The organism is Vibrio palustris (assembly GCF_024346995.1).
Taxonomy (GTDB): Bacteria; Pseudomonadota; Gammaproteobacteria; order Enterobacterales; family Vibrionaceae; genus Vibrio; species Vibrio palustris.
In genome coordinates, this window is sequence record NZ_AP024888.1 from 576,714 (window position 1) to 634,384 (window position 57,671).

50 protein-coding genes (2 of these 50 cut by a window edge) are annotated in these 57,671 nt (G+C 44.4%); 18 read left to right on the forward strand and 32 right to left on the reverse strand.

Annotation, left to right across the window (positions count from 1 at the left end; genetic code table 11):
• The 4 genes from OCU30_RS14965 to OCU30_RS14980 all read right to left on the reverse strand — a co-directional run.
• Window positions 1-932: the 5' portion of an amidase family protein gene (locus tag OCU30_RS14965; protein WP_077314262.1), read on the reverse strand. The gene continues 304 nt to the left of window position 1, outside the view; the window shows 932 of its 1,236 coding nt (coding positions 1-932); it begins with the start codon at window positions 930-932; its stop codon lies off the left edge, out of view.
• 53 nt (window positions 933-985) lie between these two features.
• Window positions 986-1,990 carry a bile acid:sodium symporter family protein gene (locus tag OCU30_RS14970; RefSeq protein WP_077314261.1) on the reverse strand — a complete coding sequence of 335 codons (1,005 nt, stop codon included), beginning with the start codon at window positions 1,988-1,990 and terminating at the stop codon, window positions 986-988.
• Window positions 1,991-2,029: 39 nt separating this feature from the next.
• Window positions 2,030-2,848, reverse strand: a complete 819-nt coding sequence (locus OCU30_RS14975) for a MurR/RpiR family transcriptional regulator (protein WP_077314260.1) — start codon at window positions 2,846-2,848, stop codon at window positions 2,030-2,032.
• A gap of 358 nt (window positions 2,849-3,206) precedes the next feature.
• On the reverse strand, window positions 3,207-4,649 hold the full coding sequence (locus OCU30_RS14980; protein ID WP_077314259.1) for an NCS1 family nucleobase:cation symporter-1: 1,443 nt from the start codon (window positions 4,647-4,649) through the stop codon (window positions 3,207-3,209).
• A 299-nt stretch (window positions 4,650-4,948) separates the two neighbouring features.
• Between OCU30_RS14980 and OCU30_RS14985 the strand changes: the two genes are divergently transcribed.
• From OCU30_RS14985 to puuE, 3 genes are all read left to right on the forward strand, one after another.
• Window positions 4,949-5,635, forward strand: coding sequence for a GntR family transcriptional regulator (locus tag OCU30_RS14985; protein ID WP_077314258.1), 687 nt, complete (start codon window positions 4,949-4,951; stop codon window positions 5,633-5,635).
• A 69-nt stretch (window positions 5,636-5,704) separates the two neighbouring features.
• Window positions 5,705-6,436, forward strand: a complete 732-nt coding sequence (locus OCU30_RS14990; RefSeq protein WP_077314257.1) for an aspartate/glutamate racemase family protein — start codon at window positions 5,705-5,707, stop codon at window positions 6,434-6,436.
• 107 nt (window positions 6,437-6,543) lie between these two features.
• Window positions 6,544-7,488, forward strand: coding sequence for an allantoinase PuuE (gene puuE, locus OCU30_RS14995; protein WP_077314256.1), 945 nt, complete (start codon window positions 6,544-6,546; stop codon window positions 7,486-7,488).
• A 95-nt stretch (window positions 7,489-7,583) separates the two neighbouring features.
• On the opposite strand, the gene cobK is transcribed toward puuE, so the two are convergent.
• Window positions 7,584-8,375: a precorrin-6A reductase gene (cobK, locus tag OCU30_RS15000; RefSeq protein WP_159439123.1), complete on the reverse strand. Its 792-nt coding sequence runs from the start codon at window positions 8,373-8,375 to the stop codon at window positions 7,584-7,586.
• A 316-nt stretch (window positions 8,376-8,691) separates the two neighbouring features.
• On the opposite strand from cobK, the gene OCU30_RS15005 reads away from it, so the two are divergent.
• The 8 genes from OCU30_RS15005 (at window position 8,692) to OCU30_RS15035 (ending at window position 16,405) form a co-directional block, all read left to right on the forward strand.
• On the forward strand, window positions 8,692-9,570 hold the full coding sequence (locus OCU30_RS15005; RefSeq protein WP_077314254.1) for a GHMP family kinase ATP-binding protein: 879 nt from the start codon (window positions 8,692-8,694) through the stop codon (window positions 9,568-9,570).
• Window positions 9,571-9,643: 73 nt separating this feature from the next.
• Window positions 9,644-9,817 carry a DUF3237 family protein gene (locus tag OCU30_RS17375; protein WP_077314253.1) on the forward strand — a complete coding sequence of 58 codons (174 nt, stop codon included), beginning with the start codon at window positions 9,644-9,646 and terminating at the stop codon, window positions 9,815-9,817.
• Window positions 9,818-9,877: 60 nt separating this feature from the next.
• The gene (locus tag OCU30_RS15010; RefSeq protein ID WP_077314252.1) at window positions 9,878-10,444 is read left to right on the forward strand and encodes an alpha/beta hydrolase; all 567 of its coding nucleotides are present in this window, start codon (window positions 9,878-9,880) and stop codon (window positions 10,442-10,444) included.
• A 305-nt stretch (window positions 10,445-10,749) separates the two neighbouring features.
• Window positions 10,750-12,504 (forward strand): ABC transporter substrate-binding protein, encoded by a 1,755-nt coding sequence (locus OCU30_RS15015; RefSeq protein ID WP_077314251.1) that lies wholly within the window; start codon window positions 10,750-10,752, stop codon window positions 12,502-12,504.
• Window positions 12,505-12,521: 17 nt separating this feature from the next.
• Window positions 12,522-13,475: an ABC transporter permease gene (locus tag OCU30_RS15020; RefSeq protein WP_077314250.1), complete on the forward strand. Its 954-nt coding sequence runs from the start codon at window positions 12,522-12,524 to the stop codon at window positions 13,473-13,475.
• Window positions 13,476-13,485: 10 nt separating this feature from the next.
• On the forward strand, window positions 13,486-14,376 hold the full coding sequence (locus tag OCU30_RS15025; RefSeq protein ID WP_077314249.1) for an ABC transporter permease: 891 nt from the start codon (window positions 13,486-13,488) through the stop codon (window positions 14,374-14,376).
• Entirely contained in the window at window positions 14,376-15,407 is a 1,032-nt protein-coding gene (locus OCU30_RS15030) for an ABC transporter ATP-binding protein (RefSeq protein WP_162841030.1), read from the forward strand. Before OCU30_RS15025 ends, OCU30_RS15030 begins: the two co-directional genes overlap by 1 nt.
• Window positions 15,404-16,405, forward strand: a complete 1,002-nt coding sequence (locus tag OCU30_RS15035; protein ID WP_077314248.1) for an ABC transporter ATP-binding protein — start codon at window positions 15,404-15,406, stop codon at window positions 16,403-16,405. Before OCU30_RS15030 ends, OCU30_RS15035 begins: the two co-directional genes overlap by 4 nt.
• A gap of 107 nt (window positions 16,406-16,512) precedes the next feature.
• On the opposite strand, the gene OCU30_RS15040 is transcribed toward OCU30_RS15035, so the two are convergent.
• The 3 genes from OCU30_RS15040 to OCU30_RS15050 form a co-directional block, all read right to left on the reverse strand.
• Window positions 16,513-16,920, reverse strand: a complete 408-nt coding sequence (locus OCU30_RS15040; RefSeq protein WP_159439122.1) for an OsmC family protein — start codon at window positions 16,918-16,920, stop codon at window positions 16,513-16,515.
• Between the two features lie 408 nt (window positions 16,921-17,328).
• Window positions 17,329-19,188, reverse strand: coding sequence for a sensor domain-containing diguanylate cyclase (locus tag OCU30_RS15045; RefSeq protein ID WP_077314246.1), 1,860 nt, complete (start codon window positions 19,186-19,188; stop codon window positions 17,329-17,331).
• 133 nt (window positions 19,189-19,321) lie between these two features.
• Window positions 19,322-19,717, reverse strand: coding sequence for a phosphate-starvation-inducible protein PsiE (locus OCU30_RS15050; RefSeq protein WP_077314245.1), 396 nt, complete (start codon window positions 19,715-19,717; stop codon window positions 19,322-19,324).
• Window positions 19,718-20,063: 346 nt separating this feature from the next.
• On the opposite strand from OCU30_RS15050, the gene OCU30_RS15055 reads away from it, so the two are divergent.
• Window positions 20,064-20,246: a hypothetical protein gene (locus OCU30_RS15055; RefSeq protein WP_077314244.1), complete on the forward strand. Its 183-nt coding sequence runs from the start codon at window positions 20,064-20,066 to the stop codon at window positions 20,244-20,246.
• Window positions 20,247-20,539: 293 nt separating this feature from the next.
• Window positions 20,540-20,980 (forward strand): DUF3069 domain-containing protein, encoded by a 441-nt coding sequence (locus OCU30_RS15060; protein WP_077314243.1) that lies wholly within the window; start codon window positions 20,540-20,542, stop codon window positions 20,978-20,980.
• 169 nt (window positions 20,981-21,149) lie between these two features.
• Here the strand turns inward: OCU30_RS15060 and OCU30_RS15065 are convergent, their stop codons facing one another.
• The 3 genes from OCU30_RS15065 to OCU30_RS15075 all read right to left on the reverse strand — a co-directional run bounded on the left by OCU30_RS15065 (window position 21,150) and on the right by OCU30_RS15075 (window position 26,039).
• A complete protein-coding gene (locus tag OCU30_RS15065; protein WP_077314242.1) occupies window positions 21,150-21,767 on the reverse strand; it encodes an NUDIX hydrolase in 618 nt (205 codons plus the stop codon).
• A gap of 126 nt (window positions 21,768-21,893) precedes the next feature.
• Window positions 21,894-22,505 (reverse strand): GNAT family N-acetyltransferase, encoded by a 612-nt coding sequence (locus OCU30_RS15070; protein WP_235861850.1) that lies wholly within the window; start codon window positions 22,503-22,505, stop codon window positions 21,894-21,896.
• 120 nt (window positions 22,506-22,625) lie between these two features.
• Entirely contained in the window at window positions 22,626-26,039 is a 3,414-nt protein-coding gene (locus tag OCU30_RS15075; protein WP_077314240.1) for an EAL domain-containing protein, read from the reverse strand.
• 310 nt (window positions 26,040-26,349) lie between these two features.
• Here OCU30_RS15075 and msrP point away from each other — a divergent pair, with 310 nt between their 5' ends.
• The 3 genes from msrP (at window position 26,350) to OCU30_RS15090 (ending at window position 29,109) form a co-directional block, all read left to right on the forward strand.
• Window positions 26,350-27,354: a protein-methionine-sulfoxide reductase catalytic subunit MsrP gene (msrP, locus tag OCU30_RS15080; RefSeq protein WP_077314239.1), complete on the forward strand. Its 1,005-nt coding sequence runs from the start codon at window positions 26,350-26,352 to the stop codon at window positions 27,352-27,354.
• A 1-nt stretch (window position 27,355) separates the two neighbouring features.
• Window positions 27,356-27,979, forward strand: coding sequence for a protein-methionine-sulfoxide reductase heme-binding subunit MsrQ (locus tag OCU30_RS15085; RefSeq protein ID WP_077314238.1), 624 nt, complete (start codon window positions 27,356-27,358; stop codon window positions 27,977-27,979).
• A gap of 173 nt (window positions 27,980-28,152) precedes the next feature.
• Entirely contained in the window at window positions 28,153-29,109 is a 957-nt protein-coding gene (locus OCU30_RS15090) for a 2-hydroxyacid dehydrogenase (protein ID WP_077314237.1), read from the forward strand.
• Between the two features lie 133 nt (window positions 29,110-29,242).
• Here OCU30_RS15090 and OCU30_RS15095 read toward each other — a convergent pair whose 3' ends face one another.
• On the reverse strand, window positions 29,243-30,370 hold the full coding sequence (locus OCU30_RS15095; protein ID WP_077314236.1) for an FAD-binding oxidoreductase: 1,128 nt from the start codon (window positions 30,368-30,370) through the stop codon (window positions 29,243-29,245).
• 309 nt (window positions 30,371-30,679) lie between these two features.
• On the opposite strand from OCU30_RS15095, the gene OCU30_RS15100 reads away from it, so the two are divergent.
• Window positions 30,680-31,939 (forward strand): aromatic ring-hydroxylating oxygenase subunit alpha, encoded by a 1,260-nt coding sequence (locus OCU30_RS15100; RefSeq protein ID WP_077314235.1) that lies wholly within the window; start codon window positions 30,680-30,682, stop codon window positions 31,937-31,939.
• Window positions 31,940-32,223: 284 nt separating this feature from the next.
• Here OCU30_RS15100 and OCU30_RS15105 read toward each other — a convergent pair whose 3' ends face one another.
• From OCU30_RS15105 to OCU30_RS15185, 17 genes are all read right to left on the reverse strand, one after another.
• Window positions 32,224-32,481, reverse strand: a complete 258-nt coding sequence (locus OCU30_RS15105) for a hypothetical protein (RefSeq protein ID WP_077314234.1) — start codon at window positions 32,479-32,481, stop codon at window positions 32,224-32,226.
• Between the two features lie 75 nt (window positions 32,482-32,556).
• Complete coding sequence (locus OCU30_RS15110) at window positions 32,557-34,167, reverse strand: BCCT family transporter (RefSeq protein WP_077314233.1); 1,611 nt, start codon at window positions 34,165-34,167, stop codon at window positions 32,557-32,559.
• Window positions 34,168-34,241: 74 nt separating this feature from the next.
• The gene (etfB, locus tag OCU30_RS15115) at window positions 34,242-35,042 is read right to left on the reverse strand and encodes an electron transfer flavoprotein subunit beta (RefSeq protein ID WP_077314232.1); all 801 of its coding nucleotides are present in this window, start codon (window positions 35,040-35,042) and stop codon (window positions 34,242-34,244) included.
• Window positions 35,032-36,264: an electron transfer flavoprotein subunit alpha gene (etfA, locus tag OCU30_RS15120; protein WP_077314231.1), complete on the reverse strand. Its 1,233-nt coding sequence runs from the start codon at window positions 36,262-36,264 to the stop codon at window positions 35,032-35,034. The genes etfB and etfA overlap by 11 nt, the downstream gene beginning before the upstream one ends.
• A 9-nt stretch (window positions 36,265-36,273) precedes the next feature.
• A complete protein-coding gene (locus tag OCU30_RS15125; RefSeq protein WP_077314230.1) occupies window positions 36,274-38,232 on the reverse strand; it encodes a (Fe-S)-binding protein in 1,959 nt (652 codons plus the stop codon).
• 9 nt (window positions 38,233-38,241) lie between these two features.
• Window positions 38,242-40,305 carry an NADH:flavin oxidoreductase gene (locus tag OCU30_RS15130; protein ID WP_077314229.1) on the reverse strand — a complete coding sequence of 688 codons (2,064 nt, stop codon included), beginning with the start codon at window positions 40,303-40,305 and terminating at the stop codon, window positions 38,242-38,244.
• Window positions 40,306-40,410: 105 nt separating this feature from the next.
• Window positions 40,411-40,944, reverse strand: a complete 534-nt coding sequence (locus tag OCU30_RS15135) for a DUF5943 domain-containing protein (protein WP_077314228.1) — start codon at window positions 40,942-40,944, stop codon at window positions 40,411-40,413.
• Between the two features lie 54 nt (window positions 40,945-40,998).
• Entirely contained in the window at window positions 40,999-41,976 is a 978-nt protein-coding gene (locus OCU30_RS15140; protein ID WP_077314227.1) for a dipeptidase, read from the reverse strand.
• 170 nt (window positions 41,977-42,146) lie between these two features.
• Complete coding sequence (gene gbdR / locus OCU30_RS15145) at window positions 42,147-43,283, reverse strand: choline metabolism transcriptional regulator GbdR (protein WP_077314226.1); 1,137 nt, start codon at window positions 43,281-43,283, stop codon at window positions 42,147-42,149.
• Window positions 43,284-43,629: 346 nt separating this feature from the next.
• Entirely contained in the window at window positions 43,630-45,009 is a 1,380-nt protein-coding gene (locus OCU30_RS15150) for an L-serine ammonia-lyase (protein WP_077314225.1), read from the reverse strand.
• Between the two features lie 186 nt (window positions 45,010-45,195).
• A complete protein-coding gene (gene purU, locus OCU30_RS15155; protein WP_077314224.1) occupies window positions 45,196-46,065 on the reverse strand; it encodes a formyltetrahydrofolate deformylase in 870 nt (289 codons plus the stop codon).
• A 49-nt stretch (window positions 46,066-46,114) separates the two neighbouring features.
• Complete coding sequence (locus OCU30_RS15160) at window positions 46,115-46,783, reverse strand: sarcosine oxidase subunit gamma (RefSeq protein ID WP_077314223.1); 669 nt, start codon at window positions 46,781-46,783, stop codon at window positions 46,115-46,117.
• Window positions 46,776-49,793 (reverse strand): sarcosine oxidase subunit alpha, encoded by a 3,018-nt coding sequence (locus tag OCU30_RS15165; RefSeq protein ID WP_077314222.1) that lies wholly within the window; start codon window positions 49,791-49,793, stop codon window positions 46,776-46,778. Before OCU30_RS15165 ends, OCU30_RS15160 begins: the two co-directional genes overlap by 8 nt.
• Entirely contained in the window at window positions 49,790-50,095 is a 306-nt protein-coding gene (locus OCU30_RS15170; protein WP_077314221.1) for a sarcosine oxidase subunit delta, read from the reverse strand. Before OCU30_RS15170 ends, OCU30_RS15165 begins: the two co-directional genes overlap by 4 nt.
• A 15-nt stretch (window positions 50,096-50,110) precedes the next feature.
• A complete protein-coding gene (locus tag OCU30_RS15175) occupies window positions 50,111-51,364 on the reverse strand; it encodes a sarcosine oxidase subunit beta family protein (RefSeq protein WP_077314220.1) in 1,254 nt (417 codons plus the stop codon).
• A 30-nt stretch (window positions 51,365-51,394) separates the two neighbouring features.
• On the reverse strand, window positions 51,395-52,660 hold the full coding sequence (glyA, locus tag OCU30_RS15180; protein WP_077314219.1) for a serine hydroxymethyltransferase: 1,266 nt from the start codon (window positions 52,658-52,660) through the stop codon (window positions 51,395-51,397).
• Window positions 52,661-52,857: 197 nt separating this feature from the next.
• Window positions 52,858-53,598 (reverse strand): copper homeostasis protein CutC, encoded by a 741-nt coding sequence (locus OCU30_RS15185; RefSeq protein WP_077314218.1) that lies wholly within the window; start codon window positions 53,596-53,598, stop codon window positions 52,858-52,860.
• Window positions 53,599-54,006: 408 nt separating this feature from the next.
• On the opposite strand from OCU30_RS15185, the gene OCU30_RS15190 reads away from it, so the two are divergent.
• The gene (locus OCU30_RS15190; RefSeq protein ID WP_077314217.1) at window positions 54,007-54,171 is read left to right on the forward strand and encodes a DUF2256 domain-containing protein; all 165 of its coding nucleotides are present in this window, start codon (window positions 54,007-54,009) and stop codon (window positions 54,169-54,171) included.
• Between the two features lie 17 nt (window positions 54,172-54,188).
• On the opposite strand, the gene OCU30_RS15195 is transcribed toward OCU30_RS15190, so the two are convergent.
• The 3 genes from OCU30_RS15195 to OCU30_RS15205 all read right to left on the reverse strand — a co-directional run.
• Window positions 54,189-54,911 (reverse strand): metal-dependent hydrolase, encoded by a 723-nt coding sequence (locus OCU30_RS15195; protein WP_077314216.1) that lies wholly within the window; start codon window positions 54,909-54,911, stop codon window positions 54,189-54,191.
• A 472-nt stretch (window positions 54,912-55,383) separates the two neighbouring features.
• Entirely contained in the window at window positions 55,384-57,255 is a 1,872-nt protein-coding gene (locus OCU30_RS15200; protein WP_077314215.1) for an L-tyrosine/L-tryptophan isonitrile synthase family protein, read from the reverse strand.
• A gap of 52 nt (window positions 57,256-57,307) precedes the next feature.
• Window positions 57,308-57,671, reverse strand: partial view of an FAD-binding protein gene (locus OCU30_RS15205; protein WP_077314214.1) — the 3' portion only. 1,082 nt of this gene lie beyond the right edge of the window; 364 of the gene's 1,446 nt are visible here — the last part of the coding sequence; its start codon lies beyond the right edge, outside the window; the stop codon is at window positions 57,308-57,310.

Here is a 57,671-nt window from a genome sequence, read left to right on the forward strand (position 1 = left end):
TGTGTCTGACAAATTTCCCTATGAAGCCATTGGCTAAACGTTGTACGTTGCTCTAGCGCAATACCATAATCCTTCTCGCTGATCTGCCTAGCCCACTGCACCCGTGTTGCGATAGCAGGATCTAAACTGTGGCCATGGTGAGATAACCACTCTCCGTGATTTTGAATAATGTCATAGCCTTGAATAGTACGGAATATTTCACTGAGTATGCTTGGAGTCCATTCACTGTGTTGGCAAATAGCGCCCCTTTTAAGGGGAATCTTTGACGCTTGGCACCACTTTTCTAAACGCTCTAACCGTTCAATACCTAGCAAGGTTAAAAACGCATCATCTAGATATAAACTATCGATCTGGTTTACTGGTTCATCGCTTGGATATAACGCGTCAAATACACTGTGGAGCACATTAAGCCGTTTGGCCAACAAACCCGCTGTATCGAAACGCCCCGCTAACTCAAATGCGGCGTTTAAACTCAAGACACCGTGTGTAGGACGTAATCCATAAATATTGGTGTAACTTGCCGGAACCCTGACTGAGCCGCCCGTATCGGTCCCTATCGCAAAATCTGCTAGATCACTTGCCACAGAAACAGCAGAGCCACTTGATGAGCCCCCAGGAATACACTCTAGCGCGGCAGGGTTGATAGGTGTGCCATAATGGATATTTTGTCCATTGAGGCTATAAGCTAGCTCGTCAGTTTGCACACGACCAACACATTCTGCGCCGCATGCAAGCAAAGAAGTAATCAGTGGTGAGGTTTCATTCGCCGGTTCATGCGTGGCAAGCCACTGGGGATTACCAGCCCCCGTCACGTAGCCCGCCACATCAAAAAGATCTTTAAACACAAACCGATAACCAGAAAGGCAACCAGTTTGAGTCGGGGCCAAGTGCATTGGCCCTTGCTGACAAAAGATTCGAGTATCCATACTCATACTACATCCTTGTTTATCACATCGCGTATCTGCGATAACGTCTTGCGTTATTATTAAGAGGCTGTCGCGACTTTATCTGTGTCCGTGGCTTTCGCTGCATAGCGATTAGCAATAATTGCGCAGTAAAAGATCTGCAGCGGGTGGTATAGCATGATAGGCAGCAAAATCATGCCTAAATTCGGGTCACTGGCAAAAATCACTTTGGCCATCGGAATTCCAGCCGCCAATGTTTTCTTTGAACCACAAAAAATGGCCGTCACTTCATCAGGCATACTAAAACCACACAAGCGGGCGCCCCATTGAATACCATGGACCATAACGATAAGTACCACGACACACACCACTATCGATAACACTAATAAACTCGGCGAAAATTGCGTCCAAATTTGGTTAATCATCGAATCACAAAACGCGTTATACACAATTAGAATAATGACGTATTTATCAAGTTTACCGACAATGGCTTTATGACGAGTCATCCAAGCCACCAGATAAGGGCGTAATAATTGACCGGCGATCATAGGAATCAGTAATAACTTACCGATATCCAGCACCGCCTCCCAAAAATTCATGTCTGCTCCTTGCAATCCCATGAAGGCTTCAACTAACGCAGGTGTAATAAACACACCAATAATGGATGATAATGATGCGTTAAAAATCGCTCCTGGAACATTGCCTTTGCCGACACTGGTCATGGTGACAGATGAGGATACGGTACTTGGCAAGGAAAAGAGGTAACAGAAGCCGAATGCGAGCGGTGCTGGCATAAAGGCTAAAAATTGGTTGCCAAAAATAACCCACAACAACGGGTAGGCTGCAAACGTCGCCAGTTGTACATAGATGTGCAACTTCCAATTTGATAAGCCTGCTTTAATCGCTTGCGGCGACAAACCTAAACCGTGTAAAAAAAAGACCAAGGCTATACCAACACTGGTCACAACATCCAAATGCAAAATACCATCTGTTTTGCCAAGATTAGGTGTAAACACCGCCAACGCTATGGCAGCCATCATTCCTAAAATAAACCATTCTTTTTTAATCTTTGCTAATATTTTCATTAAGTTAATTCTATTTTGCGTTAAATATAAATATTGGCGCTATTCTACTTCATGTAACTGAGAATAACTCTGACTGATTTGACGACTTTTAGTGACCGCGTCACTTCCTAATTGGAGATAGACCTGATTGACCAAAAAAGACACTAAACTCATCGGTACCGCATAACTGTCCAAAGGCGCATGATTGTCCATATGACACACCAGCATATGCTGGCATTGCTGGCTATAACGTTGACCTGATTGGTCAGTGATCAACAACACATCCATATGGCTGACATACTCCATTAATTTAGAAAAATGGGCGATACGCCGGCGTATACCTATGACAATAATAAAGTCACCGTCGTTCAGTTGACTGAGATCTTCACCAACGGTTTGCCCAGGCAATGGAAGTAATAGCACGTTGTCACGGCATTGCATCAACTGCTGGCGTAAATGTAACGCAACTGGATAACTATTACGATAGCCAATCACCACTACTCGCCGTGCATTCGCTATTGGCTGTATCAAGCGGGTCATATCCATATTGGCAAGTTGCGACCATAACTGTTCAAGCGCGCTCACTTCATGTCGAATACTCGGATCTGCAATCTCAGATGTCAGTACAGGTACACCTTGCTCACGCTGCGCGATAACTTCTTCACGCAATGCTAAATGATCTTTATATCCGAGTTGGCGTATAAACCGACTCACTGTCGTTTTCGACACATCGCAGGCAATGGCAATCTGCGCAGTGGACTGCATCACAATCTTATCCGGATGTCCCTGTAGATAATCAGCAATCCGCCGCCCACTGTGGCTCAATTGTTCATAGTGATGAGCAATACGTTCACTCAGTGAATCCACTCGGTTAGTCATATTTGATTTTCCTGCATTCATATTAACAACAAACAATGAAACAATGAAACAATTGAACCATTTTTATTAAATAAAGCAACGATTGTGCCATAGACAAAATTAAAAATTTATCCTGTTATTTCAGACGTTTAATATTAAATCTCGGTTCAATAAGGCATGTTTTTTAACATTAAATGGTTATTTTGGTGCATAAATGAGTAATTCTGGTGCAAGTGTTTCCAAAATATAACTCATGTTAGTAGTGTGTATTGCTCTCTAATCGATGTATAAGACAAAAGAGAAAAACAGACAAAAAAATGCCCCAGCTAGATCATTGCCTAGCTAGGGCCATCTTTCACTCTTTCATATACAACTTGGCTTATTTAACAGGTGTGGCTGGGTTATAAACCGTCTGCGTCGCAATCTGTGTTTGCATAAGGTAACGATAAAATACTGCGGCAGAGCCTCCGCCAATAAATAAGGCGTAGTTGGCCAACCCTGGTATCATGAAAGTCGCAACAATCGCAATCAATCCGGAAGCAACCAACGCATAGATGCTCTTCATATTGATACCATTCTTATACCAGTACAACCCTTGCTTAGATTCGGTATATAGCGACGGAATATCCATTTGGCGGCGTTTGATTATGTAATAATCGACAATGATAATGCCATACAAGGGCCCAATCATGGCGCCTAATACATCAACGGTATAGTGAATCACTTGAGGGTTATTAAATAAATTCCAAGGTGTGAGCACAACTGAACCAATAGCCGCGATGAAACCACCCAGTTTAAAGTTGATTTTTTGAGGGGACACGTTTGAGAAATCGAACGCTGGCGCAACAAAGTTCGCGACAATATTAATACCCACAGTGGCAAAGATAAATGTCAAAGCCCCTAGTACCGTGATCAAACCACTATCGAGACGACGGACAGTCTCTACAGGATCCGTAATCATCTCACCAAAAACGGGCATAGAAGCAGAGACAATAATGACACTAAAAGCCGAAAACACGATAAAATTGAGTGGTAGACCTAACCAGTTACCGAGTTTCAATTTTTTATAGCTACCACAATAGCGAGAGAAATCGCTAAAGTTTAAAGTGGGACCGGCGAAATATCCGGCGACTAACGCAGATGCAATGACCATCTGTAAAATAGCATCACTGCCGCTAAGTTCTTTATCGCCGAGACTGAACTGAATATTGTCCCAACCCGCTTGGTTGATCATGTAACAACATAAAGCAAACATAGCAATATAAATGGCTGGCCCTGACCAATCAATCACTTTACGAATCATATCCATACCGAACATAAAGACAACAGCTTGCAATACCCACATGGACATAAAGCCAATCCAACCGAGATAAGACAAACCAATAAAACTTGTCTCTCTTAAAGACGCTAGGCTTGGGAAAAAGTACAACAGTAGAATGATAAACGAGCTAGAAGCTAAAAAGGTTTGAATACCATACCAAACTACCGCAATGAGACCACGAATGACCGCAGGAACATTAGCGCCAAACACTCCAAACGCCATCCTTGCGACAACAGGAAACGGGGCCCCAGACTGCTGACCAGGACGACCCATTAAATTGGCAAATACCATCACTATCATGATGCCCACTAACAAACTAATGAACACTTGAATGCCATTGAGACCAAGCGCAAACAAACTGGCGGCAAACACATAACCACCTACGCTATGAATGTCTGACATCCAAAAAGCGAAGATACTATACCAGCCCCACTTTTGTTCTTTATCTGGTGCAAGATCCACATTACTTAATCGCGGGCTTACTGGAAAATCCTTATCCATAATCACTATCCTTTGCTTGATTGTATACAACCAATAATACAAATAGCATGCCATAGTCGTGGATCCCCGCCCCAGCTAGGCTAGCAATGATTCGATAGGCATTGGCGTTTATAACGCGCACCAATAAGCATCAACTCGTGCTTACTTTTAGGGCAATATCCACTTAAATCCTCACCACTTATGACGATAAACCATTCAATAGGTCGAGTTTCCTAGAGATAAAACATGACACATAGTCGGTATACAATTTGCATATACCTAGTTATTGATATTGTATACAAAATAACAAAGGGAATGTTATGCCAACGGATGAACACATTTACCAACAGATGCGTAATGCGATTGTCGAACATCAATTGATTCCGGGCACTCGCCTGCCAGAAGACAAACTATCAGACGCGTTTGGTGTGAGCCGTACGGTGACACGTAAGGTTTTACAACGGTTAGCATTAGAACGTTTTGTAACATTACAAGCGAACAAAGGAGCGTTCGTAACCCAGCCGACCGAAAAAGAGTCGTTAGATGTGCTCAATACGCGCATAATGTTGGAGCCCTTGCTAATCCCCGCGATTGTCGCGAATTGGTCCGATGCCCACTCGCATCGTTTTCGTGCGATGATCAAGCAAGAAAATCAAGCAAATGCTAATCACCAACATGAGCAAGCCATTCAGTTAACAGCTCGCTTCCACTTTGAACTCGCTTACTTGGCGGATAATGCCATTATGGCCAACTATATTGAACAACTTTGCTACCGCTCTTCATTGATCATTGCCGCTTATGGCTCTCACAGTAGCGTGAGCTGTGATTGTGACGATCATGCTCAGCTGATTAGCTTGTTTGAACAACAAGACACCGTGGCCGCCCAGGATTGGATGGTACGCCACCTAGACAATATAAAAGCCTCAATTCAATTTGAAAAAGACGCCTCCGTCGATGTCGACTTCCAAGCGCTCTTTGCGCACTCAACGCCCTATGCTATCCAATAGCGTTTAATCAATAGAGTCACAAATTACGTCGGACCACGCAGTATACCGCGTCATGAAAAAGGAATTCTCATGAAAATACAGTTAATCAATCCCAACACCAGTCAACCAATGACACAAAAAATGGCGCAGGCAGCACAAGCGATCGCTCTTCCCGGAACCCAAATTATCGCCACTCAGCCACAACATGGACCCAAAAGTATCGAATCTGCATTCGACGATGTGATTGCGGCGGCGGCATTAATGGATGAGATCGCCGATGGATATCACGCGAACGTTGACGCACATATTATTGCTTGTTTTGGTGATCCTGGGTTAGATGCTGCCCGTGAAATCGCGACAGCCCCCGTTATTGGTATTGCCGAAGCGGCTTTTCATGCCGCCAGCTTGGTATGTCGTCGTTTTAGCGTCGTGACCACATTAAGCAGCACCGTCCCTACTGCTCATCATTTGTTAGAACACTATGGTTTTGCCCATTTATGTGCCCAAGTTCGTGCCACAGACATTCCAGTGTTAGACCTTGAAAAGCATTCAGAGGCAGTCTACCAACAACTTGTTAATGAATGCTGGCAAGCCATTCATCAAGATAATGCCCAAGCGATTGTACTGGGTTGTGCGGGAATGGCGGATATCGTTGCGCGGTTACGTGAAGCGCTACCGGTTCCGATTATTGACGGTGTCACAGCCGCTGTAACATTCGCTGAAAGCTTAGTGCGGTTAGGGTTGACCACCAGCAAACACGGACATTATGCCGTGCCGAAAACCAAACCATTTATTGGCCGCTATCAACATTGGAACCGCTAAACACGAGCAACACAAATAGATGTTGTAAAACACAAATAATATCACTCTGACAAACCGCACTGATAACTTATAGTGCGGCGAATGACATACATTTCTAAGGACAGATTATGACGTATCAACCTCCTCGCGATTACACAGGCTATGGACGCCAAATTCCTCATGCACAATGGCCAAATCAAGCCCGAGTCGCGGTTCAGTTTGTATTAAATTATGAAGAAGGTGGTGAAAACTGTCTACTGCATGGCGATAAGCAATCGGAAACGTTTTTATCTGAAATGGCCAATGTCGACGCGTACGCCGATCGCCACATGAGTATGGAATCTCTTTACGATTATGGATCTCGAGCCGGCGTATGGCGCATTTTAAATGAATTTGAAAAACGGGATCTGCCTTTAACGGTCTTCGCTATTGCCACTGCGTTACAGCGTAACCCAGAAGTTGTTCAAGCACTACGCGATGGTGATTATGATGTTGTATGCCATGGGTTAAAATGGATTCACTACCAACATATGCCCATTGAACAAGAACGCGAACATATGCAACAAGCTCTCGATATAATCGAATCGTTATTGGGTAAACGCCCTATCGGGTGGTATACCGGGCGTGACTCACCGCGTACTCGTCAACTGGTTGCCGAACAAACAGGCATGCTCTATGACTCTGACTACTATGGCGATGATCTTCCTTTCTGGACCCACGTACCAGATGGAGCGACACCAGGCGCAACTAAACCGCATCTTGTTGTCCCTTATACGTTAGATACCAACGACATGCGCTTTGCCTCTCCTTATGGTTTTAGTCATGGCGACGAATTTTTCCAATACCTCAAAGATCATTTCGATTGCTTATATGAAGAAGGCGCAGAGCGCCCGAAAATGATGTCGATTGGCATGCACTGTCGAATGCTAGGCAAACCGAGTCGTTTTATGGCACTGAAACGTTTTCTCGATTACGTACAATCACACGATAAAGTCTGGATTACCTCACGTGATAGCATCGCGCGTCACTGGCTTGAATACCATCCGGCGCATCTATATTTAAACAACGCATAAAACGGGATGCATAAACGGTATCTAAAAACCGGACCTATCGGTCTGGTTTTTTATGTCGATTACATCGCAGTTATTCAATAACACCCTATGTATGATTATTTCTCAGCCGCACTCATCCACTGGGCAAATAACGCATCCGCATCTTCTAAGCTGGTTAATATCTGCTGGTAATCTGTCTCTGAGGTTATTTTTGGCTTTTCAATGACAATGCAGGGAATCCCCATCTCAATACAGGGCTTAACCGTATCCAGGAACGATCCTGCTTCTGCGCATTGTTTGGTTATCACCACATCAGGTTCGATCCGTTCATACATGGCTTGATTAAACGCTTCACTAAACGGACCAAGCATGGCCACCAAATTATTAATACCCAAACCAAGTGATTCACAATACGTCAACACTTCAGCTGTGGGTAACACGCGTGCCACCAAAGATTTGTTCGCTAAAGCCTCACAAAATACGTTGAGCTCTTTACTGCCCGTCGTTAATAGTACCGTTTTCATAGACGCGGCCACATGCTGACAAGCTTCACTTACCGAACGTACATTCACCACTAAAGGATCGGCAACCATTTCTGTCGGCCGTTCAAATCGAATGACCGGTATTCCGAGCTCTTGCGCCGCACTCAGGATGTTTTGATGCAGTATTTCCGAGTGAGGGTGTGAACAATCAATGATCATATTAATGTAATGGTCACGTAAATAATGAATGATTTCATTGGTATCCATTCGCCCGCAAATCACCTCACCGCGGAGATTTTTCGACATTTGTGAGCCCGCTTCCGAGGCGACAGACAGAACATATGAATGATTATATTTATCCAATGCTTCACATAAAGTTACGGAATCATTAGTTCCGCCGAAGACTAATAATTGTTTATCACTCAAAATGAATTCCTCCTGAGATAATACTTTAGAGACAAACACTTATCTTATTTATTGCTGTTATAGTGACCATTTCTAAACGCACTAATCATCCAAAGTTTTATCATAAAAACTATATGACCAAAATGACGAGGTGGATGATGTATCTCAACACTTAAAGATGGTTGCACCTAAATGGAGATCGGCAATGCCTTTTTCAAGTGATTGTGGCGGAATAATTTACACAACTTTTTATAATAGGTTATTGATATTGGACAAAGTGCGGTAAGTCGCAGTATGGTTAAGTCATAGGCAACATTTTCATCCCAAGGAGAACACGATGGCAAAAGCACGTTGTCCAGGCGCATGCGGTGAGCTGATTCAAGGGTGGCTATATGATTCAGAAAAATTGATTTCGTGCCCGATTGATTGGTATTCCACGGTTGAAGTCGGTAGTAAACGTGACCTCTCACATAACGCAGGGAAAATGGCCAATCACGCGTTTCTCAATACTCTACAATTTTTACAACAACCGACTGAGTTGGCTGATGAGCTTGCCGTGCATGTCGACTCCACCATACCCCAAGCGCGCGGAATGGCCAGCAGTACGGCAGATGTCGCTGCTACGATTATGGCGACGGCGCACCACTTTCATTATGAGCTATCTACCGCTGAATTAGCGTCGATTTGTACACAGATAGAACCCACTGACAGCACCATTTTTAATCAGGTGAGTCTATTTGATCATCATAAAGGAACACTCATAGAATCTTATGGACAAATTCAACGCCCGATTCCTATTTTGGTGTTGCAAAGCTCTATGCATTTACATACCGCCGATTATCATCATATGCAACGCTTCGAGCAACTAAAAGCATCCGCCACTCAGCTCGAGAAAGCACGTAAGTTATTACAAAGTGCCATGCGAGAAAACGATCCAGCCCTTTTAGGCGAAGCATCAACGCTCAGTGCGATTGAAAGCCAACGAATTTTACCCAAACCTTTGTTTGCTTCTTTGTTAGACATTGTCGAGCGCCAAGGCTTACTCGGCATCAATGTGTCTCATAGTGGTAGCGCAGTAGGCATTCTGTATGATGATAATCGTCATGACATTCAAAAGGTGGTACGTAGTATTGAGCAAATAGACCGATTAAACTTTTATCAAACCAAACACTATCAGTCTATTATCCCCGGTGGCGTTAGTCATATATTCACATAACATCAATGAATTATTTAAACTAGTAATATGGCCAGTCAGGGTTACTAGACCTAACTATGGCCCCACAGCTTAAATGCAGCTTTTATATTTTCTTGCAAGTCCCCCCAACGACGATATTTATTTTCACACAACCCCGACATTAGAGATCGACAGTGGTAGACTACGCTGGCTTAAGGAACCTCTCTTTGTTTGTAGTGCTAGCCGCACCCAAACAGGCGTCTTTATTGATGTGTATCTTGTGAAATAGCCACGAGATTACGATTTACTGTTATGTTTTTTCTTCATTTTAGATATAAAGGTCACTCCAATGACAACCGCTGTTTTTCTTCACGGCCTCGGGGCTAATGGTCGTACTTTTCATCCTATTATCAATATGCTGGATCTTGATACTAATATTCATGTTGCTTGCCCAGATGCCCCCTACCCACATGAGGGCTCAGAGTTTGGTAAACAGTGGTACTCATCCGAGGGTAATGATGAACAGAAAAAAGCGCGCCTCGATAAAAGCATCGAGCGTTTAGTCCAAGCCCTGCAACAGATTGGCAACCTTGAAGACATGGTGTTAATTGGATTTTCACAAGGGGCAATCATCGCTCTGCATGCCGTCGCTAAAGGATTGCCCGTCAAGGGGGTCGTGTCTATCGCTGGTAAATTATATGCTCCAGTCAAACCACGTGACTCATGGCCGAGTATGGTACTACTGCATGACAATCAAGATCCGGTCATTCCTGTTACACAAGCACAACAAACCTACCAATGGCTCAAAGACGCGGGCGCCGAACCTGAAGCATTCTTGTCTAACGATGTCGGTCATTCAATCAGTGCCCAAATGTTACCCATTATTCGCCAAGCGATTATGAGCCATCACCAATAAAGTTCAGTATTACTCTACAAATTGGGCTATTGAGTAGATGAATGCGCTACCAACCAGATGGTTTTTAGTATGTTTATTAACAAATGAACAACAAAACCAGTAAAAAATTAATTTGCATCATCACTTTGCAATTTTTTTGTGAACTGTAAGACTTTTATCGTCGAAGAGAATGCAATAGTATGATTGGTTGGATGATATGGATATAACCGCAGGAAGCGCCTCTCATTCGATGATATAAGCAAAGAATATCAGTAACCTGCCTTAGCGCTTCCTCCCCTCAAACATTGAATGCAAAAGGAGTTTGTATGAAAGTCTCAACCTTGTTGCCTTTGGCCGCGATTATCGCTGCCTCGTGCGCACATGCTGGTGAAACGAAAGTCTTTAAATTTTCAGATAATGGGGCCCCTAATACATTCGACCCCGTCCAATCAGGAACAACTTATAGCAATGAAATTGTCACGGCGGTCTACGATACCCTGTATGAATACAAATATTTAAAGCGCCCTTATGAGCTTGAACCCAACCTCGCTGATGGTATGCCAACCGTCTCTAATCATGGTCTGACCTACACCATTAAAATCAAACAAGGCGTTCATTTTATTGACGATGATGCCTTTAAAAATGGTAAAGGCCGTGAAGTGACGGCGCAAGATTTCGTGTATTCAATCAAACGTCATTACGATCCTAAAAATCGCTCGCAAGGGGCATGGGTATGGGCCGGTAAAATAGCTGGGATGAGTGACTGGAAAAAAGCCGGTTCAGATTACTCTCAACCCGTCAAAGGCCTGAAAGCGTTAGATGACCACACGATTCAAATCACGTTAACCGAACCTTTTCCGCAACTGATGTATACATTAGCAATGGGATACTCAGCCGTGGTGCCACACGAGGCAGTAGCAAAATACGGACGCGAATTTGGCCTACATCCTGTCGGTAGCGGACCATTTGAGCTTACATCAACCAACAGCACCAAAACTGTATTGGTACGCAATCCACACTATCGCCAAGATGTGTTTCATGCCAAAGCCGAAGGGTACGATCCTAATATTCATGGTGACACAGGGATTGCTTCGCTCGATGGAAAAACTATGCCGTTTGTTGACCGCATTGAAGCCAACTGGGTCAAACAACCGTCGGCGCGCTGGAACTCATTTAGTAAAGGGAATGAAATACAAAATACCAAGCTACAAAATGAACAGATTGATCGAGTATTAAAATCCAAAGATCCGGTAACATTACGCCTTGAGTACGCCAAGAAATATCATTACCGGGTGGCAACCGAAGCGGGCATGGTTTACAACCTATTTAACTTTGATGACGACTATTTTGGTTACAGTAAAAACCCAAAAACGAACAAAGAAAACAAAGCACTGCGTTGTGCGATAGTAAAATCATTTAACTGGCCACAACGTATTGAGCGTTTTTATCTTGGGCTAGGTCAGGCCTACCCTGGTTTCATTGTACCCGGTACCGATGGTTACGATCCTAATATGGATAACTCGGCCATAGAGCAAAATCTTGCCAAAGCGAAACAACTACTCAAAGACAACGGTTGGAATAAGAAAAACTTACCCGTGCTCCACTATCCGTCAGTCTCTTCAGTGCGCAGTAAACAGTTCTTTGAGCAGTTCCGCGGTAACTTAATGAAAATCGGTTATCCCGGTAACAAAATTAAGTTTAAAGCCTATGCGACATTTGGTGACTTTAACCGGGATATTAAAAACAGTAAAACCCAGATGATGCCAATGGCTTGGTTGCTCGATTACCCAGACGCTGAGAATACTTTGCAACTTTTTTATGGTCCAAACCGTTCGCCCGGCGCTAACAGTGCGAACTACGAAAACCCACAATACGATGCGCTATTTAAACAAGCCTCGGTGATGCAACCTAGTCCTGAGCGCACCAAAATCTACCGTCAACTCAACCAGATGTTAGTTGACGACTGCGTTGGCATTGGCAGCTTTTCACGTACCAGTATACTGATGTGGCATAAAGACACGATTATGTGGCCAGAGCCAAGTATTCTAGGTAACTACTTTAAATACGTTGACGTGAAATAAATAGGATATCGCCTAACATGGAAACGTTAAAATACTGTATGCGGAAGCTGGTTTACAGCCTTCCGCTGCTTTTTGGAGTCACTCTGATAAGCTTTATTCTGATGGTCTATTTTGGCCCAGATAAAACTTACGATTTATTAGGTCGTAACCCAACCACGCAACAAATCGCCGAAGTTCGTCACCAATTAGGTTACGACTTACCCTTTTGGATACGTTATTGGGATTACCTTAAACAAGTCGTGACCTTTAACTTCGGTTATTCTGATTCAAGCGGAGAGCTTGTTACAACGATTCTTGGACGAACCATTCCTATTTCACTAATGCTAGGGCTACCTGGATTTATACTTGGGCATGTCATCAGTATCGTTTTGGGATTAGTGGCGGCTTATCACCGTGGTAAATGGATAGATAAACTCGTCATGTCGACATCTGTCATCGGTATGAGTATTTCATTTATCATCGTCATCATTGCGTTACAGTTGGTGTTTTGTTCAAGTTATGGGCTTAACTGGTTTCCTGTCTATGGCTGGAACGTGCATAATTTTACTGATTTTTTATACTATGTCACCGTCCCCACTCTGTGTACTATTTTTGTCTCTGTCGGCTATACAACACGGTTTTATCGGGCAATTTTAGTTGAGGAAATGAATCGCGATCATATTCGCACCGCGCGAGCATTTGGCCATTCATCGCTGCGTATTTTAATCAAGCATGTACTCAAAAATGCCCTGATTCCCATTATTACCCGCGTCATATTCTCCATTCCTTTTGTCTTGGTTGGAGGATCATTATTACTGGAAAGCTACTTTGGCATTCCCGGGGTCGGGTTAATCACCTACAACGCCATTACAACAGGCGATCTTCCGTTACTTAAAGCCGTTATCGTACTGATCACTCTATTATATATTGCAGTGGTGAGTGTGGTGGATGTGATTTACAAATTAGTTGACCCACGTATTTCGTTGCAATAAGGACATTGCTATGACAGATGTAATTTCACCACTTTCAGGTGTCGCAGAGATGAAGCGCGAATCCTTGTGGAGCAAAGCCTTCGTTAAATTTCGGCAAGACAAAATTGGGATGATCAGCTTAGCGGTAGTGTGTTTTTTCTTGGTGATTGCCGGCTTAGTTTGGGCAGGCATTATTGGCCAGCACTGGGACGAGCTACTCGCTAATGGGCAGATGGGCCCAAACTCACAATATTGGTTCGGGACCACCATCAATGGGCAAGATATTTTACAACGCACTTTGTTTAGTACCAAAACCGCTTTTCAGGTTGGGCTGGTGGTTGCGTTTTTCTCTATCCTATTTGGCGGCCTATTTGGTGCCCTGATTGGCTATTATTCCAATAGTTGGTTTGATGAGTTTATCCTGTGGATAATGAACAGTATCGATTGTATTCCCTACTTTCTTCTCGTTGCCGCGATTTCAGTCGCGTTACAAGACAACCCCTATGCCATGCACATCGCCATGATTATAGCGTTTTGGACCAGCACTGCACGGGTGATTCGCGGTGAGGTTATTAAGCTTAAAAGTATGGAATTCACTGAAGCGGCATACTCGCTAGGTGTGCCTACCTACCGCATTATTTTCAAGCATTTGTTACCTAATACCTTGCACATATTGCTAGTGGATATGACTTTATTATTTATCACCGCGATTAAAAGCGAAGTCGTATTAAGCTTTTTAGGTATCGGTGTAAAAAATAGTATTAGCTGGGGGGTGATGATTGCCGAAGCCAGCACAGAGGTCAGTGCTGGACATTTTTGTAATTTCTTTGCCGCCTCAGTGCCGTTATTTGTCTTAGTCCTCGCATTCAACATGTTCTCAGACTCCCTACAAGATGCATTAGATCCAAGGAAGGTGTCATAATGGATACCCAGCATATTTCCACAGTATCGCCGTTACTCTCAGTGAAAAACTTAGCGGTAGAGTTTAACACCGATAAAGGGATCGCCAGAGCCATTAACGGCATCAGTTTTGATGTCCTACCTGGTGAAACGTTAGCCATCGTGGGTGAATCCGGCTGTGGTAAATCGGTCAGCTCACTGGCGGTGATGGGCCTTATTCCTTCACCTCCTGGTAACATTGTCGAAGGCAGTATCCGCTTTAAAGGACAGGAGTTAGTCGGCCTTGATGATAAGTCTTATCGTTCGTTACGCGGTAACGAAATTTCAATGATTTTCCAAGAGCCCATGACTGCGCTAAATCCAGTATTAAAAATCAGCACTCAAATGATTGATGTGATTCGCAATCATTACGATATTAGTAAAAAGGAGGCGAAACAGCGTGCGGTCGATATGTTACGTACGGTGGGCATTCCCGCTCCAGAGAAACGCGTTAACGAATACCCGCATCAACTCTCTGGTGGAATGCGCCAGCGAGTCATGATCGCGATGGCGTTGTCTTGCCATCCATCGTTACTGTTAGCCGATGAACCAACAACAGCATTAGACGTCACCATTCAAGCTCAAGTCATGCAAGAAATGGTGCGTTTAAAAGACGAGTTGGATATGGCGATGGTTTTAGTCACGCATGACTTAGGTGTCGTCGCAGAATCTTGTGACCGTGTGGTTGTTATGTATTGTGGGGAAGTCATTGAGCAAGGTACTGTACAAGACATTTTTGCACAGCCTAAGCATCCATATACTCATGGTTTATTACGCTCGATCCCGGTGGTACGCGATGAAAAAATTCGCCGTTTACCGACTGTAGAAGGGGTCGTTCCAGATTTATTTCATTTACCAAGTGGATGTCGATTTGCCGATCGCTGTTCGTATGCAACGGATGTTTGTCATGCACAATCACCACAGTTGGAATCAGTTGTGGCATTTGATGACGAGCATTATGGTCAGTTTGGACATCAGGTTGCGTGTTTCCATCACGAGGAGATTACCCTATGAGTACCACGCTTAGTTATGACACCTTAGTAAATGTCCAAGGTCTAAAAAAACATTTCCTCGTCGGGAAAAAGTCGTTATTGGGTCGCTCGCAATCGGTATGTAAAGCGGTCGATGATGTGAGTTTTAGCATAAAAAAAGGCCAAACACTTGGTCTAGTCGGTGAATCTGGCTGTGGAAAATCGACGCTTGGACGCTGCGTATTACGTTTAATCGAACCATCAGACGGCAATGTAATCATAGACAATAAAGACGTTGTCCATTTAAGTCGCGGTGAGCTAAAAAGCATGCGGCGCGATATGCAAATGATTTTTCAAGATCCCTTTGCTTCGCTTAGCCCACGTATGACCATCCATGATATTTTACGTGAGCCGCTTGATGTCCATCATATTGGTAGCGTGCAAGAGCGAGAAGAAAAGATTGCCGAGGTAATGAGTATTGTTGGCTTAAGGCCGCAAGCCTTAAACCGTTATCCACATGAGTTTTCTGGCGGACAACGTCAACGTGTGGGGATTGCGCGTGCTTTGGTATTAGAACCCAAACTCATTGTCGCCGATGAGCCAGTCTCAGCATTGGATGTCTCAGTGCAGGCACAAGTACTCAACTTAATTGCCGAGCTGCAGGAGACACGCGGTATTTCATTTTTGTTTATCGCCCACGATTTAGCGGTCGTACAACATATCTGTGATGAGGTTGGCGTGATGTACTTAGGGCGTATGGTCGAACACGCACCAGCGGAGGTGCTATATCGCAATCCAAAGCACCCTTATACTCAAGCGTTGCTTTCTGCTATTCCCGTTCCCGATCCGACGTATCACAAAACACATATCCCACTGCAAGGTGATGTGCCATCCCCGCTCTCACCGCCAAGTGGTTGTACTTTTCGAACACGCTGCCCTATCGCAACCGCAAGGTGTGCCCAAGAAGTACCTGTCAATCGTAATGTGAGTGATGACGCAGCCGAGTATCAGCATCGCGTCGCGTGCCATTTCGTCGATTAAGTGGTTAATATTGTCGCTATTGTAAAATAGACGCGTCCCTTCTTATTCCAGTTGGGACGCAATTACGATTGGCATGTGTCACTTATCACAGGTAAACCATCCCAGCATTACGCGGCGAGTTTCACCACATGGTAACTGTAGGTCAAATTGACAGCCGGTGTCAGCATTAAGCTAACATGGCTACATTCATGAATAGCAGAAGAAAGCACTCGTGTAACCAATACTTCCGTCATCCCCGTCCCTTTGATGATGTAGTGCAAATTGATGCTATCAAATAAACGCGGCTGCGCTTCAGTCAAGGTGTAAGTCAACTGTGCTTGTACTGCAACTAATTCCACACCATGATTGTTTAGCTGAGCAATCACTTCGTTAGTACAGCTAGTCCCTAATGCCGAAAGTAACACATCCGTTGCGCAAGGCGCCGTTTGGTCATCAGTATCGACGGCTAAATCCTGCTGATTACCGGTTGTGACCTTAAATTGATGCCCTTGTTGCCATTTGACACTAACACTCATGTGAGCCATCTCCTAAACCAATTCAGTATTGATTGCAGCGTGCTATAGGTACGATTGTACATTCAATCTCACACCGTCAATCATTGCAATAATCTAAAAGAGCTCAACCACTCTTCTATATTATCCGCTCATTTATTTACTCTATGGAAGACAATATCTGTTAAAAATTTGCCTTTTATCAGCATGAATTCGTTCAATCATTAATCACATGTTGAGCGAAGCAGAAGATACTAGCAGACGATGAGAACGGTTTCATTAACGGCACCCCGCATAATGAAATAAAACTGCTTGAATGATTAATAATCACTCACTCGTTAACTTTACCTCTTTAGGAGTATAACTATCAATTGATAATTGTTATCATTTATAGAAAATAAGTAACAATGTAGTCACAATACGACCTCCAATTTATGACTCATTGTCAAATCGCTCCTCATCATTACTCACATGATAACCACTTTTACGCGATTTTTTCACGCTGTACATCGCAGTGTCTGCACGATGAATCCATTCCCGCAGTTCGACATCGATATCAAGTAGTTGAGCAATTCCTATGCTCACACCAATATGAATATCCTTGCCTACTATAGTATAAGAACGACATAAACGGCGATGAATCATCTGCGCAACAAGCTTGGCTTCACTTAGCGCATGAGTGTCCTTTTGATGGGCCAATAAAATAGCAAATTCATCACCACCAAGACGGGCAGTCGTCGATTGACAATGTTCAAACGTCTCATCGATAGAGTGTAAACGTCGTGAGACTTCAATCAATACCTCGTCACCGGCAATATGACCGTAGTTATCATTAACGGCTTTAAATCCATCTAGATCGAGTAATAACAACGTATATTGATACGGCCTCGCTTGCGGTTCAGTAGTGATTACTTTAGTTAACGCCTTATTAAATAGCAGACGATTCGCAAGGCCGGTTAGGCTATCGTGGTTCGCATTAAATTTGATCTGCTTGGCAATTGCCTCACGATTACTGATATCTTCCACTGTGGTCACCCAGCCTTTATCAGGTAACGGTGTATAAATCACATCAATGACACTTTCAGCCCCTAAACGGTATTTCATCCGTAATTCTTTATTAAGTTCAAAGTTCATTTGCATTCTATTAATCAAGGTCGTTATATCCCCGGACAATAAATTAACGTCAGTTAGATGTTTGATAATCTGGCAAAACGTCATACCAATGGTGATATCATTTTCTGTGAGCTGCAATATTTTCAAGTAACGCTGATTCCAATATTTAAGTTTGGCCTCAGCGTCATATACCGCAATCCCTTGGCTCATGTTTGCAAGTATTGCCGAAAATTCATTACGCTGAGCACGAGCTTCGCGCTCTTTCTCTTCCAATAGGTCGTCTTGGCGCTTACGAGCGGTAATATCTTGGAAACCGCCAATTAAGCGTTGCAATTCTTCACCTTCGTATACACCAAACCCGGTAGCCTTTACCCAAATCTGTCGACCTTTTGCCGTAACAAAAGGCACTTCGACATCCCATATACCGTGTTTTTTTAGCCCATCTTCAACAACTTGAGTAATGATTGAGCGTGACTGCTCTGGGTAGAAGTCATAAGCAGTATCTAAGCTGGGAATATAGCGGTCATCGACTTCATGAATTTCTCTTGTTTTTCTGGTCCAAAACAACTCTTGTGTAACGACGTCAAACTCCCAACCACCGACCCCCGATACATTCGCGACTTCTTCAAGTAAACGCTCTTTACGCATCGCGAGATCTCGCGCTCTTCGTTCTGACTGCTGTGCAAGCTGTGCACGGATGGCATTAAACTGCGAATTGACGAGGCCACCAACACTACTCGCGAGTAAGCGTACTTTACTCTCAATACTGGCCCTATCGACTAAGTTTTCATCAAAAATCATGGTCACCGCGCCAATCACGCTACGGTTACCATCCGATAGCGCCGTTGCCATTATGGATTGATGAGTAATGTGTTTGAGTTCCTCCTCATATACGGAGTTATCGCTGGATAAAGACATAACTCTGGCACTTACGCGTATATGATCTTGCAGCCTGTCTTCTGCTTGACCACGAGAAGGGAAATAGGTGGCGACAACTTTTGAGCGATCTCTATTGCCTATAGTGACTCGGATATCTTCAGACCGAACGCAAGAGGCCGCCATCATTAATAAGTGATTTAATTCGGTAAATTGCGCGTCTCTATAAGAGAGCAACAGATCAAAAGCCTGTTGTTCCAACTCTGCATCGTGTACAGGTTCCGCTTCAAACCGCGTCACCATAGCTCCTCCTTAAGCATCAAACTTGTTATGTGGAGTGGAAGTAATGAGTCATAAATTTGAAAAAACAGACACATTGATAGGTTATTCCAGCTATAACACTAGCGAAAACGAAGCTCATAGCGAGCATAAACCATCAGTCATCGTGAGAACCATAAGGAAACCGGACATGACCAAATCGTATAATCAAAATAGCGACAGCAATCATCAAAATCGCGCCTGATAAACCTAACAAGGTTGTCATATCCAAGTTCTTCATATCCAATGCCATATAACGAGCAATCGCTACAATGACGATATATAGCGGCATTCGAACCGGGAAACGACCTGATTTGAGGTATAATCCAACCATCGCGAGTACTTCAAGGTAAATAAATAAAAGTAACAGATCCCCTAAAGACACTTTTTGAATGTGATAAATACCGACCATTTCTTGGCCCATCGCAATAACGGTCAATATCGCGATACACATAAGTCCGACAATCTCTGCTGCAACCAATAAATGCTTTCCAGCTTGCTTTAATACGTTCATGGGTGATCCCTTTACCCTTTTCACTGACAAAATTAGAATCACAATAACCAACATCATATGTCATTGAAATGTTAATAATGACCAGTGCAAATTAACTTATACTATTATGCGAGCGAAATCACAATAGGCATGATGACAAATAACTCGTTAACTATAGCCTATCTACATGTAAATAAAGAAAATTTTTATTTACATATCAACGGAACTTTTTCAAGTGCCGTGTTTTCTGATTCGTTAAACTAAAGTTGCATTTTTATGTGATGCATAACATGACATAAATCGTTTATGGTTGATCTCGGTCAATAAGCAAACAATAAAAGCCAACAAACACAATACAGAGGTCATTATGAAAATTATTATTGAATACGATAAAGCGGGTAAATATCGTGATGAAGCATGGGAAACACCTATACTACGTACAAAAGGACAGACTCAAGCAGTAAGTCCTGCCTATGCAGCACAACTGATTAAAAAACATGAGGCTCATTTGTTCAAAAGTGATTCAGGTGAAGTCGTGTTCGACCGTTAACCATGGCGGTTATTCGACCGTCATATAAGGGGGGAGTCATCCCCCTCCTTGTTCTTACTCAATGAATCAACATATTGTCTATTTAAACTGCCCCACCTCTGCTTTCTCAATGAATATCCAATAAACACTTTCTCTTCAGATTATTTCTGACTATGCTAATCTCTACAATATATACAGCTCTCACCTACAATATTGTTCATAAACTCAACACTTAACCGTAAAATGAATACGGGTAGTTGACTTGCACCGATAAGTACTTACGATGCCTCTTTTCAATTGACAGGAATGCAGATATGTCTGAAGCCAACACATACAATGAGAATCAGGAAATCGAACTAAGTAGTTTGCCTGATGAACTCCGCCAAGTGATAGAGTTTGAAGAAATTCCAGCCGAAATGTTTACGATGATATTCTCGATTCACGAAGTATCAGAAGAAGCAGTTCGAGAGTCATGGGATGCACTTCCAGCCAGTGCACAAAACATATTGGATAACTTTGAGCAGTTCCATGCTCTAATTTCAGTTAGCCAAGCATTTGCTGGTATGAATGTCATGGAAGAGTTTCCAACATTAGATCTTCCAAAGGAAATGACAGAAGAAGATAAAGAAGCTTATCGCTCTCAATTGTTAGACGATGTACTGTTTAACTGTGTAAAAGACATGACCAAACAATTGAAAAAAGCACGCCGCGATGCGGTTCTCAAACGTGATTTCCGTACTGTGTTTTCGAAGTAATTCAGTTTACAACACAACGGCTTTACGAAAGAACTTTCTTTTTTACAGCAACATCGTGACGTTTACATGAAAAAACCTACTGCTTGCAGTAGGTTTTTTCATGTAAACGTCCATTCTTGAGCGACTCACCTCAATGTAAACGTGTTAAAAATAAATCATCTTATGGTAGCTAATCCACATAAACCGCTAAGTCCGGTTGGTGAAAATGCTTAAATAGCATGGTGATATCTTCATTTATCGTACGTGAAGCCGATAATTGTGGTAACTCATCAGGATGAAAAAACTGGGCATCGGTTGTTTCTAAACTTTGTTGCAGCTTACCAGATTGATAATCACATAAGAAAAATAACTTATAAATATGGAAAGGAAATAAAGGATGGTACCCATGAACTGCACGATCTTTGATCGCTACTAACCTGGGATTATCAACGATCAGTCCAGACTCTTCACGAACTTCGCGAATCACCCCTTCCGTCGGTGTTTCACATACATCGCCCCAGCCACCAGGCAACGACCAACAACCATCTTGTGCCTCTTTGACCAGTAAAATTTTACCGTCATAAATCACCCCAGCACGTACATCGACTTTTGGTGTTGGATAGCCTGTTTCTGGCAAATATAATCCATCAACCTGCTCTACCGTACTCCCAGCTAAATCAGCAATCATTTTATACGCAATATGTTTAACTTGCTCAAATCGCTCCAAATCGTAACCATCATTGCTGTACGCCCGTCCAGCTTGAGCAATCGCTTGTAGCTCCTTTGCCATCGTTAACCAAGAATGCATGTCTACTCCTTATTTGCACACATAAACGCATTGGAAACATTAGCATAATAATTCAATAAAGATGTGATATAGCAATTAAAATGTATATTTATCAAACTGAGTTACAAGCATGTATGATGCTATAATTCACATATTGTTCTTGTTTATGGGCAGCTCTAGTTCTGAGATTATTTCATTCCATTCTTCTTTAAGAACCCCCATAAAAACATTATCGTAATACTGACCTTGGTAATAACGGACGCAACGTACTCGCCCTTCTTCTTTCAAACCCAACTTATGCGCACAACGTAGCATTTGAATATTACCAGACCACGTGGATAGCCCAATTCGTGGTAGATCAAACTCTTCAAACAAATGCGAAATCCATAAAATTAAGGCATTATACCCCACTCCTTGAGCCCAATAATCCGGATCATAGATAACAATACCAATATCTAACCAACGTGATTCACGGCTTTCCCAGTAATATGAAACCGTACCAACAGGCTGACCATTAACGGTAATTAAGCGTTTATCTTCGCCTAGGCACAAAGCAGTAAAATGTTGTTGAGTGAATTCTTCTATCGTTGGACACTGCGAACTGAGATAGGGCGCATTGTGGGCAGTCCAAGACGTATCACGGACAACGAGTTCATAAAGGCTGTCTCGCTCTTCAGGAGTTGCGGCTCTAAGGGTAACATCTCCAAACTGCATTGGTTGATGATTCATTGGTATAGTCGACTGTAGTGATTTACTCATCTTAACCTCGCTTAATCATATGCAACTATTAGATTATAGTAATAACTCATCGATTCGCGAATTTCGTCCTCGTATCTATTATTTACTCGGCAATACTGCCGCTCATCAGTGCGATTAACCTTATTTATGAGGAAACGAGTAATTACGCCAAAATTCATTAATATCGTCAGCCAACATCGGCCTAGCATAATAAAACCCTTGGCATAAATGATACCTTTCATCGACGAGGAATTGATGTTGTGAGTAGGTTTCAACCCCTTCAGCCACCACTTGTAAGCCGACTGCGTCTCCTAAATGAAAAATAGCTCGACTGATCTCAACATCATTGATGTCATTAGGTAAATCATTGACAAACGAGCGATCCAATTTCAATTTCGTGACAGGTAATTGCTTTAAATAAGAGAGTGAAGAATAACCTGTTCCAAAGTCATCAATGGCAATTCCAACGCCAATCTGTCGAATGTCCATTAAACGATTAATTGCAATATCGCTTTCATGCATGACAAAACTTTCTGTAAGCTCTATCAGTACTTGCTTAGCTTCTAATTGGTATTCATCTAAAACTTGGCGAAGTAATGCCGCAAAATCCATTTGCATAATCTGTTTTCCAGATACATTGATGCTAATGAAATCCAAGCATACCCCAGATTGATTCCACTGATGTAACTGACGACAGGCGGCACGTAATACCCACTCCCCCAAAGGCAAAATTAGATTACTGTCTTCAGCGGCAGGAATAAATTTTACCGGCGAGATAAATCCTTTGGTGGGGTGCCACCAGCGTGTAAGCGCTTCTACACCAACACACCGCTCAGATTGTATATCAATAATTGGCTGATAATGTAATACCAATTCATCCCGTTCAATGGCCAAACGTAAATCACTTTGTAATTCGGTTAACTCGACTAATACAGAGGACATTTCAGGTTGATAAAAGCGGTATTGGTTACGCCCCAAATATTTGGCGCGATACATAGCAAGATCGGCATGACGTAGTAAAGTGTTCACATCGGTGCCATCCGTTGGATAACGTGCAATCCCGATGCTAGCCGACACAAAAAAATCTCCTCTCCCTAAATCGAAGGGATTGGCTAACTCAACACATAGACGATGCGCAATATCACTGATTAAGTTTTTTTCGTCTACGCCACGTAATAAAATAGTGAATTCATCACCACTATGGCGGCTCACCACATCTTGAACTCTGATAACACTTCTCATGCGTTCCGCCGCTTGACAAAGTAAGATATCTCCCACCGGATGGCCTAATGTATCATTTACTTGCTTAAAATTATCGAGATCAACAAACAGCAGTGCCATAGTGACTGTTTGCTCGGTAGGCGGTTGAGTATATTCATGAAATTTTTCTAGAAACAGTGTTCGATTGGGTAGTTGGGTCAGCATGTCGTAATGTGCGAGATGATAAATATATTCTTTGGCTTTCACTTGTTCGGAAATATCGTACATGGTCGCAATGTAACGTTCTATATCTCCGTGCGTATTGAAAACCGCCGTCAGGCTGAGCCACATCGGGATATCACTGCCATTCTTGTGACACTGCCAAATTTCCCCTTGCCATCGACCATTGATACGCGCTGCACGCCATAATTTATCGTAAAATAGGTTACTATGGCGCTCACTGCGTATACGTGTAAGTGGCTGTCCTATCCATTCCTGCTCTGGGAAGCCAAATATCTGTTGTGCTGCCGAGTTCACCTTAATGACTTTTTGTTCGGTATCGAGAATAAAAATACCATCCATGGTGCTTGAGAATACTTTTGCCGCGAGATTCAACTCAACATCGGCATCTTTACGCTGAGAGATGTTGGCAACCGACACCACCGTATAGATGTTCCCCTCTTCCTCTAAAGGCGCTAGACCAAGCTCGACCGGAAACTCTGAGCCATCTTTATGTAGTGCATATAAATCTCGTCCAGCGCCAAGTAACATCGTCTCAGGCTTTTTCATATAACCAGCACGTAACTGGCCGTGTCCGCTGCGATAGCGTTCAGGTAACAACATCTCTACAGCTTGACCTTTAACTTCACGCATCTCGTAACCAAAAATATCTTCAATACGTTTATTAACAACACGTATAATGCCCTGCTGATCGACAACTAAGATGGCCTCAGGCATGGTATCTATGATATTGCTGACTCGATTTTGACTTCTTTGTAAGTTCAGTTGTGTCTGCTTAAATTCTTCAATGTCAGTAAAACACGCAAACCACTTGCCTAGGCCTCCGTATTCATTGAAAATAGGCACAAATAACGCGCTGAACCAGCGCGACGTACCATCATGATGCAAAACCCGACATTCTACGGATACCGACTGTCCAGAGATATGATCATCATCCCATTGCTCCTGCAGTAATGGCCGATCCTCTGCCTCAATGCAGTCAAGCCAGCACATTGATGTTTGCGACGAGAGTGTCATCCCCGTGTACGAAGACCACTGTGTATTAACAAAATCGCAGCTTCCCTGACAAGAAAGCTCAAGAATCAACTGTGGTAACGCTTCAGTTACTTGGCGAAAGCGTTGTTCACTTGCCCGCAAACTGCTCTCTGCTTGCCACTGCTCTGTCACCTCATCAAATACTAATATGGCCCCGCGAACTTGTTCTCCTTGCGAATGATAAGGCATGACTCGTAACACATAGACGTGTTCTATTTGTGTATTTTGCAATAATATCTGCTCAGAACGTCCTGATATAATCACACGATGGATCATTTTATCTATCGCTGGAATGACAATGAGCCAACTCAGTTCGTGAATGTACTTACCAACAATAGAGAGGTCATCTTTAATAATCGAACGACAGCCGCGATTCGCTTGCGTAACACGCAAATTTTTATCAACCACAAATAATGGAAACGCAATACATTCTTTAATATTAAATAAATCATGATTACTGCGTTCAAGTTCCTCTAGATAAGACTCAAACTGCGTATAAACCGAAAGATTCGACGGGGCATGAGCAACATTACTCATCGCTTGGCGCTGAATGTCTAATAAGAATGTCGAAATAGCCTGCTGGGGGAAACACTCTTTATTATCATCATAGAGTGCGGTTAACAGATTCATGAATTGGCAGATAAATGGCCCTATATCGGATAAAGGTAATTCTACTGTCCCCCAAGGCAATGAAATTTCGAATAATGCCGAGTGTTCTTTGACAAGGCAAGCCGTCATAGTGACATCCACCTCCGACTGACGTAAGCGGATTTTCGTACACGAGGCGCCAAGAGATTCATCACTCGCTTGCTGATGAATAATACCAATATGCCCGTTGCGACTTGGTTTCATGTCTTTGTCGAGATAAACCGCAATCGCTCCTCGTTGCGATATACAATCAAACACCTGCTCAACCGCTTGTCGATCAGTCACTACGACTGTGACTAACGATGGATTAATCGACGATAGCACGGCAATCAACGATGCTTCTCGCACCTTAAGTTCATGATTGGTTAGAATGCTAATGTCCAAACATTCAGATTCACCAGCTATCTGATGATATGTGGGTTTTCTATTCATCACTATTGCCCATCATTTAATATTGATTCTCTCTATTTAGACAGGATCTTTTCGGCCTAGCAGATCACTTGTAAAAGAAGTAAATTGCTAAGGTTACGAATATGCTGATAACTCTTAACCCTAATGAGGTACATAATAGTAAGCATAGCTAAGACATTGACACTTACCAACTTCGAATCCTCTTTTGTGCTATTTAAGCTCATTGATGATTTAACCCTACATTAACGCCTCTGAGTGTTATGCTTGATAACATCGAATTATAGTAAACGCTGTTACTTATAAATGGCGTGTGAGTAAAAAGGATGTTGATATGAAAAAGTCGAAATCTACACAAACACATCTAACCGAGAATGATGTCACCGATGAATCTGTCTATCGATCTCGCCGTCAATTACTTAAATCGCTAGGCTTTATTGGTGCCAGTTCGCTATTAGCCCCGACAGCCAACGCTTTTAGCCTATTTGACGATGATAAACCAAAACATCAGTTTCCAATTACCCCTCTCGAGTATAAGAAAGACTCTGGACCTGCTACCAAATTAATTCAAACGCCTTTCGACAAAGTCACGACCTATAATAACTTCTTTGAATTTGGAACCAGTAAAAGCGATCCTTCTGAGAATGCTCAAAATTTTGACGTTGATCCTTGGAAATTAACGATTGAAGGGCTAGTTGATAACCCGATAACGTTGGATTATGACGATCTATATAAGCGATTCGCGCTTGAAGAACGCATTTATCGATTTCGCTGCGTAGAAGCTTGGTCGATGGTCATCCCATGGATTGGCTTTGAATTACGCCAGCTCATTGCGCTCGCCAAGCCGCGTTCATCAGCAAAGTACGTAGCGTTTGAAACCTTATACGATCCTAAGCAAATGCCAGGGCAAGACAGTCGGTTTGTCGGTGGTGGGTTGAATTACCCGTATGTTGAAGGCCTGACGATAGAAGAAGCCACGCATCCCCTCACCTTATTGAGTGTCGGTTTGTATGGAAAAACGTTAAAACCGCAAAATGGTGCGCCTATTCGGCTTGTCGTACCGTGGAAGTACGGGTTTAAAAACATTAAATCAATTGTCAAAATACGCTTAACTGATACCCAACCTGACAATACTTGGAACCTGCTCGCACCCAATGAATATGGCTTCTATGCGAATGTAAACCCAAATGTCGATCATCCAAGGTGGAGTCAGGCAACCGAACGCCGTATTACTAAAGGCGGCTTACTGTCCACTAAACGTATCGACACCCAATTATTTAATGGTTATACCGAAGTGGCAGACCTATATAAAAACTTGGATTTGAGGAAGAACTTTTAATATGGCACGACTACGCTGGCGTATTTCACCATGGCAGCGAATCGTAATCAAAGCCTTGCTTCATATTACGATTGGCGGATACCTCACCTTAACGGTTTGGTTTGGTATCCAAGACAAGCTCGGTGCCGATCCTGTAGATAGTTTACTGCACTTTACCGGTATTGGTGCCATCAATTTATTACTGTTCACATTATGTATTTCACCACTGAGCCGAATCTTAGGTGGTGATCTCATGCGTTTTCGACGGTTGCTTGGGATATATGTGTTTGTGTATGCCTTATGCCATATGCTGACCTTTATTATTTTTATATTAGGATTTGACTGGTCACGTCTTACCACTGAGATCGCTCAACGTCCCTATATTACCGTCGGCTTTAGTGCCGTATTATTGCTTTTCGCGTTTACCGCCACGTCGCCGAATATAGTGAGACGGAAAATGGGCAGTTATTGGCAAAAACTGCACCGTTGGGTTTATCTCGCGCTGTTTCTAATGTTACTGCACTTCACTTGGTCACAGAAAACCCTATGGGGAGAACCTATCTATTACTGGGGGCTAGCCTGCATCATCATGCTACCGCGTATCACACGTTGGCTGAAGACATGGCGAAAAAGTCTAAACAATTAACTGATTAATGTCTCATCACATTGGTACTCTGATTTAACTGCCAAAGGCTTAGGTGTATAACATGTTGATACACCAGCCTTTGCTGTCATAGTGATGTCAGTATAGCTAAAGCGTAGTGAGGCGATATCACACGGTATCGTCCCAGCTTATTAACTCTTGTGAGGCACCAATTTATGAGTCAGATAGATATATTAGTCGTATGGCCAAACCGACCTAAACAAATGCTGCAATTAAGTAACACTTATCAGCTTCATCGTTATGATCTCGCGAGTGATGCCGAAAAAGAAGCCATGTTGGCGTCAGTTGGTCATCGTATTAGAGCCGTCGTTACCTCTCATGGCGGTGGCTTTTCCGCTGAATTACTGCAACGCTTACCTAATGTAGAAGTGGTATGTTCATCAAGTGTCGGATTAGATACGCTATGTGTAGAGGCATGTCAGGCACGTGGGATTGCGGTGACTCATACACCAGATGTGTTAACTAACGATGTGGCCGACATGGCAATCATGCTTATTTTAGCGACGCTAAGGCGTCTTATCCCTGCTGCCGACTGGATCAAAAATGGCCACTGGGAACGCCAAGGTATGATGCCACTGAACACCACACTCACGAATAAAACACTCGGTCTTGTCGGTATGGGCCGCATTGGAAAAGCCATTGCCACGCGGGCTCAAGCCATGGGCCTTCAGGTTTGTTACTATGCACGCCAAGCGAAACCAGAGATGTCGTTCCCATTTTATGATGATTTACAAAAAATGGCCGCTAACGTTGATATTTTAGCTCCTGTTGTCCCTGGAGGAGCCGGTACGAAACACTTAATCGATCGCGCTGTATTGGCCGCTCTCAAACCGACGAGCTATGTAATTAATATCTCAAGGGGGTCTGTCATTGATGAAACAGCCTTGGTGGAGTGTTTACAACAGGGCAATATTGCAGGAGCAGGTTTGGATGTGTTTGATGATGAGCCGCATGTACCTAGCGCTTTATTAGCAATGGATAATGTCGTACTTCAACCCCATTGTGCCAGTGGGACGGTTGAAACACGTGACGCTATGGCACAATTGGTGGTCGATAACCTTGCCGCACACTTTGCGGGTAAACCGCTATTAACTCCAGCACCACAACAATAAGACCGTTAGAGTAAAAGCACCAATACCATGGCGTAGTCCGCTATTATCATCAAAAGAAAACAATGTGATGTACGTTCTAGTTACGAAAAAGGTCAGCTATTATGCTGACCTTTTTAATCGAACTTGGCTCTAATTAATATTCAATAACCACGTCATCATTGGGAATACTGCAACAAGACAGAATATAGCCTTCAGCCACATCTTCATCGGTAATGCCACCGTTATGGTTCATCTCAACATCACCACTGATTTTCTTCACTTTACACGTACCACAAATGCCCATCCCACACGCTCGAGGAATGGTCAACCCTGCTTTCGCTGCCGCGGCATGCACCGTATCACCTGGGGCGATCTGTGCGCTCTTATCGCTTTCTGTAAAGACAACTTCAATCAAATCACTCGCAGTCAGTGCTTCGGCTTCTTCAGCGGCAATTTCTGCACTTTGTACGGCTTGCTCTTCCGCATTTTCAGGCGTCGCACCAAAGGTTTCCTCATGGTAATGCTTCATGTTAAAACCAATTTTCTGCAAAATCTCGCGAATGGCTCGCATGTAAGGCGTCGGACCACAGCAGAAAATTTCACGCTCATGAATATCAGGTGTCACCATCAACAGCTTCGCTTCATCAAGGAAGCCGCGATATCCTGACCAATTCTGCCCTGACTCCAAGCGCTCACATATCAAATGCAATTGAAAGTTAGCTATCCGCGATGTCATGAACTCCAACTCGGAGTGAAAAATAATATCACGCGGCGTACGCGAACTATGTACGAACGTGATATCAACATCCGTGTTGGTATCGTAAATCCAGCGTGCCATCGACATCATTGGCGTAATACCCACGCCTCCTGATAAATACAGTACTTTTTCTGCAGGGAAGTCAATGCTATTAAACGCCCCTACCGGACCGTGTACCGCAAGCTCAGAACCTTCATCTAAATGATCATGAATCCAGTTTGAAACCCAACCGCCAGGTACGCGTTTCACTGTAATAGAAAAACTATATGGAACAGAGGGTGAGCTCGAAATAGTATAAGAACGGAATACCTGTTCACCGTCGATTTCTAGCTCTAATGTGACAAACTGACCTGGCTTAAAGAAAAACATCACCGGTTGATCTGCCATAAAACAAAACGTTTTCGTATCCCATGTTTCTTGAATGGTTTTAACGCAACGTACCGCATGGCGACCGTTGTCCCAAATCTGTGTTTCAACAGGAATAAAAGCGCCACCTGTAGTGACTGAGTTAGTTGGGGTATTCATATCCGGCTTCTCCGCAACGGTGTGTGTAAGGTATCCCTCCATGGGTTGATCGTATTGTTGAGTTATCTGCGTTTAACGAGTTACCCATTTACGACATTAACTTATCCAAAACAGTCAGTAAGCCAAAAGTTTGTGATCTCATGTCTTAAATAGGATCGGCATATGTCGTGTTTAGACCACTTGACATCCTCCTATTGATGGCAGGATAGCATCAAGCCACACATCAATAGGCACATATAAGGTTGCTGGCTCACGCAAGGAAGCCCTCAATGGGCATATCGTCCACATTTTCGAAAAGAAGATAGCGCAATGAATCAAAACGATATTCTCAACATTACTTACCCAAGCATGGATGTCGCCCGGGAAGAAATGAAAAAAATGCTCAGTGAACGCAAAGAGGACTATTCTCTGCCTCGTCCGCTATACAACGACCCTTTACTCTTTCGAGTTGATGTCGAAGAAATCTTTCAAAAAGAGTGGCTGTTTGTCGGCATGACCAGTGAAGTCCCAGCAAAAGGGGATTATTTCACCGTAGAAATAGCCCAAGATCCGGTTCTCATCGTACGTGACGCTGACGGTAACGTGAATGCTTTCCATAATACCTGCCGTCACCGTGGATCACGTATCTGTACAGAACACCGTGGTAAGGTTGCTAACTTAGTGTGCCCTTATCACCAATGGACATACGACACCAAAGGTAACCTACTGTTTGCTGGTATGGAAATGGGCCCAGAGTTTGATATGCAACAGCACAAACTGCACCCTATCCATTGTAAGACCGCTGGCGGGTTTATATTTATCTGTATGGCCGATACGCCGCCCGAGTCCGATTTTGACGACTATTTAGCAACGCTTGAAGAGTATATGGAACCCTATGATGTCGCGAACACTAAGCTTGCGGTTGAGTCAAACATGTACGAAAAAGCCAACTGGAAGTTGGTACTAGAAAATAACCGCGAATGCTACCACTGTGCGGGCAGTCATCCAGAGTTACTCAATACCTTACTTGAATGGGATGACACCACCGACCCTAGGGCCACTCCGGAATTTTTAGCCTATTGTGAACGTATGGCACAAGAATGGGACAATGAAAATATTCCGCACGAGCACAAAAAATTTGGTCGACGTAACCGTTTAGTCCGTATGCCTCTCAAAGAAGGGACATCGGTCATGACAATTGATGGTACACGTAGCTCGCAAAAAATGCTGGGCCGTATTAAAAACGACAAGCTGGGTTCACTGCGTATCCTGCATTTGCCGAACTCTTGGAACCATATGCAAAGTGATCACTTCATTGTGTTCCGCGTATTACCTATTTCAGCGCAAGAATCGCTCGTTACCACGAAATGGTTTGTTCATAAAGATGCCGTCGAAGGAGTTGACTATGATGTTGCAACATTACGCCGGGTGTGGGATGCAACTAACGAACAAGACCGTAAGTTAGGTGAAGAGAATCAGCGCGGTATCAACTCACTACGCTACCAATCAGGGCCTTACTCTAAAACTTATGAGTATGGTGTGATAGACTTCGTTAACTGGTATTCAGAGACTATTCAGAAACACCTCTAAGTCAATAGCCACTCGTTATACATCATCAAAAGAGAGCGATAGCGCTCTCTTTTTTGTGGATTTTTCCGCAATATTTATGCCCCGCAACATGTACACCCTCGCTTATCTCCAAACCATGTAAACTACTGCCCGACTAGTCTGAACGCGTTGCTTCCACACAGAATCCTGTACGCTAATAAAGGCTATATTATCGTTAGGCTCAAGTGGCATCATTCCAATATTCACAGCGAAACCATAAAAAAACCCACTCATAAAGAGCGGGCTTTTACGCAACGAAAATGTGTTCAATTAGGCTTTTGTACATGCTCGCTATACTTATGACTCCAGTTAATTAAGTTTTCAACATCCGGTAATAGAATCCCTTCTGCTTCAATTCTTAATAAGGTATCCCAAAAACAATCATTATCCGAGTCGTCTGCCGTTGCTAACCAATGCTCAATACTGGCTTGGACACTGCTGGCATCATGAGATTCGCAAACCAGACCCACTCCTTGTAGCTCTAGTACAAAATCTTCCATATCGACTAAATCTGCATGCATCATATTGTTACTCTCCAAAATTAGGGAGGCTTCCTGCCTCCCCTGACTAACTATTATCGGTATTATACTCGTTGATAACTAAGCGGTTTGATATAAATGTTTCTCGGACTGCAAGCCTTTATACAAACTCCAACACATGATAATTAATACCAAGGTAAACGGCAGCCCTGTCGTAATGGCCCCCGCTTGTAGCGCGGTTAATGCTTCTGCACCGCCACCCACCAAGAGTGTAATTGCTATCAGCCCTTCAACAACCGCCCAAAATACACGTTGCCCGACTGGTACGTCTTCTTTACCACCTGCGGTAATACTATCAATAACCAACGACCCTGAATCTGATGATGTCACAAAAAACATCAGAATTAACAGCGTTCCTACAACAGAAAGTAACGTGCTAACAGGTAACTGATCGAACATCTGGTACATCGCCAACGATACATCACTGATACCATTTGATAACTCGCCAACACCCGATGTCACTTGCTCCAATGCCGTGCCGCCCATAATGCTCAGCCACACCATAGTGACAATGGTCGGAATTAGCAGTACTGCCGTAATGAATTCACGTACAGTGCGTCCTTTTGATACTCGCGCGATGAACATACCAACAAACGGTGACCAAGATACCCACCATGCCCAATAAAAGACTGTCCAGCCATGGAACCATTCTGAATCCTCACGACCTATCCAGTTTGATAATGGCGCAAAGTTTTTGACATAACCTACCGCAATGTCCCCAAATGTTGAGGCAATCGACAAGGTAGGCCCAACGACAACAATCAAAGCCACTAAACCTGCCGCGATAAACATATTAATGTTACTCAGTAACTTAACACCACCATCAAGCCCACGGGTGACCGATATAATCGCAATCGCCGTTACCACGACGATGAATCCAATTTGTGTGGTTATTCCACTTGATATTCCCAATAGGTGACTTAACCCCCCGGCGGCCTGTTGCGCACCAAAACCTAACGATGTTGCCAAACCAAAAATGGTCGCTAATACGGCTAGGATATCAATAAAATTGCCGATTGCCCCCCAACAACGTTCTCCGAGCAAAGGAAAAAATGCCGAGCGAATGGTCAGTGGTAAACCTTTATTGTAAGAGAAAAATGCCAAAGCTAATCCTACCACGGCATAAATCGCCCAAGGGTGTAATCCCCAATGATACATGGTGGCGCTTAACGCTAGGTTTTTCGCTTGTTCAGTGTTGGGAGCGACATTGAGTGGCGTACCATACCAATCTGTATAGTAAGCAACGGGTTCGGCAACGCTCCAGAACATCAAGCCAATCCCCATCCCAGCAGCAAACAACATACTAAACCAGGATAAATAGGAAAACTCGGCAGTTGCGTCTTTACCACCCAAACGGATTTTCCCAACAGGAGATAACAACAAAAATATGCAAAATACGACGAAAATATTGCATCCTACTATGAAAAACCAATCAAAGTTATTGATTGACCAACTGCGGGCGCTGGTCAGTGCTTGATTTGCTCCGTCAGGAAACACTAAGGTTAAAACGATAAATAATAAAATCAGTACGGCACTAGTACCAAACACAGGGTTGTGAATATCCATCCCCATTAATCTGACATTATCTTGTCCAATACAATAATCCGTATCATAAATTTCTTTTGTCTTTCGCTTACGATCGCGTTTCGACCTCTCTACTGCGTTTTTCATATGATCCCTCTTTCCGTGATGACCTATTCATTTTTAATGACGCTATGATCTTTCAGCAGTACATCCTTATCTGCTTATTTACTCGTATGTACAACGCCCTCTTCTATCAATAAATCCAGTACCGCTTGCGCCATATCAGCAACAGGCTCTCCTTTAATAATTTTTCCTCCGGTCGATTCTGCTTTCGCAGTGGCCGCTTTAAAACGATCGGCCGCACTTTTCGCTTTAACGACTTTTAAACGTTTTGCCTTAGGCTTAGCAATGCTTTCTTCCCAGGTAATCTTCTCTTGATCGACGACATGTTCAGCGACTTCGTGCGTGACAATGTCACACTTGCGTGCTCGACCAAAGGCACTTTGACGGGGTTCTTGTGCCGCTAGATCCACACTGGCGATAAAAGGTAATGACACTTGAATCGCACGACGTTGGCCACGGGGCAACGCTTGCAACACTTTGGCCTGACCATTTTCTACCGATAAAATTTCCGCAATCCCCATGACCATTGGACACTGTAGTTGCTGTGCTAAAAAGAACGGTAGCATCCCTGAAGACTCGCCACTCTCTGCACGCATGCCCGTCAACACAATATCTGGCATATTCGTTTTAAAGTGCTCGGTTAAGGTACTGAGCGCATCATCATCAGGGTTTTGTGATAACACTTGGATCTGTGCCAATCCCATACCACTGTAATAAGACAAAGCAGGATCACTTGGATCCCCAGCGTGAACCACGTCGACGTCACCTGCATTCATACTTAACGCGAGCTCTACCGCCCGCGCATCAGTCATTGAGCGACGTGCACGCCCGGTATCAGGGTGTGCACCTATCGATACTAAGGTACTAATTTTAAGCGATTGTTTAGAGTTAAGCGGCATCGGATAATCCCTCGGTTGTATCAGGAAGTAGTGCAATCAATTCCTGCAAAAACTCATTACTATCGGCGATAACAGTTAAATCAGCACGTTTAACCATGTCGCATCCTTCATCGGTATTGACGGCAATCACTTTGTCACACGCACCAATGCCTTGCAGGTGCTGAATAGCGCCTGAAATACCAACCGCGACATAAACTCTCGCCGTCACCCAACTACCGGTAGCGCCTACTTGACGATGTCGTGGCATAAAGCCATCATCCACGGCGACACGGCTTGCACCTTCCGTTGCCCCGAGCTTATCGGCAGCTTCATGGAATCGATCCCATTCATGCACACCGTTACCCGCCGAAAGAATAAACTCGGCTTCAGTCAATGGTACCGCCTGTGGATCGACAGCTACCGCGCCTAAATCTGTAATATCACCCTGTGTAGGAATATCAAAACTCACATCAACAGGCAGCGCTTCATGACGAGTTTCATCAATAGGCAACGCACATTCTTGAGCTAACAACAATACCTTAGGGGTCTGGCGTTTAATATCATGTCGTCCGCCCGCAGCGCGGCATACCGACTCATTGGCATTGACTGACCACGCTTGGGTGGCAGGGCGCTCTTGCACCATGGCACAGAAGCGCGCACCAATTTCAAAACCACCGTGTATGCTATCTGGGAACAACCAATGTTGCGGAGTGAAGTGTCGGTCAATACTCGCCAGTACGTTAGCACGCATGTCTGGGGAGTAATCATCAAAGCAGCGATCACTGACCGTGAGTAAGCGGTCAACTCCTGCCAATTCAAACGCTTCTTCCTTGTGAGAACCAAACACTACCGCGATCACCGCGCCATTCCCTTCGCTTTGTTTAACAAGCTGGTGCGCTTGTCCCAGAACGTCTTTATCGTGTGAGGTTAAACGTCCACCGGACATATCCGGTACAACAACCACATAAAAATCAGGCTCCGCGACTTGATGTAGTGGTAATGGCGCCTCGGCAGCACTCGCTTGACGCGACATTCCAGTGGCACCCGCTTGGCGATTTAAACGGTCAATACGTTTAATACCATTTGGACCAATAAATCCAACGCGGTGTGGATAACGTCTTAACAAGCCACTTGGCCCAATTTCTTCAATCGGTTTGACCATCAAGCTCTCATGGTCAGGATGTAGGCGATTACGCCGAATCCATTCCACTCTTGGGTCACGTCGTAGTATATAATCTGCCATATCTATCTCCTATACGGCTTGCGCGTCTAACGCTGGCGACCACTCTTCTACTGCACTATCTGTTGGCTCAAGCAACTGCTCAGCCACGAGTTCGGCAATATCTTTCACTTCAGGACGCGGCTCTACCACACCTTCAAGCATCGCGGTACACTGCTGACAACCAACGGCGACTAAATCCGCCTCGGTTTCACGAATGTCATCCATACGCATGTCAGCAATACGACGCTCACCAGGAATATCGGTAATTGGCGCGCCGCCACCGCCGCCACAACAACGAGAGCGAAACCCGGAACGTTCCATTTCAGCGATTTCAACGCCTAGCTGCTTAAGCACAGCTCGCGGCGAATCATATTCACCGTTATAACGACCGAGATAACATGGATCGTGGTATGTCACTTTACCCGCTGATAGTGTTCCAAGGTTAATTAATCCCTTTTCGACCAACTGGTTAATGAACGTTGTATGGTGCCAAACTTGGTAATCCGGCGTTTCACCTTCAGGATAAAAGTCTGGATATTCATTTTTGATACAATGGAATGCATGAGGGTCAGTCGTGACAATGCAATCAAAATCGTATTTCTGGAGCGTCGCGATATTTTGCTTGGCAAGGCGTTGATACGTCGCGTCATCGCCTAAGCGCCGGGCAACATCACCACTATCAAGCTCCTCATCACCTAAAATCGCCACATCAATCTTGGCCGCTTTTAAGATTTTAACGAAAGCTTTCAAAATACGTTGGCTACGCATATCAAAGGCACCATCCGACACCCAAAACAGCACATCCGCGCGTTTGACATCGGACATTAAGTTAAGGTTTTGATCCGCAGCCCAGTGTGACCGTTTACTAGGTGCATGGCCATTGGGGTTATCGGTGAAAATGATGTTCTCCAACACTTCCACTCCCTTATTAGGCGTGGCTCCTTTTTCTAAGGTCAAGAAACGGCGCATGTCGACGATTGCATCCACATGTTCAATCATCATCGGACATTCTTCAACACACGCACGGCACGTGGTACATGACCATAAAGTATCGGCATCGACTACACCACCGACAATCGGCTGATGCGGGTCGCCTTTGGCGGCACCAATATCTTTGCCCGGATAAGGACTGCCCGCGTAATTTTCGGCGTTCCCTCCGGCTAAACCGACAACCATATCTTGAATCAGTTTTTTCGGGTTCAGCGGCTGACCAGCCGCGAACGCTGGGCATACCGCTTCACAACGGCCACATTGCACACAGGCATCAAAGCCGAGCAACTGATTCCATTTAAAGTCCGATGGGTTTTCAACACCTAATTTATCACCATCCAAATTGACAGCTTTAAGCCCAGTCGAACGACCGCCGCCAAAACGCTCAGGCCGGCGATGAAATGCCAAATGAAGCGCACCAGCAAAGGCATGCTTCATTGGACCGCCCCAGCCCATGCCAAAGAACATTTCTCCTAAGCCCCACACGATCGCCGCAACGAGTACCAAACAAGCAACGATGTTAAATGCGTCACCGGAAATCAGGCCAGAAGCGGGTAACGTGGCAATAAAAAAGCTAATTGAAAACATCAATAAGCTTTTTGGCAAACGCATCCAAGGGCCTTTCGATAAGCGAGTCGGCGGGTTAAGACGGCGACGTGCCACAAACAGCGCCCCGCCACACATCATTATTAAAGACGCCAACAACACCCAAGAAAGGATGTGTGGTGCAATACCAAATACATGCACGGCAAAAATAAGAATAACAGACAGTACAAAGCCACCCGCCGTTGCGACGTGGGTATTGGACATGACTTTATCGCGTTCAACAACATGGTGTAAATCAACCAAATAGCGACGTGGAACCGCCGCTAACCCAGCAAGCAAAGAGACTTTCTCACTCTGCCCTTTGCGCCACATCATTATGCGACGCACCATGCCTACGACAGCCAGTAGTCCGGCTGCCACGAGTAGAATGGGAAGTAACGACTCTAGGAACATACGCCCCCCTTACAAATCTTTGCATAGACGTAATGCATCATAAATCGCAGCGTGCGTGTTACGTTGTGACACACAGTCACCGATACGCCACAAAATCATACCGTCATGTGCTTCGGATAAAACCGGCTGAGGTTTCGAATCAAACAAGGTTTCCACATCGATTTGACCCTTATTGACAGATTCTGCTTTCAGCTCATAATACAAAGCTTCATTAGGGCGTGTGCCGTTTTCAATGACAACTTGGTCAACCACGCGTTCTTCTTTGTGCTCGGTATATTCATTTTCTAACACAGCAACCAAGTTATCACCTTCACGATAAACTTTGATCAATGCCAGATCCGAACTCATAATCACTTCTTTTTCGTACAGGCTACGATAATAAGTTGGGAACGTTGTGCCGCCGATACCAACACCAGGTTTAATATCATCGGTCACTAATTCCACTTTGGCGCCTTTTGCCGTAAGGTAATCCGCTGCCGACATTCCCGAGAACTCACAAATGGTGTCGAATACCAACACATTTTCACCAGGTTCAACGGTGCCGTTTAGAATATCCCATGAAGATACAACTAAGCCTTCTTCCGCTCCCCAGTCGGGGTTTTGTTCGATAAATGGCGAGCCACCTGTTGCTAATATGCAGACGTCGGGCGCCAGTTCACGGATCATGTCGGCATTCGCTGCGGTATCAAGAATCACTTCCACATTTAGACGAGTCAATTCCATCGCTAACCAGCGGGTAATGCCGGCCATTTGATCACGCTGCGGCGCTTTAGCCGCAATGCTAACTTGCCCGCCAAGTTCAGACGCTTTTTCGATTAAGGTCACGTTATGACCACGCTCTGCAGCTACTCGTGCTGATTCAAGCCCCGCAGGACCACCACCGATAATCACAACTTTACGAACTGGCCCGGTTGTTTTTTCAATGATATGTGGCATGCCCATATGCTCACGAGAGGTGGCGGCATTTTGGATACATAATACATCTAAGCCCATATACTGGCGGTCGATACAGTAGTTTGCCCCAACACATTGACGAATTTGATCCGTTTGATCGAGCTTGATTTTAGTAATCAAGTGCGGATCAGCAATGTGGGCACGTGTCATACCAACGAAATCGACATACCCTGCATCAAGGATGCGTTTTGCTTGGTTGGGATCTTTGATATTTTGCGCGTGGATAACCGGAACGCTCACGACTTCTTTAATGCCTGCCGCCAAATGTAGGAACGGTTCTGGCGGATAGCTCATGTTCGGAATAACGTTGGCAAGCGTATTGTGCGTATCACACCCTGATCCAACGACACCAAAGAAATCGATCATGTTGGTATCGTTGTAATACTTGGCGATTTGCTTCATGTCATCATGCGTCAAACCATCTGGATGGAATTCGTCACCAGTAATACGCATACCGACAACAAAGTCAGGGCCTACCGCTTCACGTACGGCTTTCACCACTTCCATACCAAAACGCATACGGTTTTCGAAGCTGCCACCCCATTGATCGGTACGCTTGTTAACCCGTGGCGACCAAAATTGGTCAATGATATGTTGGTGAACCGCTGATAGCTCAACACCATCTAACCCACCTTCTTTCGCGCGCACTGCCGCTTTAGCGAAATCACCAATAACGCGCCAAATTTCCTCTTCTTCAATGGTTTTGCATGTCGCGCGGTGCACAGGTTCGCGCACGCCGGATGGCGACATTAAATTAGGCCAGTTTTCCCCATCCCAACGAGAGCGACGTCCCATATGTGAGATTTGAATCATAATTTTGCCACCATGCTTATGCACAGCATCGGCTAAATTTTGGAAATGAGGAATGATACGATCGGTCGATAAATTGACAGAACTCCACCAACTTTGTGGACTATCGATGGACACAACACTGGACCCACCACAGATACATAGACCACATCCCCCTTTCGCTTTTTCTTCGTAATATTTTACGTAGCGATCGGTCGTCATCCCACCATCGGTGGCATAAACTTCTGCGTGTGCAGTACTGACAATACGGTTACGGATAGTAGTATTGTTAATTTTTAATGGTTGGAACAGAACATCGAACTGAGACATGCTTCACCTCTGTACCAGCCTTACTTCTCAATGGGTAAGGCTGTCTTCCTTGACATTGCTTACGCAATAAACATTGCTGACTAAATAAATTCTGATGATTTGCAGCTACACAATTGGCGTAACTTCAAATAGACCGAATTCACATCCTTCCTGCGCGCCACTTTGGGTTTGCACTGCTTGTGTTGTTATGGTGTAGCCCAAGCTTTTCGCAATTTGATCCATCGCTCCCGCAAACCAACCAGTAAACATGTAATCAACTTTGCGATTCACTTTACCGTATTGATATACAAAGCAAGAATTCTCTAAACGCACGCGAGCTTCACCTTTTTTGATATCAAGATGCTCAATGACGAAGAACCCCCAACCACGTTGGGATAGACGTTTCATATAATGTTCAAAAACAGCATCGCCACTTAAACCATGCTCTTGCGCTTCTTTTTCACACCAATAATAAGCTGATTTATATCCTGCTTTATATAAAATCTCTGCATAACGTTCCGCGCCAATTTCTTCTTCAATCCCCATATGGTTATTCACAAAAAAGTGGCGAGGTACATATAACATAGGTAACGCATCGGTCGTCCATACGCCCGTTTCATCATCAACAACAATTGGCATTTCTGGTGCGTGTGTACTCATTTCGAATTCTCCATTTCCAAGACTGTGAGTTTGGGTAGTCGTTCGCATTGCGACTTATTCTCCCCAAACCTCTCCTAATACGCGAAGCCAGTTTTCTCCCATGATTTTACGAACTTGCGTTTCAGTAAATCCATGGCGTAATAATGCTTCAGTCAAGTTAGGGAAATCCCCCAACGTGCGGATCCCTTCAGGGTTAATGATTTCACCAAAATTGGTCAGACGGCGCGCATAGCCTTTGTCGTGCGTTAACCATTCAAAAAACGGTTGACCATGCCCTTGAGTGAAGTCGGTACCAATACCGATTTGATCTTCTCCCACGAGATTGTAGATATACGCAATGGCTTCGACGTAATCATCAACCGTTGAATGAATACCGTTTTTCAAGAACGGGGCAAACATAGTCACGCCAACAAAGCCGCCATGATCAGCAATGAATTTTAGATCTTCATCAGATTTATTACGTGGATGGTCTTTTAAACCACTAGGTAGGCAGTGTGAATAGCACACTGGCTTTTTAGAGGCGAGAATGACTTCTTTAGAAGTATGAGCACCAACATGGGATAAATCACACATCATGCCAACGTTGTTCATTTCAGCGACGATTTCATGACCAAAGCCCGACAAACCACCATCACGCTCGTAACAACCGGTCCCCACTAAGTTTTGTGTGTTATAGCACATCTGCACAACACCAACGCCCAAGTCTTTAAAGACTTGTACGTAACCAAGCTGGTCTTCAAACGCGTGGGCATTTTGAAAGCCCATCATGACGCCAGTTTTCCCTTCTTGCTTAGCACGGCGAATATCCTTGGTATTGCGTACCTTCAAAACAAGGTCACTGTTGGCATCGAGTAATTCGTTCATCTCAACAATGTTATTAACGGTATTTTGAAAGCCTTCCCAGACTGACACAGTGCAATTGGCTGCAGTAATACCGCCTTTGCGCATGTCTTCGAATAACTCACGTTCCCATTTTGCGATAACCAAACCATCAATTACTATCGCGTCATCATGCAAGTCCGTTGCGTTCATTTCATCACCTATTCAGTCATCCCTTGTTAGACTCCAGAATAGGTATTAAGGCTTTTTAAAAGTGTTCTGAAAACGGCATCCTAAATCCATTTTGCGTAACTAATCGCGACAATTAGACATAAAAAAACCGCCGTATTCAGAAACGGCGGCTTTTTGCGTTAATTCATTGATTATAGTGACACAGAACCATATGTCGGCTCGTGCTGCGCTTCAAACAGTACCTTAGAAGAGCGCAGTGGTGCCATATTATATTCCAACATATTGACAACGTTTGCTTCACCCATTGCGGCCGCAACTAACGGTACATTGGTCAACGCCGCCCCTTGTGTGCCTACTCGTTCAGCCTTCGGCGAAATACCGATATGAATGCGATAACACTTACTAAAATGAGGTGACGAGACAAACCCACATGCGGTGGCAATCTCAATGATAGACATCGACGTTTGACGAAGTAATTGTCTCGCACGATACAAACGCAATTTAAGATAATATTTGGAAGGCGAGCAATGCAGGTATTTCTGGAATAGACGCTCTAATTGACGACGCGATAAGCCAACATAAACGGCAAGTTCGTCTAACTCGATGGTTTCTTCGATATTCGCTTCCATCAGGGTAATCGCTTCAACCAATTTCGGCTGAGCGGTACCAATCATATGCTTAAGAGGAATACGCTGATAGTCATTCTCGCCACGAACACGATCGCAAATAAACATTTCAGAAATACTCGATCCAAGCTCACGACCATAGTCTTTTTGGATCATCGTAATCATCATATCGAGTGGAACAGATCCTCCACTACACGTCATACGATCACGATCAATAACAAATAAATGATTCAGGCAGCTGACACGCGGGTGACGCTCTTGAAGTGTAGCGAGACATTCCCAATGTACACTACATTGGTAACCATCCAATAAGCCTGCCTCTGCTAGTAAGTATGGCCCAGTACAAACGCCACCGAGTCGCACATGCTTACGTGCTAACGATTGTAACCACGAGACCTGCTTTGAAGTAAAGCTACGCGTGATATTAACGCCACCCACCACGATCAATGTATCTAACACGGGGGCGTCAACCATAGAGCAATCAGGTGTCACGTTGATACCATCACTGGCCGTGACCATCTGGCCATTCTCCGTAATCGTATACCAATCATATAGCTCTTTGCCTGTCAGTTGATTGGCCATACGTAGCGGATCAACGGCAGAAGCTAACGCTAACATCGTAAAGTTGTCGAGCAGCAAAAACCCAATACGATTGACGGGTTTGGTTACTGTTGTGTTGAGCTTATAGTTTGAGACAGACATAACACACTCCATTGCATATTTATTTGTTGGAGAGAAAATGTAACGACTCACTACCTTGATTATATTTTTGGTGGAATGAGCCTTGTTTTACTCTACCAACATAGCAACAACTGTGCCTCTTGACGCCTACTTTGTTAAATTTTTGTGTCGTAGCATAAATTTAATGGTGCAATCCCTTGCATTTGTGCGATCTCACTTAAAAAAATAGTTTTTCTATGTGAAATCTTAAGGTTACAAGCCTCCAAATTGAGTTATAATTTGGAGTTCACCTTGCACCAATACAGTAAGGCTGCACCATTCGAGTGATAAATGTTAAAAAATGCAACAAAAACATCTGGTTAAAAAATCAACACTCAATAGCATTAACAGCTAAGCCTCCCCGAGATGTCTCTTTATACTTATCTTGCATATCTCGTCCGGTATCACGCATCGTGCGAATGACTTTATCCAGCGAAATAAAATGTTGCCCATCACCACGCAATGCCATATTCGCAGCATTGATTGATTTTACGGCGGCAATCGCATTGCGCTCAATACACGGAACCTGAACTAAACCGCCAACCGGATCACAAGTCAGCCCTAAGTTATGCTCTAGCGCTATTTCGGCTGCATTTTCGACCTGCTCTGGCGTTCCACCTAATACTTCGGTTAATCCCGCAGCGGCCATAGCACTCGCCGAGCCAACTTCTCCTTGGCACCCAACTTCCGCGCCTGATATTGATGCATTTTTTTTGCATAATGCACCAACGGCACTGGCCGCCAAAAAGAAAGTGATAACATCTTCTTCTTTAGCGCGAGCATGAAAACGCATGTGGTAGGCCAGTACAGCAGGAATGATCCCCGCCGCGCCATTAGTTGGAGCGGTCACCATTCGCCCGCCAGCGGCATTTTCTTCATTGACCGCAAGCGCAAATAGATTGACCCAATCCATACCACTCAGCGAGGCATAAATAACGTCAGCTTGCGACGTCGCGGTGAGCGCCTTATGAAGGGCAGCAGCACGTCGCTTAACATTCAATCCGCCTGGCAATATACCGGTATTCTCGATCCCAGTCGTAATGCACTCTTGCATGGCGTTCCAGAGGGTGAAAATCGCCTCACGCACTTCGGCTTGTGGTCTTAGGGCAATTTCATTGGCCATGACTATTTCGCTGATGCGCGCATCATGTTGTTTACATAATGACAGTAACTGCTCGCCCGTCGAGTAGTCATAAGGTAGGCTGATGGTATCTTCTGGCCAATGATCGTCTTGTATTTCGTGTTCGTCCAATACAAATCCGCCCCCAATGGAGTAATACGTTTTGGCTTTAATTAGCTGTTGGTCAGCGTCAAAAACCGACAACGTCATCGCATTGGGATGGTAATCAAGTACACGGTCATCAAAAATCAATTGGGTATCCCAATCAAATGAGATCGGTTTTTTGTTACCAAAGATCAACGTGCTGGTTTCACATACCGCCTGAATCGTGGGATCAATCACATCAGGATTAATCACATCTGGCTGGTAACCCATCAACCCCATAATAACGGCATTGTGAGTATTGTGTCCTGCTCCCGTAGCACTAAGAGATCCAAACAATTCAATTTTCACACTCTCAACACTGTCAAACTCACCACTGGCTTCGAGTTCTCTAATAAACAAGCATGCCGCTTTCATGGGACCGACGGTATGAGAGCTTGAGGGACCGATGCCGATTTTAAACAAATCAAATACGCTAATGTTCATGGCACACTCCTAAGAAATTCCGTTTTCAAATGTAAAATGATTATTTATCAATAATAGATTAATTAGGTGCTCTGAAACGACATTTGTGCTTCTAATGTCGACGTAATCAGAACGGGAATAAAAAAGCTTGATATGACGGGAAAGAAAGAGAAATTTTGGGGAGAGAACCTCCCCAAATAAGGGCAATTAGTTACTAAATACTACGGTGCGCTTACCGCTTAAAAATACACGTTTTTCCACATGATAACGCACAGCGTTAAATAACGTAATACGCTCAATATCTTGTCCTTTAGAGATTAAATCTTCCGGATAATGAGCATGATCAACAGGTTGAATTCCTTGGGTTATAATCGGGCCTTCATCCAAATCATTATTCACGTAATGCGCCGTCGCCCCAACCATTTTAACGCCTTTCTCCCAAGCTTGATGATAAGGACGTGCGCCCTTAAAGCCAGGAAGTAATGAGTGATGAATATTAATCGCTTTGCCATCGAGTTGACGACACATATCCGGTGACAATACCTGCATATAACGGGCTAAGACAGTAAGATCAATATCATAGTCCTTCAACAAAGCTAAAATCTGTTGTTCTTGTGCGAGCTTCGTATCCGGCGTAATTGGCAAATGGTAGTATGGAATATTATGCCATTTCGCCAATGGCTCTAAATCTGGATGATTCGAGATGATAACCGGCACTTCAATATGTAACTGCCCAGTACGCACTCGGAACAGCAAATCGTTTAAGCAGTGATCGAATTTCGACACTAAAATAGCCACACGCTCTTTCTTCGAGGAGGGGGATAAATCCCACTTCATATCAAATAGCGTGGCGCGTTTCGCAAACTCAGCATTAAATTGCTCAACCGAAAACTCGCTATCGTTAGGCGTAAATTCAATTCTTAAGAAAAACTGACGTTGTACACGATCATCGAACGAATGAATTTCGTCAACGTAGTTGCCTGATTCTGCCATAAACCGGGTCACCACATCTACGGTGCCCAGTTGGCTAGGACAACTGCCCGTAAATACCCAAGTATCAGACTTCATTTTCGTCATAGGTCGCTCCATGCTATAAGCCGAGCAAAGGTGCTCGGCTTGATTTCCACTACTTTTCAATCGTTAGGCCAAATTCTTGGCCCGCATCCACCAGCCAACGCCAGATATAATCAGCAAAGCTACGTCGTACCACCAATTGCCATTGCGTCTCGCCAGTACGGCAAATCACCGCTGAGCTTTTCGCAAAAATGGTCGCGGCCACTTTCCCAACAGGAAAGACTTTTGGGTGCACATCTAATGGCATACTTTTCTTCAGAATATCAACGCTATGGTCGCCAGATAACTCAATAATAGTTTGCCCACCGCTTTGGTTAACTATCGAATAATGTCCTGTTAATTTCGCGCGTAACGCGATTTCAATGTCAAACATCATGTCATTGGAGGAAATGATTAACCACTCATCAGGGCTAAGCCACATAATACGTGTCACGTCATTAGCCACACTCGTCAGTGGTTTTGTCGGCAGTTCTAGCCCCAAAACTTGCGAAGCTTCACCAACAAAATTGGCATTATCGCTATTACCGCGCAAGATGAGGTGACCCATCAGGGCCACTTCTTTCATTACCACGCCAGTTTTGCTCGTGGTGGGTTGAATCGTGAAATGTTTTTGACTATCAAAAACCGGTGATTGCGCTGGCAATGTGCAATATTGATCCATTACCGCAACGTCGTTACTTGCTGCGACTTCAGCTTTTTCGGTAGAAAGTACATCAGACATTTTGGCGTTCTCCTTTTGGATCCAAGAATATAGGGCTACAAATTTCCGCTTCGATCACACGTCCATCCACTAATGGGTAGAACACTGTGTCGCCCATCTTATTGTGGCCATCAAGGACAAAGCCTAACGCAATACCGCGCTCTAGTGTGGCACTCCAATAACTAGAGCTTACATGCCCTAACATTTTCATTGGGACGGGTTGATTTGGATCCGCCACCGCTTGTGCACCTTCTGGTAGCACGTCTGTCGGATTAATTGTTTTCAGCCCCACCATTTGCTTACGGCCAGCTTTCGCATTAGCTTCTAATGCCATCCCACGCTTACCGATAAAACTAAATGGCTTCTTATTCGCCACACACCAATCCATACCTAAGTCGTACGGTGTGACAGAGCCATCAGTATCTTGGCCTGCAATAATAAACCCTTTTTCTGCACGCAGAATGTGCATGGTTTCAGTGCCATATGGGGTTAGGTCGTATTTTTCACCGTGCTCAAATAACTTATCCCATACATAACGTGCATAATTTGCTTGCACGTTAATTTCAAACGACAACTCGCCAGTGAACGAAATACGGAAAATACGCGCTGGTACGCCAGCGACTTTACCCTGCTTCCAATCCATGAATTTGAAGTTATCCGCGCTCACATCAATGTCTGTCAATTCTTCAATCAACTGACGGCTTTTCGGCCCGCCCACGGTCATGGTCGCCCACTGATCCGTTACGCTGTTAAAGTAGACTTCCATTTCTGGCCATTCCGTTTGATGGTATAGCTCTAACCACTCAAGCACATGCGCAGCGCCGCCTGTCGTGGTTGTCATTAGAAAGTGATTCTCGCCTAAACACGCGGTCACACCATCATCGAAGACCATGCCATCTTCACCACACATTAAGCCGTAGCGACATTTACCTATCGCTAATTTTGCCCATGCGTTTGAGTAAACACGACCAAGAAATTCACGTGCGTCTTTCCCTTGAATATCAATTTTACCCAACGTAGAGGCATCCAAAACACCAACGCCTTCACGTACAGCGAGACATTCACGGTTGAGCGCTTGTTGCATGCTTTCACCGCCTTTAGGAAAGTACCAAGGCCGTTTCCACTGACCTACTTCTTCAAACTTAGCACCTTGCTCAACATGCCATTCATGCATCGCGGTATAACGAATAGGATCGAACAACTCATTACAGTTGCGTCCTGCAATTGCACCAAAAGTCACTGGGGTATAGTTAGGACGGAAAATCGTCGTACCTGTTTGAGGGATCGTTTGCCCTAGTTTCTTCGCCGCGATCGCCATGCCGTTAATGTTACCCAGCTTACCTTGGTCAGTACCAAAACCTAATGCGGTATAACGTTTTACATGCTCGATTGACTCAAATCCTTCACGCGTCGCCAGTTCTATCGCTGACGCCGTCACATCATTTTGATAATCAACGAACTGTTTTGGCGCACGCGAGGTCGGCTTAGTGTGCGGAATATGGAACAACGCCATAGGTTGGCCGCTACGCGGGGTTTCTACTTTCGGACAGCTTAACGCGCTGGCCTTCAGATCCAAACGTTGTACTGCACTTTGTCCAACCTCCAAACCTTGCTCAAGTACCGACTGCAAGGTTTGTAATCCATTAATAGATCCAGCGGTTAATTGACGTTGCACTGTTTCGCCAGGCACAAAACCAATCGCTTGGTCATCCCATACCGGGCGACTTCCCGTATGACAAGATAAGTGCACCGCAGGACTCCATCCGCCAGAGCTCGCAATCGTGTCACAAGCGAGTGTCTGTTCTTTACCCGTCACCTTATCGCCAGCTTCGTTGATACTCGCAACAACAGCACCAGAGACACGTTTTGAGCCTGTGACATCAATCACGGCGCTGCCAGTCATCACTTTAATACCAAGCTCTTTGACCGCATCAATACGCGTACCACATACGGTTTGACGCGTATCCACCACAGCGACCACTTCTTTACCCGCATTCGCCCAATCGATGGCAGTTTGGTAAGCATCATCATTGGTCGTCATCACAACCAGTTTCTCACCCGGAACCACTGCATAGCGGTTGATATACGTAGATACCGCAGAGGCTTGCATGCAACCAGGAACATCGTTATTGCCGTATACCAAAGGACGCTCATGCGCACCTGTTGCCAATACAACCCAATCCGCTCGAACACGATGCATGCGTTGACGCGCTTTATCACGGCCAATTACATCGGCAACATGGTCGCCAATCCGCTCATGAATCGTTAAGAAGTTATGATCATGATAACCGTTAACGGTTGAACGGCTTAACAACGTGACATCGGGATACGTGGCTAATTCATCGACAACTTTTTCAACCCATAGGCTTGCTGGTTTGCCATCGATGAGTTCTGACGTACTTAATAAACTACCACCAAACTCATTTTGCTCATCGGCAACAATCACACGAGCACCGGCTTTAGCTGCGCACAGTGCGCTCATTAAGCCCGCAGGACCTGCACCAACCACTAATAGATCACAGTGTTGATTAATATGATCGTAAATATCAGGATCTTCTTCTTTAGACGCTCGGCCCAATCCCGCCGCTTTACGAATGTATTTTTCGTAAGTTGGCCACATTTTAGCAGGGCTCATAAACGTTTTATAATAAAAGCCAGGTGGCATTAGGCTTGCGCCGACTTTGCCCACCATGCCCATAAAATCCGTTTCAACGTTTGGCCAACCATTCGTTGATGAACATACAAGACCTTCATACAGTTCTTGTTGCGTCGCACGGACGTTAGGGATTTGTGTCGCTTCTGTTGCACCAACTTGCAAGATGGCATTGGGCTCTTCAGCGCCGGCGGCAATCACACCACGAGGGCGGCTGTATTTAAAGCTACGGCCAACAATGTCGATACCGTTAGCCAACAAAGCTGAGGCGACAGTATCTCCAGCGAACCCTTGAAAAGGTTTACCGTTAAAAGTGAAGTTGAGCACTTTAGCGCGCTTAACTCGACCACCAGACGCTAAGCGATTAGGTTGTTTCATGATTCCACTCCTTGGCTGTCATGCTCTAAGGCTTTTGGTTCTTCACCCATTTTATACACCTGTTCAATTTCATACGTCGCCGTGTTACGCACGATATTAAAATACTTACGGCATCCCGCCGCGTGGTGCCACATTTCGTGGTGGGTCCCTTTCGGGTTAGTACGGAAGTGAAGGAATTCCCCCCACTCTTTATCAGTGCAATTATCTGGGTCTAAAGGACGGGAAATACTGGCTTGTCCTTTGGCGTGAAACTCTTCTTCTTCACGCATTTCTTGGCAATATGGACAATAAATATGAAACATTCTGCTCTCCTTAGCTTAGTGCGCAACGCCCGCTGCACCATGTTCATCCACCAAAGCACCATCATGAAAACGGAACATTGAAAACGGCTTGGCCAGTTCGTGCATCTCGCCTTTCGCGAGTGATGCAGCAAACACATGCCCCGATCCAGGTGTGGCTTTAAAACCGCCCGTGCCCCAACCACAGTTGAAGAACAAGTTCTCAACAGGAGTTTTAGAAATAATTGGGCTGGCATCATTAGTGGTGTCAACAATACCGCCCCATTGACGGTTCATACGCACACGACTAAAGCTTGGGAACATTTCGACAATCGCTTGAATAGTATGCTCAATGGTTGGATAAGATCCGCGTTGACCGTAACCTGTGTAACCATCAATCCCTGCACCTATAACCAAATCGCCTTTGTCTGACTGACTCACGTAACCATGCACATGGTTAGACATCACGACCGTGTCAATAACAGGTTTGATTGGCTCAGATACCAAAGCTTGTAACGGGTGAGATTCAACCGGTAACTCAAAGCCTGCCATATTCGCCATCACACCAGAGTGTCCAGCGGTGACACAACCAACGCGATCCGCGCGAATCACCCCGTGGCGATTGGTTTTCACACCGACCACTGCGCCATCTTCCATCTCAAAACCAGTCACTTCGGTCTGTTGCAGTAAATCAACGCCCATCGCATCAGCACCACGTGCATAGCCCCATGCAACCGCATCGTGACGAGCAACCCCGGCACGTGGCTGCCATGACGCACCCATCACTGGGTAACGACGATTTTGAGAACAATCCATGGCCGGAACAATTTCTTTAACTTGCTGAGCGTCCAAGACTTCGCCGTCGATACCGTTCAAACGGTTGGCATTCACGCGACGTTCGATATCACGCATGTCTTGAAGCGTATGCCCAACGTTCATACAACCACGTTGTGAAAACATGACATTGTAGTTTAAATCTTGTGACAAGCCTTCCCATAGTTTAAGTGCGTGCTCAAATAGATGCGCCGCTTCGTCCCATAGGTAGTTCGAACGTACGATCGTTGTATTACGCGCGGTGTTACCGCCACCAAGGTATCCTTTTTCAATCACAGCAATATTAGTAATGCCATGTTCTTTTGCTAAGTAATACGCTGTTGCTAAGCCATGGCCGCCACCACCAACGATGATAACATCGTACTTTTTCTTTGGCTGAGGATTGCGCCATAGGCGCTGCCAATTTTCGTGGTAGCCTAAGCTGTGCTTCAACAGCCCAAATCCTGAATAACGCTCCATATAATCTCTCCCGAGTTTCCTTTCCAAGGCTTAGCGATACACAGGGAATTGTGCGCAAAGCGCCACGACCTGTGATTTCACTTCTAGAATGGTTTCTTCCAATTTTTGTTCATCATCTAATACATCTAAGATATCCGCGATCCAGCCGGCTAACTTAGTGCACTCTGCTTCTTTAAATCCTCGGGTAGTAATAACAGGGGATCCAATACGTAAACCAGATGTCACGAACGGTGATTGCGGGTCATTAGGGACCGCATTTTTGTTGACTGTCATGTTCGCTCTGCCCAAGGCAGCATCTGCGGCTTTACCAGTTAAACCTTGTTTGACCAAGCTCAATAAGAACAAGTGGTTATCTGTTCCGTTAGACACAATATCAAAGCCGCGTCCATGTAAGACTTCCGCCATGACTTTGGCATTTAATACCACTTGCTGTTGATAGGCTTTAAACTCTGGTTGGAGCGCTTCTTTAAACGCGATCGCTTTTGCTGCGATGACATGCATTAATGGACCGCCTTGCCCGCCAGGAAATACCGCTGAGTTGAGCTTTTTCTCAATCGCTGGATTCGCTTTAGCAAGGATCAATCCTCCGCGTGGACCGCGTAAGGTTTTATGTGTTGTCGTTGTGACCACATCTGCCCATGGTACAGGGTTAGGGTATTGCTCCGTCGCGACAAGACCAGCGACGTGTGCCATATCAACAAATAAATAGGCATCGATTTTATCGGCGATGTCTCGGAAACGTGACCAATCAATTTGACGAGAATATGCGGAAAAACCCGCAACAATGACTTTCGGGCGATGTTCGAGCGCCATTTGCTCTACTTGCTCAAAATCAATTTCACCCGTATCTGGCGTAATGCCATATTGAACGGCATTATAAATTTTTCCAGAGAAGCTAACTTTAGAACCGTGAGTCAGGTGACCTCCATGATCTAAGCTCATGCCAAGAATAGTATCACCAGGTTCACATAGCGCGGCGTAAACAGCGGCGTTGGCTTGAGATCCAGAATGAGGCTGCACGTTAGCATAATCGGCACCAAACAGTTCACATGCGCGATCGATAGCGGCTTGCTCAACCTGATCGACATACTCACACCCACCATAGTAACGCTTACCTGGGTAGCCTTCTGCATACTTATTGGTTAATACAGAGCCTTGCGCCTCCATAACTCGTGGGCTGGTGTAGTTTTCTGATGCGATTAACTCAATGTGCTCTTCTTGACGTTTTGCTTCAAGCTGCATTGCTGACCATATCGTATCATCGAATCCAGCAATCGAATCTTTTTTCGTAAACATCCTTCTCTCCATGCAGGCCTTCAAAATGAAGTGCTTTCTTCCTTGGTGTAGATTAGATGTTATAGACTGCTGCACATTCGAATATGCTTAGTAACGTCTAGCGAATGTCGATTTGCGACATCCCGAGCTCGATAAAAAGAAAACCTCGGCAAGCCGAGGTTTTTAGGACGATTTGGGTGGATGTCTAGACGTACAGATTAAAGAAACTGTTTTACCGTTGCGCGAATTTGCTGCACATCCGTAATATCACGACAATAATCGCTGTGCCCGTGACTTCCCATCGTTGCACCCTGCCCGTGATAGGTCATTAAACTGGGCTGGGCAACTTTACCGGATAAATGCACTTCTCGGGCGCCAGTAGCACGGGTAATTTGTGTCACGTTACCGGGGGTTACGCCGCTACCGGGCATAATCGATAAGCGCTGGTCTGCGAGTTGAATCCAATGTTTTAGATTATCTATTCCCGCCATCGCGGTAGCACGGCCGCCGGAACTCAATATCCGATGACAACCGAGATCAATCAGTGTTTCTAGTGCGCGTTCTGGGTGGCGCGTTAAATCAAACGCACGGTGAAAGGTGATGCCCATCGGACCCGCGCATTGTTCCCAACACTTGACGGCTTGCGTATTAATCGTTGCATCGCCGGTCAATGCGCCGATAACGATACCATCAAGACCCAGATCGCGAAAAAATTCAATCTCATCGGCCATCATCGCAATCTCATCATGATTAAAGAGGAAATCACCGCTGCGTGGACGAATCATGGCATAAACGGGAACCGTGGCGTACTCAAGCGCATACTTGACTAGCCCATAAGTCGGAGTAATTCCTCCTAAAGCTAAAGAGCTACACAATTCAATCCGGCCTGCGCCACCAGCCTGCGCGTGATTAAAGGACTCGATACTATCTACACACACTTCTACACACATGTTTGCCATGTTATTCCCTATTTATTGTGATGACATACCATTTCCCAATTACCGTCATCGCCGAATTCCATGAATCAAGTTAACTAGACAATCACCGCCACTGCATTTAACCGCCCCTAACGCTTTTCGATATACGCATAGCACTTAGCTAACGTCTCATTATCCCTGACATCAACACATTGGCATCTACAGCGGCGAGTGATAAATGTGTCGCAATCGTCTCGCACCATGCTGCTAAAGTGCGCGAATATGTAATAAATCGGCATTATAATTCAACCATGTGTCATGCAGACTAATACCTTTTTCTCGCGACACATCCTTCTCTCAGCGAGTCTGTTGTATGCGGCTCGGTGTTATGAGACAGTGTGTTTTTACATTCGCTGGCGCATTCTTACCATTGATAGAGACCACGAAACCATGACCCACAAGAAATTAACGTTACCAGAAAAAGTCTGTCCCGTCTGCCAGCGCCCTTTTGTTTGGCGTAAGAAGTGGCAGCGCAATTGGTCAGACGTGAAATATTGCTCGCAACGCTGTAAACGTGCCGCCAAGCACACGACCACTTCTACGCTGGAATCATAAACGCCATAGGACGGTATTTAGCCCCATGATAACTGTAGATGCGTCCATTCTTTAACTAACCAGTCGGAAACATTTTCAGGCTGAGGCAACCATGTCAATGTTGCCTGCCATGCACTGGCATCTGGGCTAAATACGTAACCAAGCACGCACCCAAGTACTAGCACAAGCGAAGCCAAAGGCTGACTCCAATCGGTTAATTTAAGCGCGGTACCAAATGAGCGTTTGATACGCATGCCCGATAAGTCGATACTGTAAATTTCATCAAGTATCAAGTGAATCATAGCGCCAAAAAATACAAAAGCACCAATCCCCCACGCCGTTTTGCTGCTCAGTTTAAATACATGATATGCCACAGGCACTGATAATGCGGCGAACATAATATTAGCCAGCAGGCTATGTAATGTGCCCCGGTGAATGGTTAATTGTTCGAATGCCCACTTAATCGGAAAACGCACAATCAGATAACTCACTATTGCCGCGACCAGCACTTGCCAATGGGGCAACTTATCTAACCAAAACGCAATGGTTAAGCCGGCCACTAATGCACTAATTAAGCGAAACACGAGTCGAATCGCGATCGATTCATCCGAATCGATATCTGGCATCATACCGCCAAGGGTGCCGGCTAATGCATAAAAAATCGCATCATTCATGGTGGCAAAGCCGGCGATGAAAGCACTTGCGGCTAGAGGGGCACTGAGGGCGGCAGCGACGGTGACGTGGGTTTTAAAATCGGCCATTTTTCTATTGCTCTTACTGCGGTAATCTAAAGGGAATTCAGTATTGACTGAGGGTTTGCGGTTAGCGACCACATACTACAAGAGATAAACTGACAAATGAAAGGCTTATCGCGCTTTCATGTTGAAAACGATTATGAATTAACCCAGTTCTTACAATAACCTGCCGATAATTTGTGCACCCATACCAAACCATGCGCAAGACCCGCAGCTCACAAGGTAGGTGTGGTCAATGATAGGCTTCTTATGGCGCTAACGCATCACTCAATATCTAAGCTCACTTAGTACCGAAGAGAGACCTGCCATCATTTCGAATACTTGATCAAATACCAGTTGTTAGTATTGGCTGTAGCGGGGTAAACATCACGATGGACACATCCAAATCTGAGCGCTTAACCACCACATTATCGCGCGGCAAAAATATAGGCACTTCTCTCCTGCTAAAGAGAAGTACCATCGACATGAATCGGGAGTATTAACTTAGTCCCGGTTGGTGATTAGATATCGCGTTATACGGTTGCCAAGGCGAATTAACCGACGTCGGTTGGCGCTGCAAATACCACAATTCGTGCTCATCATGTATCGACTCAACCGCTCGTAGCGTCGCATGGTTATTCATCACTACCACATCCCCCGCTTGCAAAGACAGCTCATGATAGACGCGTCGATCTCGACAAATTTCATGCAAACGCGTAACGACATCTTTACTCTCTGTGTAGTGATTCGATGAGTACAGTTCAGTATCATGACTGGGTAAATGATCGATAGCCACACCAGTGTTTGTCTCCATCCACCATCGTAATATATCTTTGCGTGTTTGCGGGCAAGACATGATCACTGGATAATGATATGTGCATTGTCTCGGCGATACTCCGTCTGAATACGCCAATACGGTCTCGCGGAGTGCTTCCCGTTCATCGCCATTGAGTATGAGTGTCGCTAGCTCACTATTGATGACCCTACTCACTGACGAAGAAGAGGTGTAGTGCAGCATGCTACCAGCGGTTTGATGACAATAAAACACCACCTCATCTGGGGTATAATCGTCATAATCGTACTTATCCTGATTGACGTTCATCGTGTCAAGCGGGTACACCAGTCCCCAGTGAACAGAGGTACCCTTTGCTGCCAATGACGGCCGAACAATTTGGGTATTCCCCTCAGGCCAAGACACCACACCGCCTCCTTGGCGATACCAAGACTCAAACTCCTGCGTTGACTCAAGCGCATGGAAGCCGCGCAGCGTAACATAACCAAATGTCTGTGCTAAATGAGTCAGATCACGGTGTTGTAATAGCTCAATGGGCATATCAGGATCTGGCGTTGACAGTACTAAACCAAACTGCTCTTGATGAACGGTTATGTTAAGTCGACGCAGACACGCTAGCGCTTCATTGGAGATCGCATGAAGTTTAAGTAAACACCAAGGCTGTCCCTGATAGGTTACCGTCACCACCGCGCTACGCTCATGACTATGATTAACACACGAATCCACCACAAACTCACCAAGATGAGCGTCAAACATTAGCGTACTGTGCCACGGTGTTTTAAAGCTTGGTTCATCGAATAAATACAGTGAATATTTCTCACCCACCATCGGATGCTCATGGATACTCAAGCGAATACAATCCGCAAAGTGGTGATGTAAAAAATTATCTAACGCTCTACCTTGAATCATCATTCCCTTTGCCATTTCTGCTAGGCGTTTACGCCGGTTTGAGTATGATAAAGCCGCGAGTGGATATTTCTGATCTTGGCTCATAAACTTCTTTAAACCAAGGTATGTGCTATGCATTTTTTTATGCTGTCGCTTGAGTTTTTCAAAATCCATTTCATATTGCGCATCGCCGTATTGACGCTTGAGTTCATCAAAATAATCCACATCAGCCACACCTGAAAACTCGGCAAAATCTCCAAAGTTCACAACTTTAAGAACATCACTACCGTTCATGATATCAATCATCTTTTTTAATCCATCAGAATAGTCATAATGATGCTTAAAATCGACATTAATATAATACGAAAACGTATGATAATCAGAAAAAATATAAAAGCAGACGCCATAAGGATAAATGCTTTGTATATCTCTAATAGTCTTAATAAATTTCTTTAAAACTTGATACTCTGCCATATCAGGCTGATGCCCTAAAACTTTATCCAAGTTATTTGTTTTACAAGGAAATGCTGGCAATAGTAGCTTTATTGGCTTTCGATTAATAACAAATTTGCTAATAGTACGTTTTAATTCAACTAATCCTTCATACTGAGCATTGGTTTTTGCCATTAATTGATTGAGAAGTATAAACGTAATTCTTTCTACGTAATCTTCGTTTGTTTTTTTAATCATGATGTTTCCTAATTATCATTCTATTTATATTTCTTAATCTCTGAATTATATATCACTCATACATCCATAAACTATTAATGAAATTATTAATTTCATTAATAGAGCAATGAGACTCAATATACGCATCGGGACGTACAAGTATCGCTTGATCATGATAATAGCCTTGATCTGAACAATATTTATAGCTATCTTTTTTGCTCACTTGAATACATTGAATATAACTAGGAAGTTCAATTTGAATATCGTTATCTGAAAAAATCAATAACGTATAATGATTATAATTAAGTAAATGATAAAGTCGTGTTAGGCTACCTTGATTATGTAATTCGAAATCAAAAATACGCGTCCCATCTAAACCAGATTCACTATAACGAATCCCCATTCCCGTAATGTTACCTGCGCGTTTTTCCACAATA

Coding starts and splice junctions, on each gene's coding strand:
- OCU30_RS15135 (WP_077314228.1), bottom strand. CDS start 40,944: ATGAGTACACACGCACCAGAAATGCCAATTGTTGTTGATGATGAAACG.
- OCU30_RS15185 (WP_077314218.1), bottom strand. CDS start 53,598: ATGGCAAACATGTGTGTAGAAGTGTGTGTAGATAGTATCGAGTCCTTT.
- OCU30_RS15005 (WP_077314254.1), top strand. CDS start 8,692: ATGGCAAAAGCACGTTGTCCAGGCGCATGCGGTGAGCTGATTCAAGGG.
- OCU30_RS15050 (WP_077314245.1), bottom strand. CDS start 19,717: ATGAACGTATTAAAGCAAGCTGGAAAGCATTTATTGGTTGCAGCAGAG.
- OCU30_RS15125 (WP_077314230.1), bottom strand. CDS start 38,232: ATGTTCCTAGAGTCGTTACTTCCCATTCTACTCGTGGCAGCCGGACTA.
- purU (WP_077314224.1), bottom strand. CDS start 46,065: ATGACGAAAATGAAGTCTGATACTTGGGTATTTACGGGCAGTTGTCCT.
- OCU30_RS14970 (WP_077314261.1), bottom strand. CDS start 1,990: ATGAAAATATTAGCAAAGATTAAAAAAGAATGGTTTATTTTAGGAATG.
- OCU30_RS15030 (WP_162841030.1), top strand. CDS start 14,376: ATGGATACCCAGCATATTTCCACAGTATCGCCGTTACTCTCAGTGAAA.
- OCU30_RS14980 (WP_077314259.1), bottom strand. CDS start 4,649: ATGGATAAGGATTTTCCAGTAAGCCCGCGATTAAGTAATGTGGATCTT.
- msrP (WP_077314239.1), top strand. CDS start 26,350: ATGAAAAAGTCGAAATCTACACAAACACATCTAACCGAGAATGATGTC.
- OCU30_RS15055 (WP_077314244.1), top strand. CDS start 20,064: ATGAAAATTATTATTGAATACGATAAAGCGGGTAAATATCGTGATGAA.
- OCU30_RS15085 (WP_077314238.1), top strand. CDS start 27,356: ATGGCACGACTACGCTGGCGTATTTCACCATGGCAGCGAATCGTAATC.
- OCU30_RS15090 (WP_077314237.1), top strand. CDS start 28,153: ATGAGTCAGATAGATATATTAGTCGTATGGCCAAACCGACCTAAACAA.
- OCU30_RS14985 (WP_077314258.1), top strand. CDS start 4,949: ATGCCAACGGATGAACACATTTACCAACAGATGCGTAATGCGATTGTC.
- OCU30_RS15035 (WP_077314248.1), top strand. CDS start 15,404: ATGAGTACCACGCTTAGTTATGACACCTTAGTAAATGTCCAAGGTCTA.
- OCU30_RS15175 (WP_077314220.1), bottom strand. CDS start 51,364: ATGGAGCGTTATTCAGGATTTGGGCTGTTGAAGCACAGCTTAGGCTAC.
- OCU30_RS15100 (WP_077314235.1), top strand. CDS start 30,680: ATGAATCAAAACGATATTCTCAACATTACTTACCCAAGCATGGATGTC.
- OCU30_RS15010 (WP_077314252.1), top strand. CDS start 9,878: ATGACAACCGCTGTTTTTCTTCACGGCCTCGGGGCTAATGGTCGTACT.
- OCU30_RS15150 (WP_077314225.1), bottom strand. CDS start 45,009: ATGAACATTAGCGTATTTGATTTGTTTAAAATCGGCATCGGTCCCTCA.
- OCU30_RS15015 (WP_077314251.1), top strand. CDS start 10,750: ATGAAAGTCTCAACCTTGTTGCCTTTGGCCGCGATTATCGCTGCCTCG.
- OCU30_RS15190 (WP_077314217.1), top strand. CDS start 54,007: ATGACCCACAAGAAATTAACGTTACCAGAAAAAGTCTGTCCCGTCTGC.
- gbdR (WP_077314226.1), bottom strand. CDS start 43,283: ATGTCTGTCTCAAACTATAAGCTCAACACAACAGTAACCAAACCCGTC.
- etfA (WP_077314231.1), bottom strand. CDS start 36,264: ATGGCAGATTATATACTACGACGTGACCCAAGAGTGGAATGGATTCGG.
- puuE (WP_077314256.1), top strand. CDS start 6,544: ATGACGTATCAACCTCCTCGCGATTACACAGGCTATGGACGCCAAATT.
- OCU30_RS15200 (WP_077314215.1), bottom strand. CDS start 57,255: ATGATTAAAAAAACAAACGAAGATTACGTAGAAAGAATTACGTTTATA.
- OCU30_RS15045 (WP_077314246.1), bottom strand. CDS start 19,188: ATGGTGACGCGGTTTGAAGCGGAACCTGTACACGATGCAGAGTTGGAA.
- OCU30_RS15060 (WP_077314243.1), top strand. CDS start 20,540: ATGTCTGAAGCCAACACATACAATGAGAATCAGGAAATCGAACTAAGT.
- OCU30_RS15195 (WP_077314216.1), bottom strand. CDS start 54,911: ATGGCCGATTTTAAAACCCACGTCACCGTCGCTGCCGCCCTCAGTGCC.
- OCU30_RS17375 (WP_077314253.1), top strand. CDS start 9,644: ATGCAGCTTTTATATTTTCTTGCAAGTCCCCCCAACGACGATATTTAT.
- OCU30_RS14990 (WP_077314257.1), top strand. CDS start 5,705: ATGAAAATACAGTTAATCAATCCCAACACCAGTCAACCAATGACACAA.
- OCU30_RS15065 (WP_077314242.1), bottom strand. CDS start 21,767: ATGCATTCTTGGTTAACGATGGCAAAGGAGCTACAAGCGATTGCTCAA.
- OCU30_RS15105 (WP_077314234.1), bottom strand. CDS start 32,481: ATGATGCATGCAGATTTAGTCGATATGGAAGATTTTGTACTAGAGCTA.
- OCU30_RS15040 (WP_159439122.1), bottom strand. CDS start 16,920: ATGAGTGTTAGTGTCAAATGGCAACAAGGGCATCAATTTAAGGTCACA.
- OCU30_RS15130 (WP_077314229.1), bottom strand. CDS start 40,305: ATGTCTCAGTTCGATGTTCTGTTCCAACCATTAAAAATTAACAATACT.
- OCU30_RS15025 (WP_077314249.1), top strand. CDS start 13,486: ATGACAGATGTAATTTCACCACTTTCAGGTGTCGCAGAGATGAAGCGC.
- OCU30_RS15070 (WP_235861850.1), bottom strand. CDS start 22,505: ATGAGTAAATCACTACAGTCGACTATACCAATGAATCATCAACCAATG.
- etfB (WP_077314232.1), bottom strand. CDS start 35,042: ATGCCGCTTAACTCTAAACAATCGCTTAAAATTAGTACCTTAGTATCG.
- OCU30_RS15020 (WP_077314250.1), top strand. CDS start 12,522: ATGGAAACGTTAAAATACTGTATGCGGAAGCTGGTTTACAGCCTTCCG.
- glyA (WP_077314219.1), bottom strand. CDS start 52,660: ATGTTTACGAAAAAAGATTCGATTGCTGGATTCGATGATACGATATGG.
- OCU30_RS15165 (WP_077314222.1), bottom strand. CDS start 49,793: ATGAAACAACCTAATCGCTTAGCGTCTGGTGGTCGAGTTAAGCGCGCT.
- OCU30_RS15170 (WP_077314221.1), bottom strand. CDS start 50,095: ATGTTTCATATTTATTGTCCATATTGCCAAGAAATGCGTGAAGAAGAA.
- OCU30_RS15095 (WP_077314236.1), bottom strand. CDS start 30,370: ATGAATACCCCAACTAACTCAGTCACTACAGGTGGCGCTTTTATTCCT.
- OCU30_RS15075 (WP_077314240.1), bottom strand. CDS start 26,039: ATGAATAGAAAACCCACATATCATCAGATAGCTGGTGAATCTGAATGT.
- OCU30_RS14975 (WP_077314260.1), bottom strand. CDS start 2,848: ATGACTAACCGAGTGGATTCACTGAGTGAACGTATTGCTCATCACTAT.
- OCU30_RS15160 (WP_077314223.1), bottom strand. CDS start 46,783: ATGTCTGATGTACTTTCTACCGAAAAAGCTGAAGTCGCAGCAAGTAAC.
- OCU30_RS15140 (WP_077314227.1), bottom strand. CDS start 41,976: ATGAACGCAACGGACTTGCATGATGACGCGATAGTAATTGATGGTTTG.
- OCU30_RS15110 (WP_077314233.1), bottom strand. CDS start 34,167: ATGAAAAACGCAGTAGAGAGGTCGAAACGCGATCGTAAGCGAAAGACA.